This window comes from Rhodobacter sp. CZR27 (genome assembly GCF_002407205.1).
Classification (GTDB): domain Bacteria; phylum Pseudomonadota; class Alphaproteobacteria; order Rhodobacterales; family Rhodobacteraceae; genus Cereibacter_A.
The window spans coordinates 770,985-826,258 of sequence record NZ_CP023548.1 but is presented as its reverse complement, the minus strand read 5'-3'; the positions used below and the strand labels follow the sequence as shown (position 1 = coordinate 826,258).

59 protein-coding genes, 1 tRNA gene and 1 pseudogene (2 of these 61 cut by a window edge) are annotated in these 55,274 nt (G+C 69.3%); 40 read left to right on the top strand and 21 right to left on the bottom strand.

Annotation, left to right across the window (positions count from 1 at the left end):
- On the bottom strand, positions 1-792 hold the 5' portion of the coding sequence (gene purD / locus CK951_RS04235; RefSeq protein ID WP_096784967.1) for a phosphoribosylamine--glycine ligase. 471 nt of this gene lie to the left of the window's left edge; 792 of the gene's 1,263 nt are visible here — the first part of the coding sequence; the start codon lies at positions 790-792; its stop codon lies off the left edge, out of view.
- 117 nt (positions 793-909) lie between these two features.
- Between purD and xseA the strand changes: the two genes are divergently transcribed.
- Positions 910-2,469: an exodeoxyribonuclease VII large subunit gene (gene xseA, locus CK951_RS04230; protein WP_096784966.1), complete on the top strand. Its 1,560-nt coding sequence runs from the start codon at positions 910-912 to the stop codon at positions 2,467-2,469.
- A gap of 4 nt (positions 2,470-2,473) precedes the next feature.
- Here the strand turns inward: xseA and CK951_RS04225 are convergent, their stop codons facing one another.
- A complete protein-coding gene (locus CK951_RS04225; RefSeq protein WP_096784965.1) occupies positions 2,474-2,866 on the bottom strand; it encodes a hypothetical protein in 393 nt (130 codons plus the stop codon).
- 326 nt (positions 2,867-3,192) lie between these two features.
- Between CK951_RS04225 and ftsY the strand changes: the two genes are divergently transcribed.
- Genes ftsY through CK951_RS04210 form a run of 3 tightly spaced genes read left to right on the top strand, consistent with a single transcriptional unit; the run spans position 3,193 to position 6,084 of the window.
- The gene (ftsY, locus tag CK951_RS04220) at positions 3,193-4,518 is read left to right on the top strand and encodes a signal recognition particle-docking protein FtsY (protein ID WP_096784964.1); all 1,326 of its coding nucleotides are present in this window, start codon (positions 3,193-3,195) and stop codon (positions 4,516-4,518) included.
- Positions 4,519-4,564: 46 nt separating this feature from the next.
- Entirely contained in the window at positions 4,565-5,470 is a 906-nt protein-coding gene (locus CK951_RS04215; protein ID WP_096784963.1) for a DMT family transporter, read from the top strand.
- Between the two features lie 11 nt (positions 5,471-5,481).
- On the top strand, positions 5,482-6,084 hold the full coding sequence (locus CK951_RS04210; protein ID WP_096784962.1) for an inner membrane-spanning protein YciB: 603 nt from the start codon (positions 5,482-5,484) through the stop codon (positions 6,082-6,084).
- A 49-nt stretch (positions 6,085-6,133) separates the two neighbouring features.
- On the opposite strand, the gene CK951_RS04205 is transcribed toward CK951_RS04210, so the two are convergent.
- The 3 genes from CK951_RS04205 to CK951_RS04195 are packed head-to-tail and all read right to left on the bottom strand — an operon-like array spanning position 6,134 to position 8,132.
- Positions 6,134-6,829 (bottom strand): glutathione S-transferase family protein, encoded by a 696-nt coding sequence (locus CK951_RS04205; protein WP_096784961.1) that lies wholly within the window; start codon positions 6,827-6,829, stop codon positions 6,134-6,136.
- Between the two features lie 11 nt (positions 6,830-6,840).
- Positions 6,841-7,605, bottom strand: coding sequence for an EcsC family protein (locus tag CK951_RS04200; RefSeq protein WP_096784960.1), 765 nt, complete (start codon positions 7,603-7,605; stop codon positions 6,841-6,843).
- A gap of 41 nt (positions 7,606-7,646) precedes the next feature.
- Complete coding sequence (locus CK951_RS04195) at positions 7,647-8,132, bottom strand: GNAT family N-acetyltransferase (RefSeq protein ID WP_096784959.1); 486 nt, start codon at positions 8,130-8,132, stop codon at positions 7,647-7,649.
- A gap of 83 nt (positions 8,133-8,215) precedes the next feature.
- Here CK951_RS04195 and CK951_RS04190 point away from each other — a divergent pair, with 83 nt between their 5' ends.
- From CK951_RS04190 to CK951_RS04180, 3 genes are all read left to right on the top strand, one after another.
- Positions 8,216-8,800 (top strand): flavin reductase family protein, encoded by a 585-nt coding sequence (locus CK951_RS04190; RefSeq protein WP_096784958.1) that lies wholly within the window; start codon positions 8,216-8,218, stop codon positions 8,798-8,800.
- A 177-nt stretch (positions 8,801-8,977) separates the two neighbouring features.
- The gene (locus CK951_RS04185; protein ID WP_096784957.1) at positions 8,978-9,850 is read left to right on the top strand and encodes an S-methyl-5'-thioadenosine phosphorylase; all 873 of its coding nucleotides are present in this window, start codon (positions 8,978-8,980) and stop codon (positions 9,848-9,850) included.
- A 4-nt stretch (positions 9,851-9,854) separates the two neighbouring features.
- On the top strand, positions 9,855-10,391 hold the full coding sequence (locus tag CK951_RS04180) for an adenine phosphoribosyltransferase (RefSeq protein ID WP_096784956.1): 537 nt from the start codon (positions 9,855-9,857) through the stop codon (positions 10,389-10,391).
- Positions 10,392-10,600: 209 nt separating this feature from the next.
- Here the strand turns inward: CK951_RS04180 and CK951_RS04175 are convergent, their stop codons facing one another.
- The 11 genes from CK951_RS04175 to coxB form a co-directional block, all read right to left on the bottom strand.
- Entirely contained in the window at positions 10,601-12,013 is a 1,413-nt protein-coding gene (locus CK951_RS04175) for an FAD-binding oxidoreductase (RefSeq protein WP_096784955.1), read from the bottom strand.
- 66 nt (positions 12,014-12,079) lie between these two features.
- Positions 12,080-12,880, bottom strand: coding sequence for an MBL fold metallo-hydrolase (locus tag CK951_RS04170; RefSeq protein WP_096784954.1), 801 nt, complete (start codon positions 12,878-12,880; stop codon positions 12,080-12,082).
- A 168-nt stretch (positions 12,881-13,048) separates the two neighbouring features.
- A complete protein-coding gene (locus CK951_RS04165) occupies positions 13,049-13,633 on the bottom strand; it encodes a GNAT family N-acetyltransferase (protein ID WP_096784953.1) in 585 nt (194 codons plus the stop codon).
- The gene (locus CK951_RS04160; protein ID WP_096784952.1) at positions 13,633-14,892 is read right to left on the bottom strand and encodes a pitrilysin family protein; all 1,260 of its coding nucleotides are present in this window, start codon (positions 14,890-14,892) and stop codon (positions 13,633-13,635) included. Before CK951_RS04160 ends, CK951_RS04165 begins: the two co-directional genes overlap by 1 nt.
- Positions 14,889-16,274, bottom strand: coding sequence for a threonine synthase (thrC, locus tag CK951_RS04155; RefSeq protein WP_096787157.1), 1,386 nt, complete (start codon positions 16,272-16,274; stop codon positions 14,889-14,891). The genes CK951_RS04160 and thrC overlap by 4 nt, the downstream gene beginning before the upstream one ends.
- 11 nt (positions 16,275-16,285) lie before the next feature.
- Positions 16,286-16,957: an SURF1 family protein gene (locus CK951_RS04150; protein WP_096784951.1), complete on the bottom strand. Its 672-nt coding sequence runs from the start codon at positions 16,955-16,957 to the stop codon at positions 16,286-16,288.
- A gap of 102 nt (positions 16,958-17,059) precedes the next feature.
- Entirely contained in the window at positions 17,060-17,860 is an 801-nt protein-coding gene (locus CK951_RS04145) for a cytochrome c oxidase subunit 3 (RefSeq protein WP_096784950.1), read from the bottom strand.
- Between the two features lie 24 nt (positions 17,861-17,884).
- Positions 17,885-18,460, bottom strand: coding sequence for a cytochrome c oxidase assembly protein (locus tag CK951_RS04140; protein ID WP_096784949.1), 576 nt, complete (start codon positions 18,458-18,460; stop codon positions 17,885-17,887).
- A complete protein-coding gene (locus tag CK951_RS04135) occupies positions 18,457-18,633 on the bottom strand; it encodes a hypothetical protein (protein ID WP_096784948.1) in 177 nt (58 codons plus the stop codon). The genes CK951_RS04140 and CK951_RS04135 overlap by 4 nt, the downstream gene beginning before the upstream one ends.
- A gap of 1 nt (position 18,634) precedes the next feature.
- Positions 18,635-19,567, bottom strand: a complete 933-nt coding sequence (gene cyoE, locus CK951_RS04130) for a heme o synthase (RefSeq protein WP_096784947.1) — start codon at positions 19,565-19,567, stop codon at positions 18,635-18,637.
- Between the two features lie 70 nt (positions 19,568-19,637).
- Entirely contained in the window at positions 19,638-20,543 is a 906-nt protein-coding gene (coxB, locus tag CK951_RS04125) for a cytochrome c oxidase subunit II (protein ID WP_096784946.1), read from the bottom strand.
- A gap of 168 nt (positions 20,544-20,711) precedes the next feature.
- Between coxB and tldD the strand changes: the two genes are divergently transcribed.
- Both tldD and mog read left to right on the top strand, forming a co-directional pair.
- Entirely contained in the window at positions 20,712-22,133 is a 1,422-nt protein-coding gene (gene tldD, locus CK951_RS04120) for a metalloprotease TldD (protein ID WP_096784945.1), read from the top strand.
- A 154-nt stretch (positions 22,134-22,287) separates the two neighbouring features.
- On the top strand, positions 22,288-22,839 hold the full coding sequence (mog, locus tag CK951_RS04115) for a molybdopterin adenylyltransferase (protein WP_096784944.1): 552 nt from the start codon (positions 22,288-22,290) through the stop codon (positions 22,837-22,839).
- A gap of 31 nt (positions 22,840-22,870) precedes the next feature.
- On the opposite strand, the gene nadE is transcribed toward mog, so the two are convergent.
- A complete protein-coding gene (gene nadE, locus CK951_RS04110; protein WP_096784943.1) occupies positions 22,871-24,430 on the bottom strand; it encodes an NAD(+) synthase in 1,560 nt (519 codons plus the stop codon).
- A 190-nt stretch (positions 24,431-24,620) separates the two neighbouring features.
- Here nadE and CK951_RS04105 point away from each other — a divergent pair, with 190 nt between their 5' ends.
- The 14 genes and pseudogenes from CK951_RS04105 to tnpC all read left to right on the top strand — a co-directional run bounded on the left by CK951_RS04105 (position 24,621) and on the right by tnpC (position 35,541).
- Positions 24,621-25,118, top strand: coding sequence for a ferritin-like domain-containing protein (locus CK951_RS04105; protein ID WP_198402402.1), 498 nt, complete (start codon positions 24,621-24,623; stop codon positions 25,116-25,118).
- 349 nt (positions 25,119-25,467) lie between these two features.
- The gene (locus CK951_RS04100; protein ID WP_096784941.1) at positions 25,468-25,716 is read left to right on the top strand and encodes a FeoA family protein; all 249 of its coding nucleotides are present in this window, start codon (positions 25,468-25,470) and stop codon (positions 25,714-25,716) included.
- A gap of 3 nt (positions 25,717-25,719) precedes the next feature.
- Complete coding sequence (locus CK951_RS04095) at positions 25,720-25,959, top strand: ferrous iron transport protein A (protein ID WP_096784940.1); 240 nt, start codon at positions 25,720-25,722, stop codon at positions 25,957-25,959.
- A complete protein-coding gene (gene feoB / locus CK951_RS04090) occupies positions 25,956-28,265 on the top strand; it encodes a Fe(2+) transporter permease subunit FeoB (protein ID WP_096784939.1) in 2,310 nt (769 codons plus the stop codon). Before CK951_RS04095 ends, feoB begins: the two co-directional genes overlap by 4 nt.
- Positions 28,266-28,274: 9 nt before the next feature.
- Positions 28,275-28,526, top strand: a complete 252-nt coding sequence (locus tag CK951_RS04085; protein ID WP_096784938.1) for a FeoC-like transcriptional regulator — start codon at positions 28,275-28,277, stop codon at positions 28,524-28,526.
- Positions 28,527-28,849: 323 nt separating this feature from the next.
- On the top strand, positions 28,850-29,353 hold the full coding sequence (locus tag CK951_RS04080) for a YbjN domain-containing protein (RefSeq protein WP_198402401.1): 504 nt from the start codon (positions 28,850-28,852) through the stop codon (positions 29,351-29,353).
- Between the two features lie 28 nt (positions 29,354-29,381).
- A complete protein-coding gene (gene proC / locus CK951_RS04075) occupies positions 29,382-30,203 on the top strand; it encodes a pyrroline-5-carboxylate reductase (protein WP_096784936.1) in 822 nt (273 codons plus the stop codon).
- Positions 30,200-30,532 (top strand): tRNA-binding protein, encoded by a 333-nt coding sequence (locus tag CK951_RS04070; RefSeq protein ID WP_096784935.1) that lies wholly within the window; start codon positions 30,200-30,202, stop codon positions 30,530-30,532. The genes proC and CK951_RS04070 overlap by 4 nt, the downstream gene beginning before the upstream one ends.
- The gene (locus CK951_RS04065) at positions 30,529-31,476 is read left to right on the top strand and encodes a D-glycerate dehydrogenase (RefSeq protein ID WP_096784934.1); all 948 of its coding nucleotides are present in this window, start codon (positions 30,529-30,531) and stop codon (positions 31,474-31,476) included. The genes CK951_RS04070 and CK951_RS04065 overlap by 4 nt, the downstream gene beginning before the upstream one ends.
- Positions 31,477-31,611: 135 nt before the next feature.
- Entirely contained in the window at positions 31,612-32,277 is a 666-nt protein-coding gene (locus tag CK951_RS04060) for a sulfotransferase family 2 domain-containing protein (protein WP_096784933.1), read from the top strand.
- 69 nt (positions 32,278-32,346) lie between these two features.
- Positions 32,347-32,422, top strand: a tRNA-Ala gene (locus CK951_RS04055).
- A gap of 385 nt (positions 32,423-32,807) precedes the next feature.
- Positions 32,808-33,218 carry an IS66-like element accessory protein TnpA gene (gene tnpA / locus CK951_RS20935; protein WP_157764500.1) on the top strand — a complete coding sequence of 137 codons (411 nt, stop codon included), beginning with the start codon at positions 32,808-32,810 and terminating at the stop codon, positions 33,216-33,218.
- 23 nt (positions 33,219-33,241) lie between these two features.
- Positions 33,242-33,511 (top strand): IS66 family insertion sequence element accessory protein TnpB, encoded by a 270-nt coding sequence (gene tnpB / locus CK951_RS20930; RefSeq protein WP_198402400.1) that lies wholly within the window; start codon positions 33,242-33,244, stop codon positions 33,509-33,511.
- A 235-nt stretch (positions 33,512-33,746) separates the two neighbouring features.
- Positions 33,747-35,541: pseudogene (gene tnpC, locus CK951_RS04045) on the top strand (IS66 family transposase).
- Positions 35,542-35,584: 43 nt separating this feature from the next.
- Here tnpC and CK951_RS04040 read toward each other — a convergent pair.
- From CK951_RS04040 to CK951_RS21870, 4 genes are read right to left on the bottom strand one after another with little or no spacing between them, the layout of a single operon-like run.
- Complete coding sequence (locus tag CK951_RS04040; protein WP_232520676.1) at positions 35,585-36,349, bottom strand: DUF1217 domain-containing protein; 765 nt, start codon at positions 36,347-36,349, stop codon at positions 35,585-35,587.
- A gap of 23 nt (positions 36,350-36,372) precedes the next feature.
- Entirely contained in the window at positions 36,373-36,780 is a 408-nt protein-coding gene (flbT, locus tag CK951_RS04035; protein WP_096784931.1) for a flagellar biosynthesis repressor FlbT, read from the bottom strand.
- Positions 36,777-37,169, bottom strand: a complete 393-nt coding sequence (gene flaF, locus CK951_RS04030) for a flagellar biosynthesis regulator FlaF (RefSeq protein WP_394341561.1) — start codon at positions 37,167-37,169, stop codon at positions 36,777-36,779. The genes flbT and flaF overlap by 4 nt, the downstream gene beginning before the upstream one ends.
- 59 nt (positions 37,170-37,228) lie before the next feature.
- Positions 37,229-38,806 carry a flagellin gene (locus CK951_RS21870; RefSeq protein WP_096784930.1) on the bottom strand — a complete coding sequence of 526 codons (1,578 nt, stop codon included), beginning with the start codon at positions 38,804-38,806 and terminating at the stop codon, positions 37,229-37,231.
- Between the two features lie 460 nt (positions 38,807-39,266).
- Here CK951_RS21870 and CK951_RS04020 point away from each other — a divergent pair, with 460 nt between their 5' ends.
- From CK951_RS04020 to CK951_RS03940, 17 genes are all read left to right on the top strand, one after another.
- Positions 39,267-40,592 (top strand): sensor histidine kinase, encoded by a 1,326-nt coding sequence (locus CK951_RS04020; RefSeq protein ID WP_096784929.1) that lies wholly within the window; start codon positions 39,267-39,269, stop codon positions 40,590-40,592.
- Positions 40,589-41,581, top strand: coding sequence for a HupU protein (locus CK951_RS04015; protein ID WP_096784928.1), 993 nt, complete (start codon positions 40,589-40,591; stop codon positions 41,579-41,581). The genes CK951_RS04020 and CK951_RS04015 overlap by 4 nt, the downstream gene beginning before the upstream one ends.
- Entirely contained in the window at positions 41,578-43,002 is a 1,425-nt protein-coding gene (locus CK951_RS04010; RefSeq protein ID WP_096784927.1) for a nickel-dependent hydrogenase large subunit, read from the top strand. Before CK951_RS04015 ends, CK951_RS04010 begins: the two co-directional genes overlap by 4 nt.
- The gene (gene hypF / locus CK951_RS04005; RefSeq protein WP_096784926.1) at positions 43,002-45,269 is read left to right on the top strand and encodes a carbamoyltransferase HypF; all 2,268 of its coding nucleotides are present in this window, start codon (positions 43,002-43,004) and stop codon (positions 45,267-45,269) included. The genes CK951_RS04010 and hypF overlap by 1 nt, the downstream gene beginning before the upstream one ends.
- Before the next feature lie 232 nt (positions 45,270-45,501).
- Positions 45,502-46,602 (top strand): hydrogenase small subunit, encoded by a 1,101-nt coding sequence (locus CK951_RS04000; RefSeq protein WP_096784925.1) that lies wholly within the window; start codon positions 45,502-45,504, stop codon positions 46,600-46,602.
- Positions 46,603-46,605: 3 nt separating this feature from the next.
- Positions 46,606-48,396, top strand: a complete 1,791-nt coding sequence (locus tag CK951_RS03995; RefSeq protein WP_096784924.1) for a nickel-dependent hydrogenase large subunit — start codon at positions 46,606-46,608, stop codon at positions 48,394-48,396.
- Positions 48,397-48,409: 13 nt separating this feature from the next.
- The gene (locus tag CK951_RS03990; protein WP_096784923.1) at positions 48,410-48,970 is read left to right on the top strand and encodes a HupE/UreJ family protein; all 561 of its coding nucleotides are present in this window, start codon (positions 48,410-48,412) and stop codon (positions 48,968-48,970) included.
- A 10-nt stretch (positions 48,971-48,980) separates the two neighbouring features.
- Positions 48,981-49,766, top strand: coding sequence for a Ni/Fe-hydrogenase, b-type cytochrome subunit (gene cybH / locus CK951_RS03985; RefSeq protein WP_096787155.1), 786 nt, complete (start codon positions 48,981-48,983; stop codon positions 49,764-49,766).
- A gap of 292 nt (positions 49,767-50,058) precedes the next feature.
- A complete protein-coding gene (locus CK951_RS03980; RefSeq protein WP_096784922.1) occupies positions 50,059-50,679 on the top strand; it encodes a HyaD/HybD family hydrogenase maturation endopeptidase in 621 nt (206 codons plus the stop codon).
- Positions 50,679-50,996, top strand: coding sequence for a HypC/HybG/HupF family hydrogenase formation chaperone (locus CK951_RS03975; RefSeq protein WP_096784921.1), 318 nt, complete (start codon positions 50,679-50,681; stop codon positions 50,994-50,996). The genes CK951_RS03980 and CK951_RS03975 overlap by 1 nt, the downstream gene beginning before the upstream one ends.
- Before the next feature lie 4 nt (positions 50,997-51,000).
- Positions 51,001-51,378 (top strand): hydrogenase accessory protein, encoded by a 378-nt coding sequence (locus CK951_RS03970; protein ID WP_096784920.1) that lies wholly within the window; start codon positions 51,001-51,003, stop codon positions 51,376-51,378.
- 11 nt (positions 51,379-51,389) lie between these two features.
- Complete coding sequence (locus CK951_RS03965; RefSeq protein ID WP_096784919.1) at positions 51,390-52,223, top strand: hydrogenase expression/formation protein; 834 nt, start codon at positions 51,390-51,392, stop codon at positions 52,221-52,223.
- Complete coding sequence (gene hybE / locus CK951_RS03960) at positions 52,220-52,984, top strand: [NiFe]-hydrogenase assembly chaperone HybE (RefSeq protein ID WP_096784918.1); 765 nt, start codon at positions 52,220-52,222, stop codon at positions 52,982-52,984. Before CK951_RS03965 ends, hybE begins: the two co-directional genes overlap by 4 nt.
- On the top strand, positions 52,984-53,799 hold the full coding sequence (locus CK951_RS03955) for a HupK protein (RefSeq protein WP_096784917.1): 816 nt from the start codon (positions 52,984-52,986) through the stop codon (positions 53,797-53,799). Before hybE ends, CK951_RS03955 begins: the two co-directional genes overlap by 1 nt.
- Entirely contained in the window at positions 53,792-54,133 is a 342-nt protein-coding gene (gene hypA, locus CK951_RS03950; RefSeq protein ID WP_096784916.1) for a hydrogenase maturation nickel metallochaperone HypA, read from the top strand. Before CK951_RS03955 ends, hypA begins: the two co-directional genes overlap by 8 nt.
- Entirely contained in the window at positions 54,133-54,933 is an 801-nt protein-coding gene (hypB, locus tag CK951_RS03945) for a hydrogenase nickel incorporation protein HypB (protein ID WP_096784915.1), read from the top strand. The genes hypA and hypB overlap by 1 nt, the downstream gene beginning before the upstream one ends.
- A protein-coding gene (locus CK951_RS03940; protein ID WP_096784914.1) for a sigma-54 dependent transcriptional regulator crosses the window boundary here: on the top strand, positions 54,885-55,274 show its start. Its footprint extends 1,137 nt past the window's final position; only the first 390 of its 1,527 coding nucleotides appear in the window; it begins with the start codon at positions 54,885-54,887; the stop codon falls past the right edge of the window. The genes hypB and CK951_RS03940 overlap by 49 nt, the downstream gene beginning before the upstream one ends.

Sequence of the window (55,274 nt, the reverse complement as noted above, 5' to 3'; positions counted from 1 at the left end):
CGCATAGGGCGTGCCGCGGCGCGCCATCTCGGCGATGGTGGGCTTCACGATCTCGTCCAGCGCCTGCCGCTGCACCGCGGCCGTCAGCACCGGCGCGGGGGAATAGGCGCCCATGCCGCCTGTGTTCGGCCCCTCGTCGCCGTCGAAGGCGCGCTTGTGGTCCTGCGCGGTGCCGATGGGCAGCACGGTCCGGCCATCGGTCAGGACGAAGAAGCTCGCCTCCTCGCCGGTCATGAACTCCTCGATCACGACCTCGGCGCCGGCCTCGCCGAAGGTTCCGCCGAACATGTCGTCGATGGCGGCCAGCGCCTCGGCCTCGGTCATGGCGACCACGACGCCCTTGCCGGCGGCCAGACCGTCGGCCTTCACGACGATGGGTGCGCCCTTCGTGCGGACATGCGCCTTCGCCGCCTCGGCGTCCGCGAAGCGCGCATAGCCCGCCGTCGGCGCGCCGCAGGCGTCGCAGATCTCCTTGGTGAAGCCCTTCGAGGCCTCGAGCTTCGCCGCCGCTTGCGACGGGCCGAAGGTGAGGATCCCCGCCGCGCGCGTCGCATCGGCCACGCCTGCCGCCAGCGGCGCCTCGGGGCCGACCACGACGAAATCGACCGAGTTCTCCTCGCAGAATGCGACCACCGCCGCCCCGTCGAGGATGTCGAGGCAGGCGCATTCCGCGACCTGCGCGATCCCCGCGTTGCCCGGCGCCACGATCAGCCGGTCGCATTTCGGGTTCTGCTTGATCGCCCAGGCCAGCGCATGTTCCCGCCCGCCGCCGCCGAGAATGAGGATGTTCATGCGCGCTCCTGTATCCGTTGGTGCCGCTTCCTAATCCGAGCGGCGGCCGCGGACAAGAACTCGCCCGGGGCTGGCCCGGCGCTTGCCAGCCCGGCGGCCCTCGGGCAGAAAGGCGCCATGTCCGACCTGTTCGAAGATCCCGCCCCCGCCCGCAACACGCCGGAATACACCGTCTCGGAACTTTCCGGCGCGGTGAAGCGGGTGATCGAGGGCGAATTCGGTCTCGTCCGTGTGCGCGGCGAGATCGGGCGGGTGTCGCGCCCGGCCTCGGGGCACCTCTACTTCGACCTGAAGGACGACCGCGCGGTGATCGCGGCGATCTGCTGGAAGGGTCAGGCGGGGCGCCTCTCGGTCCGGCCCGAGGAAGGGATGGAGGTCGTGGCCACCGGCCGCATGACGACCTTCCCCGGCCAGTCGAAATACCAGATCATCGTCGAGGACATGGCCCCCGCCGGCGCGGGCGCGCTGATGGCGATGCTGGAAAAGCGGCGCGCGGCGCTGGCGGCCGAGGGGCTGTTCGACGCGGCCCGCAAGCGGCCCCTGCCGTTCCTGCCGCGCGTGATCGGCGTCGTCACCTCGCCCTCGGGTGCCGTGATCCGCGACATCCTGCACCGGCTGCGCGACCGCTTCCCGAGCCATGTGCTGATCTGGCCGGTCGCCGTGCAGGGCGAGAAATGCGCCCCCGAAGTGGCGGCCGCCATCCGCGGCTTCAACGCCCTGCCGGAAGAGGGGCCGATCCCCCGCCCCGACCTGCTGATCGTGGCGCGCGGCGGCGGCAGTCTCGAGGACCTGTGGGGCTTCAACGAGGAGATCGTCGTCCGCGCCGCCGCCGAAAGCGCCATTCCGCTGATCTCGGCCGTGGGGCACGAGACCGACACGACGCTGATCGACCATGCAGCCGACCGGCGTGCGCCGACCCCGACGGCTGCGGCCGAGATGGCGGTGCCGGTGCGGCTCGACCTGCTGGCGACGGTCGACGGACAGGGCGCGCGGCTGTCGCGCTGCGCCGCCCATGCGATCGGCCGGCGCGACCAGCGGCTGCGCGACCTCTCGCGGGCGCTGCCGCGGCTCGACAGTCTGACGGCCGGCGCCAGCCAGCGCTTCGACCTCTGGGCCGCTCGGCTCGGGGGCGCGCTCGGCCAGAGCATCGCCGCCCGACGCGCGCGGCTCGATCCGCTGGGCGCCCATCTGCGCCCGCGGCTGCTGGCCGATCTGGTGGCGCGCCAGAAGGACCGGCTGGCGGATCGCGCGCACAGCCTTGAAAGCTGCTTCGCGCGGCGGGGCGAGCGCCGGTCGGACCGGCTCGCAGCTGCGGCGGCCCGGCTGGCCCCCGCCTTCGCCCGGGCGCTGGCCGATGCCGGGCGCGCGGCAGAGCGCGACCGCAGCCTGCTCGGCTCGCTCGGCCAGCGGCTGGACGAGGCGCCCGGCCTGCGACTGCGCCGCCTTGCCGACCGGCTGCAGGCGCTCGATCGGCTGCACGTCACGCTGGGCTACGAGCGCACGCTGGCCCGCGGCTATGCCGTGGTGCGCGGCGACGGACAGGTGGTGACCACCCGCGCCGAGGCCGAACGCGCCGCCGCGCTGGAGATCCAGTTCCAGGACGGCCGCCTGACGCTCTCGCCCCGGAAGGGCCGCAGGAAGGCCGACACGCCGCCGGCGCAGGGCAGCCTGCTCTGAGGCGTCAGACGCCGACGTCGGGCCCCGCGCAGACCAGCGGGTTCCGGCTCTGCGCGACCTCGGACAGTTCGGTGGCGTCGGGATCGCCCTGGAACTGCGCCCGAAGCCCGTCCTCCTCGCGAAAGAAGGTCCAGCACTGCGGCGTGCTGTCGTGTTCGTAGACGAAGCAGATCTGCCCGCCGGCCTCGTACCAGGACCCCTCGGCACATTCCTGCCCGCGGAAGGCCCAGATCACGCGGCGGTGGGGAAGGTACTGCTCGGCGCCGTAGATCTCGCCGCCCACGGCATAGGAGAGCGTCTTGCCCACCGAATAGGCGTCGAATTCCGCGGCGCTCATCGGCTCTCCCGCATGGGCGGGCAGCGCGAGCATGAAGGCAACTGGCCAGAACCTGCGCATCGTCCACTCCGGCTGGTGTCGGATCGGACCAGACTGACAGAGCATCGCCGGCTTGGCCAGTCACGGCTGCGCCAGCTTGGCTGACCGGGTGCGGGGCGCGCTCGGCCCGGTTGACTGCTGCTTTGGTCGAGAAGGCGCGGCCGACCTGCGTGCGGACCGCCGCCCATCACCGCAGGGCCGGCCTCCGCAGGCCACGATCCTGCCCGAGGGCAAGGCGGGTCCGCAACGGCTTCCCGCGCATCCGGCTGCGTCCGCCTTGCCCCTTCCCTCGCGCCGCCGAAGCGACTAGGTGTCAGGGGCCGAAGGGATACGGGAGGCGCGAGCCCATGTCGTTCTTCAAGAAGATGCGGGAAAAGATGTTCCGCTCCTCCGACCGTCTGTCGGACGAGCTGGACGCACTTGTCAGCGAGGGCGAAGCGCCCGAGACCGCCCCCGCGCCCGAACCGGCGGCTCCCCGGCCCGAGCCGCTGATCCTTGGTCAGCCGCTGGCGCCCCGGCAGCCCGAAGCAGAACGTCCGGTGCCCGCGCCGCCGGCAGCCCCCGAAACGCCGGCCCCGCCGGTCGCCCCCGCTGCCCGGCAGGAACCGGCGCCGACGCCCGAGCCCGCAAGGGTCGAGGCGCCTCCCCCGCCCCGTGTCGAACCCGCAGCGAAGGCTGCCCCCATGGCCCCGCCCGCGGAACCCGCGCCGCTGCCGCGGGTCGAGCCCGCGCCGGCGCCCCGTGCCGATGCCGCGCGCCCTCGCCCTGAGGCTGAGCCCGAGCCGGAACCTGCCCGCCCCGGCTTCTTCGGCCGCATGTTCGGCCAGACCGAGGAGCCGCGCCGCGTCCTCGACGACGCCATGCTCGAAAGCCTCGAGGAGGTGCTGATCCAGGCCGACATGGGCGTCGAGACCGCGCTGCGCGTCACCGCGAACATCGCCGAGGGCCGCTTTGGCCGCCGGGTATCCTCGCGCGAGATCAAGCAGGCGTTGGCGACCGAGATCGCGCGCATCCTCGAACCCGTGGCCCGGCCGATGCCGATCTATCCGTCGCGGCCGCAGGTGGTGCTGGTGGTGGGCGTGAACGGCTCGGGCAAGACCACGACCATCGGCAAGCTCGCCTCGCAGTTCCGCGCCGCCGGCAAGTCGGTGGTGATCGCCGCAGGCGACACCTTCCGCGCGGCGGCCGTCGAGCAGCTGCAGGTCTGGGGCAAGCGCGCCGGCGTGCCGGTGCTGACGGCGCCGGAAGGATCGGACCCCGCCTCGCTGGCCTTCGACGCCATGACGAAGGCGCAGGCCGACCGCGCCGACCTTCTGATGATCGACACGGCGGGCCGGCTGCAGAACCGCGCCGACCTGATGGAGGAACTCTCCAAGATCGTCCGGGTGATCCGCAAGAAGGACCCCGACGCGCCGCACAACACGCTGCTGGTGCTGGATGCGACGACGGGGCAGAACGCGCTCAATCAGGTCGAGATCTTCCGCAAGCTGGCCGATGTCTCGGGCCTCGTGATGACCAAGCTCGACGGCACCGCGAAGGGCGGCGTGCTGGTGGCGCTGGCGGACCGCTTCGGCCTGCCGATCCATGCCATCGGCGTGGGCGAGCAGATCGACGACCTCGCGCCCTTCGACCCCGACGACTTCGCCCGCGCCCTGATGGGGCTCGACGACTGACCGCTTCCGACCGGAGCCCGCTCGCGCAGGCCGACCCTCACCTGACATGACCGACTGGATCATCTCGCTCGAGGGCACCGAGGCCGGAGCCCGGCTCGCCATCCTGCTGGCCCTGACCTCGGCGCTCGCCCATGCCTGCTTCGGCGCATTGCAGAAGGGCCGGCACGACCCCTGGCTTGCCCGCGGGGCGATGGATGCCTTCATGGTGCTGCTGTCGGCACCCGTGGCGCTCTTCGTCGTGCCGTGGCCGCAAGGCTTCGAGTGGCTGGTGATGGTGGGGGTGATCGCCATCCACCTCGCCTACAAGATCGCCATGGCGCGGGCCTATTCGCAGGCGGCCTATACCGTGGTCTACCCGGTCGTGCGCGGCGTCGGGCCACTTGCCACGCTGGTCTTCGCAGCCGCGTTCCTCGGCGAGCATTACGTGCCGCTGCAATGGTTCGGCGTGGCGGTGCTGTCGGGCGCAATCCTGATGCTCGCGCGGCTGAACTTCGGGGGCGCGGCGGTGCCGGCGCGGGCGGCGCTGCGTGCGGGCCTGATCTGGGCCTTTGCGGGCGGGCTGCTGGTTGCGGTCTACACGACCTATGACGCGTGGGCGATCCGGCTGATGCCCGACCCCTTCACCTTCCTCGCGTGGTTCTTCCTGATGACCTCGCTCGATTTCCCGCTGATGCTGGGCTACAGGCTGATCAGGGCGCGGCAGATGCCCGAAGCGGCCGGGGCGCTCGCCGCTCGCGGCTTCATCGGGGCGCTGATCGCCTTCGTCAGCTTCGGCGGGGTGATGCTCGGCACCCGGCTCGGCAAGGTGGCCGAGGTCGCCTCGCTGCGCGAGACCTCGACGCTCTTTGCCGCCGCCATCGGCTGGCTGGTGCTGGGCGAGCGGTCGGGGCCCGCGAAGATACTGCTGATGGGCCTGATCGCCCTCGGCGCCATACTGGTTCAGGCCGCATGAGAGGACGTGCAATGGCAGGACGGATCAATCCCGTGGTAAAGGCGGCGCTGGAGTGGGGGCCGATTGCAGCCTTCTTCCTCGGCTATGTGAAGCTGAAGGACCAGGTGTTCACCCTGGGTGGCACCGACTACACCGGCTTCATCGTCGTCACGGCAGCCTTCATCCCGCTGATGGTGATCTCGACCGGGCTTCTGTGGTGGCTGACGGGCAAGCTGTCGCGGATGCAGGTCGCGACCGTTGTTCTGGTGGTGGTGTTCGGCGGCCTCTCGGTCTGGCTGAACGACGAGCGCTTCTTCAAGATGAAGCCCACCATGATCTACCTGCTGTTCGGCGGGCTGCTGGGGCTGGGCCTCCTGCGCGGACAGAGCTGGCTGAAGATCGTGCTGGAAGAGACGATCCCGATGCAGCCCGAAGGCTGGATGATCCTGACCCGCCGCGTAACCGCCTTCTTCTTCGCCCTTGCCGTCGCGAACGAGGCCGTGTGGCGCACGATGAGCACCGACGCCTGGGTGAACTTCAAGACCTTCGGCCTGCCGCTGGCGATCTTCGCCTTCTTCATGGCGCAGGGCGGCGTCTTCAAGCGCTATGGCTACGAGCGGAAGGACGGGGCCTGACTAACCGCACTGCCCGCCGAGGGCGGAAGGCCGGGGTCACGCGGCCGGCCTACTTCCGGCCGTAGAGGATCTCCACTGCCTTCCTGTCCAGCGGGCCGGAATTGCGCATCTCCTCGGCCACCGCCTTGCCGCGGATGAAGGCGGGGCGTTCGGCCAGGGCCTTCAGCCAGCGGGCGAAGTCGGGCTTGTCCTCCAGCGTCTGCTGCTGCGCCTCCCAGCCCTGCGCCCAGGGCCAGATCGCGCAGTCGGCGATGGAGAGGAAGTCGCCCGCGACGAACTCGCGCCCCCGAAGCTGCCGGTCTAGCACGCCGTAAAGCCTGCCCACCTCGCGGCGATAGCGGTCCTGCGCATAGGGCAGCACCTGCGGCGGGTCCATCTGCGGCGCGTATTTCAGGAAGTGGTGCGCCTGCCCCGCCATGGGGCCGACGCCGCCCATCTGCCACATGAGCCACTGGTCCACCGCGATCCGGTCGCGCTCGGTCGGGCCGCAGAGCTGGCCGGTCTTGCGCGCCAGATACTGCAGGATCGCCCCGGATTCGAAGATCGAGATCGGCTCGCCGTCCGGCCCCTCGGGATCCACGATCGCCGGCATCCGGTTGTTCGGCGCGATTTTCAGGAAGTCGGGATCGAACTGGTCGCCCGCGTTGATGTTCACGAGGCGGATCTCGTAGGGCAGGCCCATTTCTTCCAGCGCGATGGTGATCTTCCAGCCGTTCGGCGTGGGCCAGTAGTAAAGCTCGATCATGGGTGTCTCCTTCAGGCGCGGCGCAGCGGGATGGGCGTGACGGCCGCCTGGAACTCGGCCAGCACGCGTTCGGCGCCATGGGTCTGGGCAAGGCGCAGCAGCGCAAAGCGGATCTCGGCAATCTCGCGGTAATAACTGAGATAGGCCGCGTTCAGCGTGGCGCCCGCCACGGCGCCCAGCACCGGCACCGCCTGCGCCATCAGCTTCTGCCCCAGCACGGCGGCCAGCCGCGGCGCGACCGAGGCGATGATCCGGCTCATTGCCGCGCCGCTCATGGCGAGGCGGGCGCCGATGAAGCTCGTGTTCACGCCGTCGTCCTGCGACAGCGGGCTGCCGGCTCCGAAGATGCGCAGGCATTCGACGCGGATCGCCGGATCGTCGGGGTCGAAGCCCTCGGCCTCGGCGGCCTGACGGATCGCATGCATGATGACGGTGATGGTGACCGGAAGCTCCCCGACGGACGTCGCGAGGCCCCCCGCCCCGCCCGCGGCCCCGGTCAGCGCGACCAGCGCCGGCGTCGCGCGGCGGCCGAGCGAGGGCGCCGCACGGCCGGCGGCAGCAAGGCGGTGGCTCTGTTCCAGCGCGCGGCGCGTCACCATCTCGATCTGCCGCAGCACCGGCCTCGGCAGAAGCGCCAGACGCTCCTCGACCGATCCGCCGAGGCGGTTCATCAGCGCGATGATCGGGCCGTTCGCCCGGTCGAAACGCAGCGCCAGCGCGGCAATCTCGGCCTCGGGGCTGCGCAGAGTGGAAGGCAGGTTGGCTTTTGCGGTCATGGGGCAAGAGGTAGGGTGGCCCCTGCCCTTCGGCAATGGTCTCAGCCGGCCCGGGTCACCGGCCCCTCGACCCCGTCCCAGGCCCCCGCCACCAGCGGAAGGCCCAGCACCCGCTCGGGGTTCGTGGGCGGCGGCATCACCACATGATCGAGCTTGCGGAAGCCGAAGCGGCGGTAATAGGGCGCGTCGCCCACCAGCATCACGCGCTCCCAGCCGATCTTGCGCGCCTCGGCCAGCGTCTCGGTCATGAGAAGCGCGCCCAGCCCCTCGCCCTGCCGGGTCGGGTGGACGGCGACGGGTCCGAGCAGCAGCACGGGCTTCCCCGCCACCTCGACCGGCCAGTAGCGGATCGCGGCGGCAAGCGTTCCGTCCTCGTCGCGCAGGATGGCGCAGAGATCGGCCACCTTCGGCACCCCGTCGCGCAGCCGGTAGGAGGAAAGCGCGGTGCGGCCCGGTGCGAAGCAGAGGTCGTAAAGCGCCTCGACCTCCCACCAGTCCGCATCGGTTTCCTGCTCGAGGCGATACACGCGCCCTGTCCCCCTTGGCCGGAATCGGCTGGAAAGGCCCGTAACACGCAGGCAGAACGGGATCAAACCTGAAAGGACCCGTCATGTTCTACCGCCCCGACGACGGCCACGGACTGCCGCACAACCCGTTCAACGCCATCGTGACGCCCCGGCCCATCGGCTGGATCTCGACCCGCGGACCGGATGGCGACAATCTCGCGCCCTATTCGTTCTTCAATGCGGTGGCCTATGTGCCGCCGCAGGTGATGTTCGCCTCGACCGGCGCGAAGGACAGCCTTGCCGCCCTGCGGGCGAGCGGGGTGTTCTGCGTGAACATCGTCGAGGAAGCCGCGCTGGCCGTCATGAACGCAACCTCGGCCGCCTTTCCGCGCGGGGTGGACGAATTCGAGGCGGCCGGCGTTCCCAAGGCCGAGTGCCGGACGATCCCCTGCCCGCGCGTCGAGGGCGCGCCCGCGTCGCTCGAATGCCGCGTGACGCAGGTGGTCGAGCTTCTGGGCCGCGACAACCACCTGATCCTCGGCGAGGTGACCGGTGTGCATCTGCGCGACGATTGCCTCGTCGCGGGCCGGTTCGACGTGACGCGGTTCCGCCCGATGGCGCGGCTCGGCTACCGCGACTATGCCGTGGTGCGCGAAGTCATGGAACTCGCCCGCCCCGGCGAGGGGTGAGGGTCACCGCTTCGGCAGGCGCAGAGGGGAAAGACCGCCACCTCCGCATCGGCCCGCGCCATTCGCGCTTCGTGAATGGCAACGGCGATTTATCGCACCCCGCCGGGCGGCCTTCGTGCTTTTCTCGCGCGCGCGGCGCCCCTACTGTCGCGCCGGTCAATGATACCGGGGACAGCAATGCAGACCATGATCGGGGTGATCGGCGGCTCGGGGGTCTACGAGATCGACGGGCTCGAGGACGCCGTTTGGACGAAGGTCGCCACACCTTGGGGCGATCCGTCCGACGAGATCCTCGTGGGCCGGCTCGACGGCGTGCCGATGGCCTTCCTGCCGCGGCACGGACGCGGACACGTCCACAGCCCGACCTCCGTCCCCTACCGCGCCAACATCGACGCGCTGAAGCGGCTGGGCGTGACCGACGTGGTCTCGGTCTCGGCCTGCGGCTCGCTGCGCGAGGAGATGGCGCCGGGCGACTTCGTGATCGTCGACCAGTTCATCGACCGCAGCTTCGCGCGCGAGAAGTCGTTCTTCGGCACCGGCTGCGTCGCCCATGTGGCACTTGGCAAGCCGACCTGCCCGCGGCTGTCGGCGCATGTCGCCGACTCGGCCCGCGCGACCGGCGTGAAGGTGCACGAGGGCGGAACCTACCTCTGCATGGAGGGGCCGCAGTTCTCGACGCTGGCGGAATCGCTCCTTTACAAGAGCTGGGGCTGCCACGTCATCGGCATGACCAACATGCCCGAGGCCAAGCTCGCCCGCGAGGCCGAGCTTTGCTATGCCTCGGTTGCGATGGTGACCGACTACGACTGCTGGCACCCGCACCACGACGAGGTGGACATCAACGCGATCATTGCCACGCTGGGCGCCAATGCCGGCCATGCGCGCAGCCTCGTGGCCGGGCTGCCGAAGCGGCTGGGAGCCGATCGCGCGCCCTGCCCGCATGGCTGCGACCGGGCGCTGGAATACGCCATCATGACGGCGCCGGCAAAGCGGGACCCCGAACTTCTGGCGAAACTCGATGCGGTCGCGGGCCGCGTGCTGAAGGGCTGAAACGATGACGAACAAATCCGTCAGGGATTACATCCGCACCATCGTGGACTTCCCGCACGAGGGGATCCTGTTCCGCGACGTGACCACGCTTTTCGCCGATCCGCGCGGCTTCCGCATCGCGATCGACCAGCTGCTGGCCCCCTATGCCGGGCAGCAGTTCGACAAGGTGGCGGGTCTCGAGGCGCGCGGCTTCATCCTCGGCGGCGCGGTCGCGCACCAGCTTTCCACAGGCTTCGTGCCGATCCGCAAGAAGGGCAAGCTGCCGGGTGCCACGATCTCGCAAAGCTACAAGCTCGAATACGGCGAGGCGGTGGTCGAGGTGCATGACGACGCCATCCAGGCGGGCGAGAAGGTCCTTCTGGTCGATGACCTGCTGGCGACCGGCGGGACGGCCGAGGCCGGCATCCGGCTGATCGAGCAGCTTGGCGGCCAGGTCGTCGGCTGCGCCTTCGTCGTGGACCTGCCCGACCTCGGCGGCCGCAAGCGGTTGGAGGGGCTGGGCATGGAGGTCCACGCCCTCTGCGCCTTCGAGGGACTTTAACCCTCCGTTAGCGGAATCGCGCTAGAACGGATCTACCGGGTGCGCCGGTCGCTGCTTGCATGACGTGACCTTCAACCCCAGCCCGCCCCGCCGGCCACCCCGGCGGGGCCTTTTCGTGGGTGGCCCATCGGGGCCCGCATCCGGGCGCCGACCCCGGTCAGCGTCATCGGCTCGCAAATGCCTGTCTGGCCATCGCATCCGCCACCCCGTCAGGCGCGCAGCACGGCGCCGGGATTCATGATGCCCAGCGGATCAAGCGCGCGCTTGATCGCGCGCATCGCGGCGAGCTTGGCGGGGTCGCCATAACGCTCCAGTTCGGCGACCTTCAGCCGGCCGATGCCATGCTCGGCGCTGATCGAGCCATCGGCCCGGTGAACCAGTTCGTGCACCGTCTGGCTGATCGCGCCGCGCAGGGGATCATACTCCGCGCGGCTGCGGCCCCGGGCGGGGAAGATGTTGAGATGCAGGTTGCCGTCGCCGAGATGGCCGAAGCAGTTGATCCGCACGTCGGCAAGCCGGGTCAGCGCCGCCCGCGCCGTCTCGATGAAGCCCGCGATCTCGCCCAGCGGCAGGGCGATGTCGTGGCTCGCGATCGAGCCGATCCGGCGGTTCGCCTCGGGGATGGTCTCGCGGATCGCCCAGAACGCGGCCCGCTGCGCCTCGGACTGCGCCACCAGCCCGTCCGAGACCAGCCCGGCCTCCAGCCCCTCGGCGAACAGGGCCTCCAGTTCGGCCGCAGGACTCATCCCCTCGGTCAGGCCCAGATCGACCAGAACCAGCCATTCCGGCGGCACGGCGAAGGGCTGGCGCAGCTCGGGCAGCGTCTCGGCGAGGAAGTCGAGGCCCGTCCGGTGCATCAGCTCGAACCCCGTCACCAGCGGCCCCAGCCGGCGCTGTGCGCGGCCGAGCAGCTCCAGTGCCGCGGCCGGATCGCGCACCGCCATGAGCGCGGCACCCTCGGCGGCCGGAGGACGCACCAGCTTCAGGCTCGCGGCAGTAATGATGCCCAGCGTGCCCTCGGACCCGATCAGCAGGTTCCGCAGGTCATAGCCGGTATTGTCCTTCCTGAGCCGTTTCAGCCCGTGGAACACCGACCCGTCCGGCAGCACCGCCTCGAGCCCGAGGCAGAGGTCACGTGCATTGCCGTAGCGCAGGACCGCCGTGCCGCCGGCATTGCAGGCCAGGTTGCCGCCGATCCGGCACGACCCTTCCGAGGCAAGCCAGAGCGGGAACATCCGCCCCTCGGCCTCGGCCGCGGCCTGCACCTCGGCAAGGATCATCCCCGCCTCAACGAGGATCACGTTCTCGGCCGGGAAGATCCCGCGCAGCCGGTCCATCCGTTCCAGCGAGATCAGGAGCGGCAGCGGACCCTGCGTCATCACCTGCCCGCCGACGAGTCCGGTGCCGCCGCCCAGCGGCACGATCCCGACCCGCGCCTCGGCGCAGGCGCGGACGATGGTGGACACCTCATCGGTGCTACGCGGCAGGGCCACCGCCCCCGCCCGTCCGTGGTGGCGGCCCCGAGGCTCGGTCAGGTGGCGCGGTTCGGGCGCGATCAGCGTTCCGTCCGGCACACGGCCGGCGAGGTCGGAAAGAAAGGCATCGTCGGCGGGGTTCAGCATAGGCACCTCCGGCGCCTGCTTAGCCCCGGAAACCCATGTCCGTCCACCCGGACCCGCGCGGCGGGGTCAGTCCACCCACTGGGGGTCGAGCACCATGATCGTCGGCCGGCGCGGAAGGCTGGACAGCGACAGCTCCAGTTCGGGACCCTCCAGCCGGACCACCTCGAATTCGGCGCTCATGTTGGACAGGAACTCCTCCAGCGACGCCCCCGAGAACCAGTGCATCGGCAGAACCACCGACGAGCGCAGCCGCCGCACCACATTTTGCATCGTCTCGAGGTTCACGGTGTAGCCGCCGTCGACCGGCACCATCAGCACGTCGAGCCGCCCGAGCGCGGCATATTGCGCGGCATCCGGCTCGTGGTGCAGGTGGCCGAGGTGGCCGATGCAGAGCCCGGCCACCTCGAAGACGAAGATCGAGTTGCCATCCTTGCGCGCGCCCTCGCCCCAGCGCGAGCGCACGTCCGTCGGCACGTTCCGCACCAGCATCTCGCCCAGATCCAGATGATGCTCGGCGCGGCCGCCGTCCTTCCAGCCGGGCAGCAGGTGGGGAATGCGCGGGTCCGGCAGGTCCGTCCAGTGCGTGGAATGGGCGTTGTTCATGGTGGCGACGTCCGGCACCACGTCGCGCTGGCCGAGCAGCCCGGTATAGTCCGTGGCAGCGACGAGGCCGCCGGGCGTCTCGATCAGGAAGGTGGCGTGGTGGACGTAGCGGATGCGCACGCGATCCTCGGCCAGCGGATCGCCGAAGGCCGCGGGTGTCATGACCTCCGGTCCCTGCGCCAGCGCGATGCAATGGCTTGGCGTGCGCTCCTGCGCGGCGGCGGGAAGGGCGAGGGCGAGGCTCGCGAGGGCGGGTCGGATCATCGGCGGCACCTCCTGCGGAAGGGATCGTAGCAGGCAGGCCGCGCCGGGCCGCATCAAAGATGCGTCAGAAGGGAGGACCCCGGCGAGCGGGTCAGCCCCGGATCTTCGGGTGGCGGCGGGTGGCCCGGTGGCGGCTTCGATGCGGCGGCGAACGGCCGGCCCGGGCGGTCAGCCCACGTCGGTCCTACCGCGCCGGTCGTTGCGCAGGTTGGAATAGAGCACGTGGTTGCGCCAGCGGCCGGCGATCTGCAGGTAGCTCTGCGCCACGCCCTCGTATTTGAAGCCGCATTTCTCCAGCACCCCGCGCGAGGCCGCGTTCTCGGGCAGGCAGGCGGCCTCGATCCGGCTCAGGTCCATCACGGTGAAGGCGTGGTGGACGACGGCCTGGATCGCCTCGCGCATGAAGCCCTGTCGGGCATGGGCATGGCCAACCCAGTAGCCGAGCGTTCCCGACTGCGCCGGCCCGCGCCGGATGTTGTCGAGCGTGATGGCGCCCAGAAGCGCGCGATCCTCGCGCCGGATCAGCAGCAGCGGCAGCGCCGTCCCTTGCGTCTCGGCCCGTGCGGCCCAGTAGACGCGGTTGGTGAAGGCCTTGCGCGACAGGTGGTCCGAGGACCACACCGGCTCCCACGGGGTGAGGAAGGTCGCACTGTCCGCCCGGAGTGCCGCCCAGTCGCGCCAGTCGGAATGGGCAGGCAACCGCAGCGTCATCCGCTCGGTCTCGATCCGGACCTTCCGGCGCAGTCCGAGCATCAGGCGGCCAGCCGCTCGCGGATCGTTTCGAGCGCGGGCGCCGCTTCGGCCGGACCATAGAGCGCCAGCGCCGCCCGCGCCTGTGCCATCTGCCCGGCATAGGCGCGCACGCCCTGCACGGTGACCGAGTCGATCTTCTCGATCGCCTCGTCGAGCCCCGGCACGCGACCCCAGATCGCCAGCAGCCGCGCCAGACGCTCGGCGCGGCTGGAGGGGCTTTCCAGCCCCATCAGCAGGCCGGCCTTCAGCTGGGCGCGCGCGCGGGCGACCTCGGCCTCGGACATGTCCTCGGTCGAGCGCTTGAGTTCCTCGATGGTCAGCCCCGCGAGGTCCGCCACCTCCTCGCCCGAGGTGCCGGCGTAGATCGTGATCTGCCCGGTGTCCTCGTAGGCGCCCGACTGGGCGAAGATCGAGTAGCAGAGGCCGCGCTCCTCGCGCACCTTCTGGAACAGGCGCGAGGACATGCCGCCGCCCAGCGCCATCGCATAGACCTGCGCGGTATAGACGTCGGGCGCGCGGTAGCTCGGCGCCTCGAAGGCCATGGCGAAATGGACCTGCTCCAGCGTCTTCAACTCGCGCCGTTCGCCGCCGAGGAAGGAGGCCGGCTGGACGGGGCGACGCCCGACCGGCTTCAGGTGCCCGAACAGCGCCTGCGCCTGCGCGAGGATCTTCTGGTGATCCACGCCCCCTGCGGCGGCGAGGATCATGTGGTCGGGGCCGTAGTGCTCGCCCACGAAGCCGGTCAGATCCTCGCGCGAGAAGGTCGAGACCCGCTCCTCGGGGCCGAGGATGGTGCGGCCGAAGGACTGGCCGGGATAGGAAGCCTCCTGCAGCCAGTCGAAGATGATGTCGTCGGGCGTGTCGAGCGACTGGCCGATCTCCTGCAGGATCACATGGCGCTCGATCTCGATCTCCTTCGGATCGAAGACCGGGTTCAGCACGATGTCGGCGATCACGTCGAGCGCAAGGCGCGTGTCGGCTTCCAGCACGCGGGCGTAATAGGCCGTCATCTCGCGCGAGGTATAGGCGTTGATGTAGCCGCCGACGTCTTCGATCTCTTCCGCGATCTGCAGGGCGGTGCGGGTCTTCGTGCCCTTGAACGCCATGTGCTCGAGGAAATGCGCGATGCCGTTCTGCTCCGCCCGCTCGTGTCGGCCGCCCGCGGTGATCCAGATGCCGATCGAGGCCGAATGCAGCCCCGGCATGTGCTCGGTCACGACGCGGAAGCCGTTGGGAAGCGTGTCGAGAAGAACGGTCAACGCCCGGTCCTTTCGCGGATGAGGGTTTCGAGGGCGGCAAGGTCATTGGGCACGCGGGTCACCCGCTCGGGCCGGTCGAAGAGGTCGGCCATGCGGGCGGGCAGCGCCGGGCGCTCGCCCGTGGCCTTTTCCACCGCATCGGGGAATTTCGCCGGATGGGCGGTCGCCAGCGTGATCATCGGCTCGGGCCCGAGGTTTTCCTGCGCGACCTTCACGCCCACGGCGGAATGCGGGCAGAGCACCTCGCCCGTCGCGGCATGGGTGGCGCGGATGGTGGCCAGCGTCTCCTCCTCGGAGCAGCGGCCCGAGGTGAAGGTGTCGCGCAGCGCACCGAGCGCGTTCTGAGAGATGCGGAAACCGCCCTGCTTCAACTCCTCCATCAGCGCCGCCACCGCCGCGCCGTCGCGACCATAGGCGTCGAACAGCGCGCGCTCGAAGTTCGAGGAGACCTGAATGTCCATCGACGGGCTGATCGAGGGCACGACGCCATGCGTCGCATAATCGCCCGAGGCAAGCGCCCGGTGCAGGATGTCGTTCTGGTTCGTGGCCACCACGAGGCGTCTGATCGGCAGTCCCATGCGTTTCGCGATGTAGCCCGCGAAGATATCGCCGAAGTTGCCGGTGGGAACGGTGAAGCTCACCTCGCGGTGCGGCGCGCCAAGGCTCACGGCAGAGGTGAAGTAATAGACCACCTGCGCCAGCACCCGCGCCCAGTTGATCGAGTTCACGCCCGCGAGCCCCACCGCATCGCGGAAGGCGAAGTCGTTGAACATGTCCTTCAGCCGCGCCTGGCAGTCGTCGAAATCGCCATCCAGCGCCAGCGCATGGACGTTCGCCTCGGCCGGCGTGGTCATCTGGCGGCGCTGCACCTCGGACACCCGGCCGTGCGGGAACAGGATGAAGACGTCGACGTTGGACAGCCCCCGGAACGCCTCGATTGCGGCGGAGCCGGTGTCGCCGGAGGTCGCGCCGACGATGGTGATGCGCTGGCCGCTTTTCGCCAGCGCCGCCTGGAACAGCTGGCCGATCAGCTGCATGGCGAAGTCCTTGAAGGCCAGCGTCGGCCCGTGGAACAGCTCGAGCAGGAAGTGGTTTGGCCCCAGCTGCACCAGCGGCGCGCGGGCGGCATGGCCGAAGCTCGCATAGGCCGCAGCGATCAGGGTGCGGAACTCGGCGTCATCGAAGGCCCGGCCCACGAAGGGGCGCATGACGCGGAAGGCGACCTCCTCATAGGGCAGACCGGCAAGGGCGGCGATCTCGTCCGCGGTCATGACGGGCACGCTCTCGGGCACATAAAGGCCGCCGTCCCGGGCGAGCCCGGTAAGCATCGCCTCGCCGAAGCCGAGAACAGGAGCCGCACCACGAGTCGAGATATAGTTCATCATAGCTGCCTTCATTCCGTCCGTCGCCTGATACGCCAGAGCAGAAGCCCTGTCATCCCCAGCCATATCGCGGCAAGCGAAAACCATGTCACCGCATAGCCGAGGTGGTCGTTCGGGATGCCCTCGGTGCCGACCGGCCACGGCTCGATCCCGTCGCCTGTGGGCGTTGCCGCCACGACCAGAACCGCTTCGGTCCCCAGCGCGGCCGCCATCTGGGGCAGGTCGCGGGCGAACCAGATGCCCGAGACGGGATCGGGCCGCGGCGTGAAGCTGTCCACCTCGTCGGGCCAGTGCAGGTTTCCGGTCATGCCGGCGCCCACCACGCGGCGCGTCTGGCCCCTGTCCCGGTCCGGCAGGAAGCCGCGGTCGACCAGGATGCGGCGGCCCTCGTCGGTCTCGAAGGCCGAGATGATGCGGAAGCCCGCGCCGCGATCCTTGCGGGTGGTCAGCACGTCGATGTGCTCTCCGGTGAAGCGGCCCGCCACGGTGACCGGCAGGTAGCGGTCACGCGCCGGGTCTGGCGCCTCGGGCAGCTGGACCGGCGGGGCCACGACGCGGGCCTCGATATCGGCAAGGATGCCCTCTTTCCACGTCAGGCGCTGCACCTGCCAGACGCCGAGCGCAATCAGGATCGCGGCGCCGATCAGGCCGAACAGCAGGGGCAGGATCATGCGGCGGATCATCCGGTGTTCCCGTCATGAGAAAAGCGCGCGCCCGGTGGCACGCGCCTTTTGGAATGTCCCCGCGTCGGGGGTCAATGTCGCATGCCGTCGCGCAGGCCGCGCCTACCGGCCCCAAACGTAGATCGAGGCGAAGAGGAACAGCCAGACGACATCGACGAAGTGCCAGTACCAGATCGCCGCCTCGAAGCCCACATGCTTCTCGGGCGTGAAATGGCCCATCCGCACCCGGATCAGGCAGACCAGCAGGAAGATCGTGCCGATGATCACGTGGAAGCCGTGGAAGCCGGTCGCCATGAAGAAGTTCGCGCCGTAGATGTTGCCGGCGAAGCCGAAGGCCGCGTGGCTGTATTCATAGGCCTGGAAGACGGTGAACAGCACACCCAGCCCGATCGCCAGCACGAGGCCCCATTGCAGGTCGCGCCGGTTGTTCTCGTGCACCAGCGCATGGTGCGCCCAGGTTGCTGCGCAGCCCGAGCAGAGCAGGATCAGCGTGTTGATCAGCGGCAGGTGCCAGGGGTCGAAGGTGATGATGCCCTCGGGCGGGAAGACGCCGTCGATCGCCGGGCTCTCGGGTCCCATGGGATAGAGCGCGTGCTTGAAGAAGCTCCAGAACCAGGCCGAGAAGAACATCACCTCGGACATGATGAACAGGATGAAGCCCCAGCGCAGCCCCAGCCGGACGACGGGCGTGTGGTCGCCCTCGATGCTTTCGGTCACCACGTCGGCCCACCAGCCGAACATGGTGTAGAGCACGACGACCAGCCCGATCAGCCCCATCCACGGCCCCGAGCCATGCATCCAGAGCACGGCACCGAACAGCATGACGAAGGCCCCGGCCGCGGCCATCAGCGGCCAGATCGAAGGCGGTAGGATGTGATAGTCGTGGTTCTTGGTGTGGGCCATGATCTCCCCCCGCTGGCGTCCGGTTCAGTTCAGGTCGGTGTCGGAGCGTCGGGCCAGCGCGGCCTGCTCCTCGGTCAGGGCGGTCTCGTGGAAGGTGTAGGACAGCGTGATCCGGCGGATGCCGCTTCCGTCGGGGTCGTCCACGATGGCCGGATCGACATAGAAGCTGACCGGCATCTCGACCCGCTCGCCGGGGCCGAGCACCTGCTCGGTGAAGCAGAAGCACTCGATCTTGGCGAAATGGCCGCCCGCCGCGTCGGGCGTCACGTTGTAGCTCGCGGTGCCCGCGATGGTGCGCGAGGTCGGGTTGACCGCCTCGTAGAAGGCAAGGCCGGTGGCGCCGATCTTCACCTCCATCTCGCGCTGGAGCGGGCGGAACTCCCACGGCATCCCGGCCGCGCGCGAGGCATCGAAGCGGATGCGGATGGTGCGCTCGAGCGGCTCGGCAGGCGCTTGCGTGGCGACCGTCGTCGCCCCTCCGAAGCCCGTGACGCGGCAGAACCAGTCGTAGAACGGGACCGCGGCGAACGAGGCCGCGCCCATCACCGCCACCAGTGCCGCGAGCAGGCCGGCCGTCTTCTGCTGCGCGCTCAGCCTCATGGCCGGAGCGCCCCGGGCGGCGCATGGGCGAAGGCGCCCTGTTCGCCCAGTTGCGAGACCTTGGCCACGGTCAGGCCGAAGACCACGAGGATGAAGGCGGCGAGCGTCAGCCCGACGCCGAGGTTGCGGCCGAAGCGGCGGCGGTGGATTTCATGCTCGGCGCGGATGGTCATGTCACCAGCCTCCCAACCCATGGGGCTTCAGCGCGGCCTCGGCGAGGATCGCGCCGAAATGCAGGAACAGATAGTAGAGCGAGAAGCGGAAGAAGCCCTTCTCCACCCGGTAGCGGTCGGCCTCGGCCGCGGCCTCGTCGCGGCGCCAGATCCGGATCGCACCGACAAGGAACCAGCCGTTCAGCGCCAGCGAGACCGCAAGGTAAAGCGGTCCGCCGATCCCGGTCGCGGCCCCCGCCACGGCGAGCGGCGCCAGAAGCAGCGTATAGGCCAGCACGTGCGCCCGCGTGACCCGCCGGCCGTGGGTAACCGTCAGCATGGGCACCCCGGCATCGGCATAGTCCGACTTCATGAACAGCGCGAGCGACCAGAAATGCGGCGGCGTCCACATGAAGATCAGCGCGAACATGAAGAGCGACTCGACCGAGACGCCGCCGGTTGCCACCGCCCAGCCGATCATTGGCGGGAAGGCCCCGGCCGCCCCGCCGATCACGATGTTCTGCGGGGTCGAGCGCTTCAGCCACATGGAATAGACGACGGCATAGAAGAAGATGGTGAAGGCGAGCAGGCCCGCGGACAGCAGGTTCGCCGCAAGGCCCAGCATGACCACCGCAATCCCCGACAGTGCGAGGCCGATCCCCAGCGCCTCGCCCGGCGCGACCTTGCCCGTGGGCACGGGCCGGTTGCGGGTGCGCTTCATCACGGCGTCGATGTCGGCATCCCACCACATGTTCAGCGCCCCCGAGGCCCCTGCCCCCAGCGCGATGAACAGGATGCCGGTCACCGCGACCATCGGATGCACCGCGACCGGCGCGACCAGCAGCCCCACCAGCGCGGTGAAGACCACGAGGGACATGACCCGCGGCTTCAGCAGCGCGACATAGTCGCCGAAGCCGGCCTCCTGCGGGAATTCCGTGATGCGGACGTCGGTCATTCGGCCCTCCCCCTCGGCCCCTGGACGGGCCACGGTCGGAACGCTTCCCGGTGACGGCGCGTTCCGGCGGTCATTCGACCGCCACCGGCTGCGCGGCGGGCGGCAGCGCCGAGAGCTCGTAGGTGCCGCCGCGCGCCTGATCGAGCCAGGCGGCATAGGCCTCGTCCGAGACGACCTTAACGGTGATCGGCATGTAGGCATGGGCGATCCCGCAAAGTTCGGAACACTGGCCGAAATAGACCCCCTCGCGCTCGGCCCGGAACCAGAGCTGGGCAAGACGGCCCGGCACCGCATCCTGCTTCACGCCGAAGGCGGGGATGGTCCACGCATGGATCACGTCCGCCCCCGTCACCTGCACCACCACGGTCTTGTTCACCGGCACGACCATCGCCGTGTCGGTTGCCAGCAGGAACTCGTCGCGGCTGTAGCCCGCGGCGGTCAGCTGCGCCTCGACCTCGGGCGTCAGGCGGTTGTCGCCACCCGTCGCGGGCGAGCCGATCATGTAGCTTTCGAAGGCCACATCCTCGTCGGGGTATTCATAGCCCCAGTACCATTGGTAGCCGGTGACCTTCACCGTCACGTCGGCCTCGGGGATCTCCTGCTGGCTGAACAGCGCCGGCAGCGAGAACGAGCCGATCGCGACGAGGATTATGATCGGCACCACCGTCCAGGCGATCTCGAGCGGCGGGTTGTGGGTGAAGCGCGCCGGCACGCTGTTGCGCCGCTCGTGGAAGCGCCAGGCGGCATAGAGGATCAGCACCGTCACGAGAAGGGTGATGGCCGCGATGATGACCAGGATGAAATTGTCCAGCCAGTGGATCTGCGCGGCGAGCGGCCCGCCGGCCGGCTGGAAGCCGATCTCGCCCTGTCGCGGTTTGCCGATGATCTCCAGCGTCTGCTGCGCGGACGCCACGCCAGCCCAGAGTGCCCCGGATGCCAGCACGGCCGATCCGGTCAAGGTCGTGGATTTTCTCATGTTCAGATCCCGTTGGCTGCCGCGGGCCGTCCTGCCGCCTCTCCGCCGCCCGGAAACCGGGCAGTTTCCCGTTGTTCCTGAACCCAGTGTGACCATATTGGTTTCACGACGACAAGGAAAACGATGCGTCACTGTGTCATCATTTGATCTGAATCAAGGACAGAATCCATGACCGATCCGGCCTTCCGCCCCTTCGAGACGCATCTGGACGAGGCCGCGGCGCTTGCAATCCTGCGCGAGGCCACGCGCGGGGCCGAGGATGGCGAGCTTTTCCTTGAACGAACGCGGTCCGAGTCGCTCGTGCTGGACGACGGCCGGGTCAAGACGGCGAGCTATGACGCCTCCGAGGGGTTCGGCCTGCGGGCCGTGGTCGGCGAGGTGGCCGGCTATGCGCATTCCACCGAAATCTCCGAGCGGGCGCTGCGCCGGGCCAGCGAGACGGCCCGACTCGCGGTGGGCGACGGCGGCGGCGTGATGGCCGCGCCACCGCAGGGCACGAACCGCCGGCTCTATTCCGATGCCGATCCGATGACGGACGCGGCCTTCCCGGTGAAGATCGACCTGCTGCGCGAGATCGACGCCTTCGCGCGCTCGCTCGATCCCCGCGTGATCCAGGTCTCGGCCACGGTGGGTGCGGGCATCCAGGAGGTCGAGATCCTGCGCCCCGAGGGGCAGCGCCTTGCCGACGTGCGCCCGATGGTGCGGATGAACGTGTCGGTCATCGTCGAGGAGAACGGGCGCCGCGAATCCGGCAGCTTTGGCGGCGGCGGCCGGTATGGCCTCGCCCGGCTGATGACGCCCGACTGGTGGCAGCAGGCCGCGCGCGAGGCGGTGCGGATCGCCACGGTGAACCTTCAGGCGGTGCCCGCGCCGGCAGGGATGATGGATGTGGTACTCGGCGCGGGCTGGCCGGGGATCCTGCTGCACGAGGCCATCGGCCACGGGCTGGAGGCCGACTTCAACCGCAAGAAGACCTCGGCCTTTGCCGGGCTGATGGGCGAGCGCATCGCCGCGCCCGGCGTGACGGTGCTGGACGACGGCACGATCCCCGACCGGCGCGGCTCCATCTCGGTCGATGACGAGGGCACACCCTCGGGCCGGACCGTGCTGATCGAGGACGGCATCCTCGTGGGCTACATGCAGGACCGGCAGAACGCCCGGCTGATGGGAACCGCCTCGACCGGCAACGGCCGGCGCGAGGGCTATGCCCATATCCCCATGCCGCGGATGACCAACACCTACATGCTGGGCGGCGACGCCGATCCCGCCGACATCGTGGCGGAGCTGAAGGACGGGATCTATGCTGTGGGCTTCGGCGGCGGGCAGGTGGACATCACCAACGGCAAGTTCGTCTTCTCCTGCACCGAGGCCTACCGGGTGGAGAACGGCCGGATCGGCGCCCCGGTGAAGGGCGCCACCCTGATCGGCGACGGCGCGACCGCACTGCGCCAGATCCGGGCGATCGGCAACGACATGAAGCTTGATCCCGGCATCGGCAACTGCGGCAAGCAGGGGCAGTGGGTGCCGGTCGGCGTGGGCCAGCCCACGCTGATGATCGGCGGGCTGACCGTGGGCGGCAGCAAGGCCTGACGGATCGCGACGACCTGCCCCGTTTTCGTCCCCTTTGAACAGTCCCGCCCGGCGGGCGCCCCGCCGGCCCTTGCGGGACCGGCGGGCGAAGGGGGCTTCCGCCCGTCACGCCGGGGCGTCACACTGGGGCGCCGGCAGTCAGGGAGGCCCCGAGTTGAAGATCGCCATCGTCACCGCATCCGATCGCGCCAGCCGCGGCGACTACGAGGATCTGAGCGGCCCCGCCATCGCCGATTGGCTGGCAAGCGCGGTGACCTCGCCCTACGAGATCCTCCGCCGCATCGTGCCGGACGGCATCGAGTCGGTGCGCGATACGCTGATCGACCTCTGCGACCGCGAGGGCGCGGCGCTGGTCTTCACCACCGGCGGCACCGGCCCCTCGCCGCGTGACCTGACGCCCGAGGCGATGGCCGCGGTGATCGAGAAGGAACTGCCCGGCTTCGGCGAACTGCTGCGGCTGACCGGCCTGCAACAGACGCCCACCGCGATCCTGTCGCGGCAGACGGCCGGCATCCGGGGCCGGTCGCTGATCGTGAACCTTCCGGGGCAGCCGGCCTCGATCACCCTGTCGCTGCAGGCGATCTTCGCCGCGATCCCGAAATGCCTCGATCTGATCGGCGCCGGCCGCATGACGGTCTCGGACCGCTGGGGCGCCGCGCGTCAGGCCGCCCCGCAACTGCCGGACTACCTCCGCCAGCCGGACTGATCCCGCGGATCGACCTGCCGGCTGCGCCGCGTCACGCTTCCTGAAGCGCGGCCAGCCCCTCGCGCAGCGCGCGGTCCACCGTGCGCGACAGCACCTGCGCGGGCGTTCCGGGAAAGAGGTGGCGCGTCACGCGGGTCTCGCGCCCCCTGAGCGCGGCGGCAAGGCAGACATGGCCGGGTGGATGGCCCTGATCCTCGCCCGGCCCCGCGACGCCTGTCACGGCAATCGCAAGGTCGGCCTCGGGGGCCGCGGCAAGCGCACCCTCGGCCATGCGTTTCGCCACGTCGGGGTGATAGACGGTGCATTCGGCGATCAGCGCCTCGGGCACGCCCAGCGCGGCGATCTTCATGCTGGGGCGATAGACGACGAACGCCCCTTCCAGCGTGTCCGAGCATCCCGGCACGCCCGAGACGCAGGCCGCGAGCAGGCCCGCGGTGCAGGACTCGGCCGTGACGAGCCGGCGGTCCTGCGCCTTCAGCGCCCGCACCAGATGTGCGGCAAGGTCCTGAAGCTCCACAGAAAAGCCGGTCATCGGCGGGTCGGAGCGCAGGACGGTGGGATGGAACAGCCGCCGCTCCAGCGCCTCGAGCGGGCCATAGCGGTCGGCCTGCGGATGGTCGAGCCGGATCGGGTTCACGCGCTTGTGCCAGGTCGCCCGCATCCGCGCCAGCACCGTGCCGAGCACCAGCTGCGCATGACGGTCCTCGTCCATCCCCAGCACGAAGACCAGATGCTGCAGCGTGGCCCCGGGATCGTCGCGCAGCGCCTCGACCAGCGCGAACTGCGTGATGTCCCATTCCAGATAGGTCGCGCCGATCTGGGCCTCGTCTCCCGCGCCGATCCCGAGGCCGTCGGTCGGCATCGCCCGCCACGTCCGCTCCGGCACGCCATGGGCGCGCGCCATCCACGGCACCTCCCACGACTTCAGCAGCGCCTGCACCGGTGCGAGATCGCCCACGTCGCCGTGCAGGGTCCAGAAGCCGGCACTTAGCTCCGAGAAGTTGTCGGTGCTGGCGACCAGCCCGCCGAAGCGGTGTGCCTGATCGTAAAGCGTGACCATCCGCAGCCGCGCCCGGATGTTGCCGCGTCTTGTCCGGTGCGCGGTGTCGTCCTCGGCGCCCAGCGCCGGGTCGAGCCGGTCCAGATGGTCGAGCATCGCGCGATAGGCTTCGGACAGGTCGAGGTGCAGATGCTCGAGCCCCAGCGCGGCGCAGGTCTCCACGCCGCGATCCGTCTCGGACGGGTCCTGTTCGATGGGCAGGGTAAGTCCGATCACCCTCCAGCCCGCCTGCTTCAGCAGCGCCGCGGTCAGCGCCGAATCGACGCCGCCCGACATCCCGATCACCGCGGTCGAGACATCGGCCTGTTCGCGGTAGCCCGCAAGATCCTGCACCAGCCGGCGCCCCACTGCGGCGAGCCGGTCGGGGGACAGGAACTGCCCGGACCCGACCTGCTGCCGCAGCCGGTCCGCGAACCACGGCGACAGCGGCCCGGCCTGGCGCTGGCGCGAAAGGTCGAGGATCTCGTCCACAAGGCCGCCGGTTCCGCCGGGAATCGCTTCATCCACCTTCGCCCCGTCCGCGTGTCCCATGGCGCCCGCCCTCCTGTGTGTTGCGTCACGGAACCGAAGGTGACCTCGAATGTTCCGCAGATGGAAACGGCCGCCGCCGGACCCGGCCGCGCACCGCGGGCCGGGAACGGCCGCTCGGGCCGCGGCCGGATTTTATCGGAACCGCCATGGCCGGCGCAGGTTCTACCTACAGATGTGCAAGGAGAGCGACATGAAGACCAAGGAACTCGACGGGGCCTTCCACGACGCGATGAGGGACATCTACTACGCCGAGCGGCAGATCCTGAAGGCGCTGCCGAAGATGGCGCGGGCCGCGCAGTCCGAGCAGCTCCGGCAGGCCTTCAAGACCCACCGCGACGAGACCGAGACCCAGAAGGAGCGGCTCGAGAAGGTGTTCGAGCTTCTCGGCAAGCGGCCGCAGGGCAAGACCTGCCCGGCGATCGACGGCATCATCGAGGAAGGCTCCGAGGTGATGGACGAGTACAAGGACAGCCCCGCCCTCGATGCGGCGCTGCTGGCCGCGGCGCAGGCTGTGGAGCACTACGAGATCGCGCGCTACGGCACGCTCGTCGCCTGGGCGAAGCTTCTCGGAATGGACGAGGCCGCCGGCATCCTGGCCGAGACGCTCGAGGAGGAGCGCAAGACCGACACCCTCCTGAGCGACCTCGCGGAGAGCGAGGTCAACCAGACCGCGGTCGCGGCCGAATAAGCCGAAGCGCCGGAAGCTCGGCATCCCTTCAAGCGCGTCGCCCCCGGGCGGCGCGCTTTGCTTTCTCGCGCGGCGATGCCGGGGGCTGTCGCGGCGCGAGGCCCCTGCCGGGCACCGCGGGTGCGTCGCCGCGCGCCATGGCGGCCATCCCCACGACACCTCGATCAAAAAGAAGGCATAGCGCCCAAACTTGCGCCGCGGCCCGCGATTTTCCCGCATCACGGCCGCCTGCGGGCGGCCCTGTTTGATCCGCGTCAAGGTGCCTCAGTCGCCAATCCTTATTAAAACCGTAAACCACTGTATGACGGGCACCGCGGCAGGCGCCCCGGCGCGGAAGGAGACCGAGGCGATGATGAACGCGAGGCAGATGCCGCTGGCATTGGCACAGGAGAACGCGCGGATGGCGGTGACCGGCCTGGCCGGCTGCCGCGAGATGCAGAAGCGCCTGACCGAGATGGGGATCTTCGTCGGCGGCGAGATCGAGGTGGTGCGCGGCTGCGGCTGCGGCCCGCTGATCGTGGCGATCGGCAAGTCGCGCCTCGCCCTCGGGCAGGAAATGTCGCGCAAGATCTTCGTGACCCCGGTCATCGGCGGCTAGACCATGACCCTCACCCTCAAGGACATGTCCGCGGGCAGGTCGGCGCGCGTCACCGGCTACGCCCCCGGCGGCGCCGCCTACCGTCAGAAGCTGCTTTCGATGGGCCTCACCCCCGGCACCGCGCTGCGGGTCATCCGCGTGGCGCCGCTGGGCGATCCGGTGGTGATCGAGGTCCGCGGCTATCAGCTTTCGCTGCGCAAGGCCGAGGCCGAGGCGCTCTCGATCGAGGAGACAGCGGCATGAGTGCCCGAACCGTCGCGCTGCTGGGCAACCCGAACTGCGGCAAGACCACCCTCTTCAACGCGCTGACCGGCACGCGCCAGATGGTCGGCAACTGGCCCGGCGTGACGGTGGAGAAGAAGGTGGGCGAGTTCCGCCACGGGGGCCTCGCCTACGAGCTGGTGGACCTGCCGGGCACCTATTCGCTGGGGTCGGGCCACGCCGTCTCGACCGACGAGCGCATCGCCCGCGACTATGCCCTGTCCGGCGAGGCAAGGCTGATCGTCAACATCGTCGACGCCTCCAACGCCGAGCGGAACCTCTACCTCACGCTGCAGATCATGGAGATGGGCGTGCCGGTGGTGGTCGCCCTCAACATGATGGACATTGCCGCTTCGCACGGGGTCGAGGTCGACCTTGCGGCGCTGTCGCAGCGGCTGGGATGCCCGGTGGTGCCGATCGTCGCCGCGTCCGAAAAGGGCATCGACGCGCTGAAGGCCGAGGTTGCCCGCGCCGTGGAGACCGACGTGTCGCCCGCGCAGCCGGTGCAATACGTCCCCGAGATCGAGCAGGCGGTGGCCGAGCTGCTGCCGCTGATCGAGGCCGCGGGCGAGACCCGCGCCCCGCGCTGGCTGGCACTGGAGATGCTCGAGGGCGGCGACACGCTGCTGAAGCGCATCCCCGCGCTGGCAGAACGGGTCGCGCCGATCCGGCACGCGCTCGAGGAGGCACTGGGCTACGAGGCCGACACGGCCATCGCCTGCGGCCGCTACGATGCGGTGGCCGAGATCACCTCGCATTCGATCCGGCGCACGGCGGAACTCGGGCGGACGGTGTCGGACCGCATCGACCGGGTGGTGCTGAACCGGCTCGCGGGCATCCCGATCTTCCTCGGCGTGATGTATCTGATGTTCATGTTCACGATCAACGTGGGCAGCGCCTTCATCGACTTCTTCGACATCGCCGCCGGCACGCTCTTCGTCGACGGGATGGGCGAACTGCTGGGGCGGATCGGCAGCCCCGACTGGCTGACGACGCTTCTCGCCTCGGGCGTGGGGGGCGGCCTGCAGACGGTGGCCACCTTCATCCCGGTGATCGCCTGCCTGTTCCTGTTCCTGTCGGTGCTCGAGGATTCGGGCTACATGGCGCGGGCGGCCTTCGTGATGGACCGCTTCATGCGGCTGATCGGCCTGCCGGGCAAAAGCTTCGTGCCGCTGATCGTGGGCTTCGGCTGCAACGTGCCCGCCGTGATGGCGACGCGCACGCTAGAGAACCAGCGCGACCGCACCATGACCATCGCCATGGCGCCCTTCATGTCCTGCGGCGCGCGCCTGCCGGTCTATGCGCTGTTCGCCGCCGCCTTCTTTCCGACCGGCGGGCAGAACCTCGTGTTCCTGCTCTACCTGATCGGGGTGCTGGCGGCGGTGTTCACCGGCCTCGTGCTGAAGAACACGCTGCTGCCGGGCGCCACCTCGCCCTTCGTGATGGAACTGCCGCCCTACCACCTGCCGACGCTGAAGGGCGTGCTGATCCGGACATGGGAGCGGCTGAAGGCCTTCGTGATCCGCGCCGGCCGGGTGATCGTCGCCGTGGTCGTGGTGCTGGCCTTCCTGAACTCCTGGGGTCGCGACGGCAGCTTCGGCAACGAGGACACCAACAACTCGATGCTGTCCGAGATCGGCCGCGTGATCGTCCCGGTGTTCGAGCCGATGGGCATTCGCGAGGAGAACTGGCCCGCGACGGTCGGTGTCTTCACCGGCATCCTCGCCAAGGAGGCGGTGGTGGGCACGCTGAACGCGCTTTACACCGGCATCGCCGAGGAAGGCACCGACGCCGGGGAAGAGCCCTTCGACCTGATGGCGGGCCTGTCCGCCGCCGCGGCCTCGGTGGGCGAGAACCTCGGCGCACTGGCCGGCACCCTTGCCGATCCGATCGGGATCGACATCGGCGACGTATCCTCGGCCGAAGCGGCGGCCGAGGAGCTTGCGGTGGAGGCCGGCACATTCGGCGCGATGCGGGCGCTGTTCGACGGGCAGGCCGGCGCCTTCGCCTATCTGCTGATGGTGCTGCTTTACGTGCCCTGCTCGGCCGCCATCGCGGCCATCTGGCGCGAGGCTGGGCCGGGCTGGACGGGCTTCGTGACGCTCTGGACGCTGATGATGGGCTGGGGGTCCGCGGTGATCTTCTATCAGGCGGCCACGCTCGCGCGGCATCCCGCGTCCTCGGCGCTCTGGATCGCGGCCGTGCTGGCTGCGTTCGGAGCGGCCATCCTCGTCATGCGGCGCATTGGCCGCGGCGGCCCAGCCCGGCCCGTCGCGGCGGGGATCTGAGGTCAGGCGATGCTGCTGCTCGATCTCCGCAGCTATCTGCAGGAACGCGGCCAGGCGAGTCTCACCGACCTCGCCCACCGTTTCCGCAGCGATCCCGAGGCCATGCGCGGAATGCTCGGCCACTGGATCGGCAAGGGCAAGGTGCGCCGCCTCGCCTGCGCACCCATGGCCTGCGGCAAGTCCTGCTCGGGCTGCCACGCATCGGCCGCGCCCGAGATCTACGAATGGCTGGACGCCCCGGCGGCGTCCGGCCGGCCCTGACGCCGACGGCGGGCCAACCGCCGCTGCCCCCACGCCCCGGTCCGGCCGGCATGATCCCGGACCCTGACCCGGCCGGCCCCCCGGTAGGGGTCCTGCCCGACCGCGCGCCCTTTTCCCTTGTCGCCCGCAGGCCGGAATTCGGCTTTCCGCGCGCTTGGCGCCCTTTGTCCACAGAAGATTTGCGAGAAACCGCTTTACAGGGTTCCGCTTTGGCCACACCATATCTAGTAAGGGCCGGTGGCAGGCAACGCCGTCCCTTGCCGCACACCCAGCTTCTTGTGGGTGACCATCCTGCAAGCGGCTCAATGACGAGGCCCGGGCAAATGTCGCTATCCGAGACCTACCTCTCCTCCGACGAGATCCACCCGATCGACATCGTCGAGACGCTTGCCGAACACCATGACTGGGAATTCGACCGGGTGACCGAGGACCAGATCGCCATGGCGGTCGAGGGGCAGTGGCGCACCTACTCGCTCACCCTGGCGTGGTCGCCGCAGGACGAGACCCTGCGGCTGATCTGCACCTTCGAGATGGAGCCTCCGACGCACCGGATGGCGGAACTGCACGACCTGCTCAACCGCTGCAACGACCTCGTCTGGACCGGCGCCTTCACCTACTGGACGGACCAGAAGCTGATGGTCTGGCGCTATGGCCTGCTGCTGTCGGGTGGGCAGACCGCGACCTCGGAGCAGATCGACCGGCTGATCGCCTCGGCCGTGATGGCCTGCGAGCGGTTCTATCCCGCGTTCCAGATGGTGTCCTGGGCGGAAAGCCCCGCCGCCGACGCGATCAATGTCGCCATTGCAGAGGCCTACGGCCGGGCCTAGTCTCTCCCCCGCAGACACGGGGGAAAGAATGGATCTTGTCGATCTTGGCCGCCGGGGGCTGGTGCTTCTGGGTTGCGGGAAGATGGGTTCGGCGCTGCTGGAAGGCTGGCTGGGCCGCGGACTGGCGCTCAATTCCGTCTGGGTCACCGACCCGCAGCCCTCCGACTGGCTGAAGGGCCTCGCCGCGCGCGGGCTGCACCTGAACCAGCCGCTGCCCGCCGCGCCCGCGGTGGTGCTGGTCGCGGTGAAGCCGCAGATCATGGCGGATGCCCTGCCGACGCTGGCGGGCTTCGGCAACGGCACGACGCTGTTCCTGACCGTCGCCGCCGGAACGCCCATCGCCTTCTACGAGCGGACGCTGGGGGAACAGACGCCGGTGATCCGCGCCATGCCGAACACCCCCGCCGCGGTGGGGCGCGGCATCACCGCCATCACCGGCAATGCCTCGGCCAGCGAGGAGCAGATGGCACTGGCGGAGCGCCTGCTGTCGGCGGTCGGGCAGGTGGTCCGGCTGGAGGGCGAGCACCAGATGGATGCGGTCACGGCCGTCTCGGGCTCGGGGCCCGCCTATGTCTTCCACATGATCGAGGCCCTGGCAGCAGCCGGCGAGGCCGAGGGGCTCAGCCCGGAGCTGGCCATGACCCTTGCCCGCGGCACCGTGACCGGCGCCGGGGAACTCGCGTATCGTGCGGGCGAGAGCGCCGCGCAGTTGCGCATCAACGTGACCTCGCCGGGCGGCACCACCGCCGCCGCGCTGGCCGTGCTCATGGAGCCCGAAACCGGCCTCGCCCCGCTTCTGCGCCGCGCGGTGAAGGCCGCCGCCGACCGTGGACGGGAACTCGCGCAATGATCTCGTGGGACGACTTCGCGAAGGTGGACATCCGCGTGGGACGCATCACCCGGGCCGAGCCCTTCCCCGAGGCGCGCAAGCCCGCGCTGAAACTCTGGGTCGATTTCGGGCCGGAGATCGGCGAGAAGCGGTCTTCCGCGCAGATCACGCGGCACTACGCGCCCGAGGGGCTGGTCGGACGGCAGGTGCTGGCGGTGGTCAACTTCCCGCCTCGCCAGATCGGCAAGGTCCTGTCGGAGGTGCTTGTGCTGGGCGTGCCGGATGCCGAGGGCGAGGTCGTGCTCGTCGGACCGGGCCACGAGGTGCCCGAGGGCGGGAGGCTTTATTGAAGCTGCTGATCACCCGCCCCCTTCCTAACCGGGTCGTCGACGCGGCCCGCGCCCGTTTCGACGTCACCTTGCGTGACAGCACGAGGCCGCTGTCGCCGTCGGAGTTGCGGCAGGCGCTGGCGGAGCATGACGCGGTGCTGCCGACGCTGGGCGACCTGTTCCGAAGCGACGTCTTCGCGGATGTGCCGCGCCCGAGGGCCCGGATTCTCGCCAACTTCGGGGTCGGCACCAACCACATCGACGTGGCGGCGGCGCGGGCCGCGGGCCTTGTGGTGACGAATACGCCGGGGGCCGTCACCGACGCGACGGCGGACATCGCGCTCACCCTGATCCTGATGACCGCGCGTCGTGCCGGCGAGGGCGAGCGGATGCTGCGCGCGGGACGCTGGGACGGCTGGCATCCGACGCATATGCTGGGCCTGCATGTCACAGGGCGCCGGCTCGGCATCATCGGAATGGGGCGGATCGGCAAGGCCATCGCCAGGCGCTGCCACGCGGGGTTCGGGATGGAGGTAACCTTCTTCAACCGCTCCGTCGTGGCCGATCCGGGCGTTCCGGCGCGGCAGGTGAGCCTTGACGAGGCGCTCTTGGCGGATGTGGTGGTGGTGGCCGTTCCCGCCACGCCCGAAACGCATCACCTGATCGACGCGCGCGCCCTGCGCCAGATGCGCCCGGAGGCGATTCTGGTGAACATCGCGCGCGGCGACATCGTCGACGAGACGGCACTGATCGAGGCGCTTCAGGCGGGACGCCTCGCGGGCGCCGGCCTCGACGTCTATGAGTTCGAGCCGCAGGTGCCGGCGGCGCTGGTGGCGATGGAGAACGTGACGCTGCTGCCCCATCTCGGGACGGCGGCGCTGGAGGTGCGCGAGGCGATGGGGATGATGGCGGTCGCGAACCTTGTGGCCTTTGCCGAGGGCCGCGCCCTCCCCAACCCGGTCTGAGTCGATGCAAGGCGCGCCCCGATCCCGGCAGAACGTCAGCCCGCGGGGAGGGTGCCGTCCTTGGGGGCATCGAGCCCCCGCGGACGGCCTTGGCGCCCGGCTCCACTGCCGGCACGGGATCCGGGGCGACGCGGCATGATCATCTCGCGCGGGCGGCGGTTCATCTTCGTCCACATCCCCAAGACGGGCGGCACGGCCCTGTCGCTCGCGCTCGAGAAGCGGGCCCTGAAGGACGACCTGCTGCTGGGAGACACGCCGAAGGCCCGGGCGCGCCGGGCCCGCTTGCGCGGCGTGAAGGCGCAGGGGCGGATGTGGAAGCACTCGACGCTCGCTGATGTCGCGGGGCTGGTGAGCGACGAGGAGATCGCAGGCTTCTTCACGCTGGCGATCGTGCGCAACCCCTGGGACCGGGCCCTGAGCTACTACCATTGGCTGCGCGGCCAGAGCTTCGCCCATCCCGCCGTCGGACTTGCGAAATCCCACGATTTCTCAGGCTTTCTGAACCATCCCCAGACCCGGACGGCCTTTCGCCTCTGGCCGGCCTCTGCCTACATGCGGGACCGGCACGGGGTGGAACGGTCGAGCCTCTATGCCCGGCTTGAGCATCTCGAGGCCGATCTCGCGCCGTTCGAGGCCCATCTTGGCTTCCGCCTGTCCCCCCTGCCCCGCACCAACGAATCGACACGGCTGATCGACTGGCGCGGCTACTACAACGATGCGGATGCCGACCTGCTCGGGCGGCTCTGCGCCGAGGACATCGGTCGCTTCCGCTATCGCTTTGACGATGTGGCGGGACGCTGAAGGGGCGGGCAGATTCCTGCGGAACTGCCCTTGACATCCCCCGCTCCTTGGGCGAGATAGCGCCTCGTTGGGGTCGTAGCTCAGTTGGGAGAGCGCGTCGTTCGCAATGACGAGGTCAGGGGTTCGATCCCCCTCGGCTCCACCAGATTATCAAGCCAGTGCGCGATGACTTGCCGAAAAGTGCTAGGGCTTCCATCAGCACCTCCCCGACACGCGGCACCCGAGGCCAGTTCCTGCGCCGCTGGGGAAAGCTGAACCCAAGGCCGCGCAGCTTGTGAGTATCGGCCTCCGGCATCCCGGTTGGCAGATCCGCCCAAGCCTGGTATCGGCTTCAGCCTCCTCAGCCCGATCCTTGCCGACAACAGGTGGTACGCGGCCGCATCACGCGCCAGATATGGCGCGCGCGGCGTCTCACACCAGCGATTGGAGGTGCCGCGCGGACTGGACGTAAGGGCCCAGCCGATCCCCTCCTGCCGGCGAACATCCGAACGTGCAAATGATCGGGTGTTTTCACGGGAGTGGACGTCAAAATGGACGGCTCGCCGGTTGGATTTGCGGGGCGGCTCGAGGTGGTCGAGGGTTCGTCGGGTCGGCGGCGCTGGAGCGATGAGGAGAAGGCCCGGATCGCCTCCGAGAGTTACCGCCCCGGCGTTCATGTCGCCGATGTTGCACGGCGATACGGGACGACGCGGTGGCAGATCTACGACTGGCGCCGACGTCTGGCCAAGGGGCTGCTGGCGCTTCCGGCCGAGGTGGGGCCGCGATCTGTCTTCGCGGCGGTCGTGGTCGATCCGGACGTCGCGCGCTTGGCCCCAGCGGCCATGTCGGAGGGGGGCGTTGTCGCACTCGTCGTGGATGGCATCACGATCCGCGCAAGCCAGCACATCGACGAAGCCCATCTGGTCCGGGTGATCCGGGCGGCCCGCATGGCGGCGCGATGATTGCGCCGAACGGGTAACTGCGGGTGTTCGTGGCGACGCGGCCGATGGATTTCCGCAAGGGCATGGACGGGCTGGCGCTCGCGGTGCAGGAGATCCTGGGACTCGACCCGTTCTGCGGAGCGGCTTTCGTGTTCCGCTCGAAGCGCGCCGACCGGATCAAGGTGCTTGTCTGGGACCGGACCGGGCTGGTGCTGGTCCACAAGCGGCTGGAAGGCGGAAAGTTCCTCTGGGTGAAGACCGGTCCCGAAGGGATCGATCCGTCCGGTGGACGGATCGAAGGAATGAACGCGTGAAGCGCTGGGGGTGCGCGACGGGGTGATGAAGCTGTCGCCGGCGCAGGTCTCGGCCCTGTTCGAGATGAGGAGGATCAGCGGGCCTTCCAGTGGAAGGACCGCCCGACGAGTGGACTTGCGGATGGTCCGGCCCGATGCCGAGCGGCGCCCGCAGGTGGCAGGATAGCTGCGACGGAAGGACTCGTGGCGGGCATCCGGCGTGGTGCGGAAGGCCGCCATGTGCTTGATATTATGTATGAATGATCACGCGCTTACTGCCGAGAACACGCTTCTGAAGGCCCGCCTCGCCCAGACCGAGGCGGCGCTGGCGGATGCGGTGGAGGCGCAGCGGCGGCTGGAGAGCATCATCGGCGAGCTGCGCCGCGAGCCCTTTGGACCTGCGACCGAGAAGCTCGATCCGGAGCAGTTCAACCTGCCGCTGGAAGAACGAGCCATTGTCCGCCATCGGTCCGAGGAGTTGCCGGTGGAGGCGCCATTGGACTGAGCCCCACCGGCGACGGCGAGTGAGATCGCCCAGGGCATCCTGGAGGCCGCGCAGGAGAAGGCTCGACGCACCCTGAAGGGGTCGGGCACGAACGCGGAGCGCCCGGCGAGGCGCAACCGCGGGCATCTGCCAGCGCACCTCCCGCGGATCGAACGGGTGATCGAGCCGCCCAGCACGCTCTGGTCGCCATTGGAAGCGCCATTGGTCCGAGCGACAATGGCGACGCGGCTGCGGGAAGATGGCGAAGATCGGGGAGGTGGAGGAGGATCAGGAAACGGTCCAGTGGACCGTTTCCCCGACGAGGCTCCGAACGGCTCGATCTGGTGCCGGCACAACTGCGGGTGCTGGTGACGCGGCGGCCGCGCTACGCCTGCCGGCGCTGCTCGGGCGCGGTGGTTCAGGCGCATGCGCCGGAACATGTCGTGCCCGGCGACCTGCCGACGTTCGCCATTGTGCTCGGACCGATGGCGCATCAATGGCTCACCGCTGATCGCTCAGGTCATCGTCGCGAAGTTCGGCGACCGCCTGCCATTCTACCGGCAGGCCGAGATCCATACCCGCCAAGGCATCAACCTGGATCGCGCGACCCTGGGCAACCGGGTCGGCCGCGCCTGCTTCCACCTCCGGCCGATCGACGAGCACCTGCGCTGGCATCTGAAGGCCGCCGACCGCCTGTTCATGGATGAAACGACGGCGCCGGTGCTCGATCCCGGCCGACGAAGGACCAGGACCGGCTTCTTCTGGGCCATCGTGTCCGACGACCGTGGTCATGGCGCGGCCGGGCCGCCCATCATCGTTCGGGCACTCCTTCCGACCGATGGCAGTCGTGCCCTCACTCCACCATGCGCCCGGTCGCGGTGCCGTTCACGCCCTGCGGTTCCTCGAGGGCTATCGCGGGCAGTTTCCTGCAGTGCGACGGCTTCGAGGCCTATGGGAAGCTGACGGAAGCCGTTCGTCCCGAGGGCTCCTGGCTTCTCGTCCATTGCTGGACCCATGTCCGCCGCCGCTTCGTGAAGCGGCTGCAGAGCGACGGCTCCCCCATCGTCGCGGAAGCCCTGCGCCAGATCGCCCAGCTCTACGCGATCGAGGCCTCCGTCCGCGGCCAGGCGCCCGAGATCCGGCGGGCCACCCGCCAGGAATTGTCGGCACCGATCGGCATTGCGTTCCGTCCCTGGCTCGAGGCGCAGCTCTCCCGCATCCCACGGTCCTCAAAGCTGGCGGAGGACATCCACTACACCCTCGGCGTCTGGCCGGGCCTGGTCCGGTTCCTCGACGACGGACGGCTGGAGATGGACACCAACCCGGTCAAGAACCAGATCCGCAGGGGGGCCTCACGCGGAAGAGTGCGTTGTTCGCCGGTCACGAGGTCGGCGCCGAGAACCGGGCAATGCTCGCCTCGCGCGTGGCCACCTGCAAGATGAGCGACGTGAACCCGGTGAGCTATATCGCCGAAACCCTGCGCGCGATCCTCGACGGTCACCCGGCAAGCCGGATCGAAGACCTGATGCTGTGGCACTTCCCGAAGACGTCAAGCCAAGCCGCGTAGGGTATCGGCGAGGCGCTTACGACTGGACCACGAGACAGGCGCATCATCCCTGGAGCAGGGTCAGGGCGATCCGGCCGGGACTGTAGCCGCCGGAAGCCTCCGTCTCTGCGCGGATCAGGAAGGTCTTGATCAGCTTGTCGCGGACGTCGGGATCGGCGAACTGCGAGGGCGAGCTGTCACCGAACATGGCCTCGGACTTTTCCCTGTAGACTTCCAGCTGCCGGTCGAGGTCGAGGGAGGCGAAGCTCTTCGGCAGGCCGAACGCACCGTCGAACACCGCCCGCATCGAGGTGGAGCCCAGGATGCCGTACCACTTGGCCACATCGCTCGAATTCTGGGCAGCGAGCGCCGTCACCTCCCGGTCGAAGCCGAGAGCGAGGCCCATGTTCCCGTCGAGTTCGCCGATGGCAGTTTCGAAGCTGCGCGTGCGGTATTGCGCGGACAGCCGGTCGGCGAATCCGGCGGCCGTGGTCTGCGCCCCCTCCGCCGAATCGAAGCCGAAGGCCTTGGCGAGCGCGAGCCAGCGCTTGTCCGACAGCCTATTGGCAAGCGCATCCTTGCTGCTCGACCCGTCGGTCAGAACCTTGCGGATCAGGGCCTTGCCGTCGATGGCCTCCTCGAGGCCGAAGGCTCCGAGCGCCACCTTGAGCAACCGGTAGTCCGAGACGAGATCCTCGGCCGTCCGGACGTTTCCGATCTTTGCCGCGAAGTAGTCCAGATCCTGCCGGATCTGCGGAGACTTGTCATGGGTTTCTTGCTGGCGCTCGATGGTCCGTTCGAGGAAGCGCCAGCCGACATATCCCGACATGGGAAGAATCGGCTGGAAGCCCATCAGTGCCCGCCCGCCGCGGCCAGCAACCGCGCCTCGCGTGGCAACAGGCTGCGGAGCGCCTTCAGGATCTGGTAGTGCTGGCCCTCGAGCACCGCAGCCGTTGCCAGGCCCAGTTGCGCCCGGCTGTCCGGATCCCTCAGGACCTGACTGAGCTGTTCGATCCCGCGCAGCAGTTGCGGCTTCATGTCCTCGAACGTCGCGTCGCCCGACAGGACCAGCTGGGCCATGTAGCAGAGCCGCCGCACCGGGGTGTTGGCCTCTTCGGGGCGGATGGCGTCGCGCTGGCGCAGGATGACAGAGTTCGGCGTCACGATGGTGATGCGCGAGCGGCGGTCGCCGTTCTCGATCACCGCGCCGTTGATCATCACCCGCTCGCCCGGCCCCAGTCTCAGGACGAGGCCGCTCATGATCCGCCCCTCTGCCCGGCTAGGCCGCGCATCACCGCGGTGTTGATGTCGATCAGCAGCTCGGTGTCGGCCGTGCGTGCAAGCACCTTGCCCGAGTGCTGCTGGACGATCTCGTAGAGATAGAAGATCCGCGCGCGGAGGTCGCGCGGCAGGCCGTTGTCGGGATGGGCCACGTCCATCGCGAACCGGAGCCAGAGCTTGCGGTTCTGCTCGATCGCCTGCGCGAGGGCGGGGAAGGCGAGCGGATCGCGCTTGTCCGCCTCCTTCAGCCGGGCGGTGACCTTCGCCAGCAGCGCGTATTCGGTGGATCGCGGCGTGCGCGCCGAACCCTGACCCGCGCCGTAGGCGTTCCGGGCCATCGTGGAAGCATTCACGTTCTGTCCTTCCATGTCTGGGAGCATCTTGCCCTACCGGGAGGGCCGGAGCGTTTTGCTCCGGCCCGCAGGACTTAGCGGAACAGCGACAGAAGGTTCTGCGGTGCCTGGTTCGCGATCGAGAGCGACTGGGTGGCCAGTTGCTGCTGGACCTGCAGCGCCTGCAGCTTGGCCGAAGTTGCTTCCATGTCGGCGTCGACCAGACTTCCGATGCCCGCTTTCAAAGAGTCGGTCAGCCCGCTGACAAAATCCGACTGGATCTTGATCCGGCCCTGAACGGAGCCGAATTGCGCAGCGCTATCGACAGCGTACTGGATCATCGACTCGATGTCTTCCAGGGACTTGTCCAGACTGTCCTGAATGACGACTTCTTTCTCGGCATCAGTTAGGTTGTTGAACGCGGTGGTTCCGTTGGTACCCCCGTACAGGCTGGAGAAATCCGAAACACTCAGCTTCATCAGATCTTCCAGACCGCCACCGGCTGTCCCGCCGGAATGTTGCGCACCACTGCCCGCCGCAACGGCCGCAGTTCCGGTCGAGGTGACTTCGACGTTTTGCCCATTGGCGCTGACGCGGGCAAAGAACCCGGTATCGTCGTTGATCTTGCTAGCAAGACCTGCGAGAACATCGTCGCGCGTGGAACCTTCGTGCGCGACGTATTCGAAGTTCTTCCCGCCATAGGTCATCCGGAAGCTGTCGCCATCCTGAATCGTGCCGGTACCGATCGTTCCAGTGGCCACGCTGGACGCAATGGTCGCCGTGGCTGCAGGAACCGTGATACCGGGACCCGCACCGCTGCCGGAGACGGCTGCGCCCAAAGCTCGAGCCTCGCCAGTCAAGCGAATCTCGACGGCGGCAGCGTTCGCCGTGGCTTTGACGCCAAGAGCGACGAGGTCCTGATTCTGAGCAATGGCAGTCTGGAACTTTGTCGCGACGGCTGCTGCCGCTTCCCCATTGTTCACCAGAACGCTGACGCTGAAGCTATTGTTACCAATCGTGAAGTTCATGGACGCGGTGGTATCGGCGGATGCGGTCCCGGTAATGGTCACGTCCGTCCCAGCGACCGCGTTCGTCTGAGCGGCCAATGCGCCGATTGCGGTCACGGTTGCCTGGCCGGTTCGGGCTGAGGTGTTTCCATAAACCTCGGTTCGCAACGTCAGATCGTTGCTGGCCACATCGATGTTGGTCGCCTTCACGCCCGTCGACGAGCGGTCGAGCGAGCCCAGCACGCTCTTCGTCGTGTAATTGTCAACGAGATTGAGGCCGTTGAACTGGGCAGCCCCGACCACGGCGGAGATCTGGTCGCGCAGCTGCACGACATCCGTCTGGATTTTCTCGCGGTCGACGTTGGACTCTTGGGCCGCCGTAATCTTGCCCTTGATCTGCGTGAGAAGGTCCGTGACCGTTTCGGCCGCTTTCGTTGCAACCGAGACGGTTGTTTCACCCAGGGAAAGGCTGCTCGAGATAGCTTCGAAGCCCTTGACGTCGGACTCCATGACTTTCGAGATGGCCCAGACGGCAGCGTTGTCTTTTGCGGACCCGACGGCCTTGCCGGTCGAGATCTCGCTCTGGACCTTTCCCATGTTGGAGTTGATCGACCTGAGGGTCTGCAGCGCGACCATGGCGCCGTTGTTGGTCAGGATGCTGGACATTGCTGTCACCTTTCGAATGGACGCTCGGCGTCGTTGGGTTTCGCCGCAGGCACTTGCGGCACGTCGAGTCGTTCTGACCCCGTGGTTCACGGCCCCGCCGCTTCCACGCCGCCTCGGGAGATGCGCCCCGCCACTCTTGCCGCCGGGAGTAAAGGGGAGCCTAACCGCCGTCCCCGAAAAGGCGGGCCTTTGAGTGAAGTTCGAAGCAAGGTCATCCGGCCCTGGGGCGACAAGGCGGTCCCGCGTGGCGCAGAGGTAAGAGCCGGGAGCGTCCGCGGCCTGCAAGGGTGGCGGAACCGGCCGCTCAACCCGCGACGGCCGACCATCGCACCCGACGGCCCTGTCGCAGGCCGGACCTCGGGAGCGGAATGCGGGCCGTTCGCCGCGCGGAGTGCGGCCCTCGACTCGTGCGCTTTGCTCCGGCGGCCGGCGTCGCTATGATGGCGGCCCGGAGGCATCCATGGCGAAGACTCACGCCCCGCGCGAGGGGGAGGTTCCCGACTCGGTCTGGATGGACGTGCTCTCGGCCGTCGACCGGACCTATGCCGACCTCGTGGACTATCAGGAGCGGCTGGAGCACCAGAATGCCGAACTCGAGAAGCTGCGCTCGTTCCATGCCTCGGTGCTGGCCTCGGTCTCGGACATCCTCATCGTCGTCTCGCGCTCGGGGCTGATCGAGGAGGTCTCGGCCTCGGTCCCGGCCCGTGCCCGGCTGCCGCGCGCCGCGTTGTGCGATCGCCCGGCCGTGGAGCTGTTCGCGGCGGCAAACCGCCCGGCCCTCGCCGAGGCGATGCGCGTGGCGGTCGAGCGTCGCGCGCCGGTGACCATCGAGGCGGGTCTGCTCACGCCCGAGGGGCCGAGTGCGGTCGAACTGTCGCTGTCGCCGAGATTCGACGAGCGGGGGCGTGCGGCGGGCCTGGTGCTCACCGGGCGGTCGGTGGCGGAACTGCGGCAGGCCTATGCCGAGCTTGCCGCCAGCCACGACGAGTTGAAGGCGGCGCAGGCGCTGCTGGTGCGCAACGAGAAGCTCGCCTCGCTGGGCCGGCTGCTCGCGGGGGTGGCGCACGAGCTGAACAACCCGATCAGCTTCGTCTATGCCAATGCCCATGCGCTGGAACGCTACGCGGCGAAGTTCGAGCAGTATTTCCAGCAGGTGCAGGCCGGCGCAACGCGTGAGGCGCTGATGCGGCTGCGCGAGGACCTGAAGCTCGATCGCGAGGTCCGCAACCTGCGCGACGCGGTACGCGGCGCGCGCGAGGGTGCCGAGCGGGTGCGCGACATCGTCGAGGACCTGCGCCGGCTGTCCTCCGAGGGGTCGGGCGAGATGGAGGTCTTCGATCTGGTGACGGTGACGCGGATCGCCGCCGCCTGGGTGCGGCGCGGCTCCCGGCGGCCGGTCGAGGTGGCGGTGACGGGTCTCGCCTCGCTCGCCGTCAGGGGACGGCCGGGGCACATCCAGCAGGTCGTGATGAACCTTGTCCAGAACGCGCTGGATGCGGTCGAGGAGGTCGCCGATCCGAAGGTGGTGATCGACCACGCGACCGAGGGGGATCTCGCGCTCGCGGTGCTGTCGGTGCGCGACAATGGCCCCGGCGTGCCCGAGGCGCTACACCAGGCGATCTTCGATCCGTTCTTCACCACGAAGGCGGTGGGACGCGGCACGGGCCTCGGCCTGCCGATCTCGCACAAGATCGCCGAAGAGCATGGCGGGCGGCTCGTGCTGTGCGAGAATGGCCCGGGCGCATGCTTCCGGCTGGAACTGCCGCTGGACCGGGAGGGACGATGAACATCCTCTGGCTTCAGGCCTCCGGATGCGGCGGCTGCACCATGTCGCTGCTCTGCGCCGAGGCGCCCGGCCTGTTCGACACGCTGGACGGCGCGGGGCTGCGGTTCCTCTGGCATCCCGCGCTGTCGGTGGAGACGGGCGAGGAGGTGCGCGAGATCCTGCGCCGGATCGAGGGCGGGGATGTGCCGCTCGACATCCTCTGCGTCGAAGGCGCGATCGCGCGCGGGCCGCGCGGGACCGGGCGCTACCAGATGCTGGCGGGCCTCGGCCTGTCGATGCTCGAGGCGGTGCGGCGACTCGCACCGCTGGCCGGGCATGTGGTGGCCGTCGGCACCTGCGCGGCCTATGGCGGGATGACCAGCGCGGGCGGCAACCCCTCGGATGCGGTCGGCCTGCAATACGAGGGCGCCCATCCCGGCGGCGTGCTGCCACCCGAGTTCCGCGACCGCACGGGCCTTCCGGTGATCAACGTGGCCGGCTGCCCGACACACCCCGGCTGGGTGACCGAGACGCTGATGCTGCTGGCTGCGGGCGCTCTGGGCGCCGCCGACCTCGACCGCTTCGGGCGGCCGCGCTTCTATGCCGATCACCTCGTCCATCACGGCTGTCCGAAGAACGAATACTACGAATACAAGGCCAGCGCCCGCGTCCCGGGCGAGATCGGCTGCATGATGGAGCACATGGGCTGCATCGGCACCCAGGCCGTGGGCGACTGCAACATCCGGCCGTGGAACGGCGGCGGCTCCTGCACCGCCGGGGGATACGCCTGCATCGCCTGCACCGCGCCCGAGTTCGAGGAGCCGCGCCACCCTTACGCCGAGACGCCGAAGATCGGCGGCATCCCGGTGGGCCTTCCGGCGGACATGCCGAAGGCCTGGTTCATGGCGCTGGCCAGCCTTTCCAAGGCCGCGACTCCCGAGCGCATCCGCACCAACGCCACCGCCGACCGGATCGCGGTGCCACCGACCCTGAGGGCGCCAAAGCGATGACGAAGCTGGTGGTCGGCCCGTTCAACCGGGTCGAAGGCGATCTGGAGGTTCATCTGGAAATCTCCGAGGGCAGGGTCAGCCTCGCCCGGGTGAACGCCCCGCTCTACCGCGGGTTCGAACGGATGCTGGAGGGGCGCGATCCGCGCGACGCGCTGACCATCACGCCGCGGATCTGCGGCATCTGCTCGATCAGCCAGTCGATGGCCGCCGCCCGTGCGCTGGGGGCCGCGACGGGGGTGGAACCCACGCCCGACGGCGCACGGGTCGCGGCGCTGATCCACGCGGTCGAGAACGCGGCGGACCACCTGACCCATTTCAACCTGTTCTTCATGCCCGATTTCGCGCGCCCGGCCTATGCCGGGCGAACCTGGCATGCCCGCGCGGTCGAACGCTTTACCGCGATGGAAGGCAGCGCCCAACGCGAGGCGGTGGCGGCGCGGGCCGAGCTGATGCACATCCTCGGGCTGCTCGCCGGGAAGTGGCCGCACACGCTGGCGGTGCAGCCGGGCGGCGTGACGCGGGCACCGGGCGCGAATGACAAGGTGCGCATCCTGGCGAGCCTGCGCGGCTTCCGCCGCTATCTGGAACGCGTGCTGTTCGGAGCGCCAGTGGAAGCCTTTGCCGAGCTTGCCTCGGAGGTCGCGCTGATGCGCTGGACGGGCGGCGACGCGGAGGTCTTCCTCGGGATAGCGGCGGATCTGGATCTTGCGAGCCTCGGGCGCGGAGAGGGGCGCTATCTCAGCTTCGGCGCCTATCCGACCGACGCCGGCCCTGCCTTCGCGGCGGGGGTGTGGGAGGACGGCCTCCGCCCGCTCGACGCCTCGTTGATCCGCGAGGATCTGAGCCATTCCTGGATGCTGGGACCCACTGCCCATCCCGAGGAGGGCCAGACCGTCCCGGACGAGGAGATGCGCGAGGCGGCCTACAGCTGGTGCAAGGCGCCCCGGCTGGGCGGCCTGCCGATGGAGACCGGCGCGTTGGCCCGGCAGGTGGTGGACGGCCATCCGCTGGCGCAGGACCTTGCGCGGCAGGGGGGCGTGCTGGCGCGCGTGGCCGGGCGGCTGCTCGAACTGGCCCGCACGCAGATCCTGATGGAGCGGCTGGCGCAGGGCATCGACCCCGCAGCGCGCTTCATGGCGGCGCCGGGGGCGACGGCGGAGTCGGGTGTGGGCGCGGGCCTCGTCGAGGCTGCGCGCGGTGCCCTCGGCCACTGGCTGCGCATCCGGCGCGGGGTGATCGCCTCCTATCAGATCGTGGCGCCGACCACCTGGAACTTCAGCCCGCGCGACGCGGAGGGCGTGCCGGGGCCGCTGGAGGCCGCCCTTGTCGGGGCGCCGGTCCGACCGGGCGAGACCACGCCCGTCGCGGTCCAGCATGTCGTGCGCAGCTTCGACCCCTGCATGGTCTGCACGGTCCATTGATGGCCAAGGTCCCCCCCCGCCCCCAGGGCGACCGCCACCCGGACGAGCCGCTCTGCGACGGGATCGAGGTCCGGGTGCGCGGGCAGGTGCAGGGCGTGGGCTTCCGTCCCTTCGTCTGGCAACTGGCGCGCGCGGGCGAGCTGAAGGGAGAAGTGCTGAACGACGCGCAGGGCGTTCTTATCCGGGCCGCGGGCAAGGGGCTCGACGGGTTCCTGCGCGACCTCCGCGCCAAGGCGCCGCCGCTCGCGCGGGTCGATGCGGTCGAGACCCGGACCGCGCGGGTTCCGGCCTGCGCCTTCCGCATTGCCGGCAGCGGCGGCGGGGCCGTGGCCACCCGGGTCACGCCGGACGCCGCCACCTGCCCCGACTGTCTGGCCGAGATCCGAGGCGAGGGCCGCCGGCGCGGCTATGCCTTCACCAACTGCACCCATTGCGGGCCGCGCTTCACCATCCTGCGCGGCCTGCCCTACGACCGCGCGCAGACCTCGATGGCGGTCTTCGGGATGTGCGAGGACTGCCGCGCGGAATACGGCAACCCCGCCGACCGCCGTTTCCATGCCCAGCCCATCGCCTGCCCGGCCTGCGGGCCGCACCTCTGGCTGGAAGCGGCGGGCGCCGAGGTTCCGGGCGATCCCGTGGCCGGGGCCGTGGCGATCCTGCGGCAGGGCGGCGTGCTGGGGGTGAAGGGGCTGGGCGGCTTCCATCTTGCCTGCGATGCCCGTGACCCCGCGGCGGTCGCGCTGCTGCGCAGCCGCAAGCGGCGGCCGGGGAAACCCTTCGCGATCATGGCGGCCGAGCGGATGCTGGACGAACTGGCCGAGCTTTCAGAGGCCGAGCGGGCACTGCTGCGCGATCCGGCGGCACCCGTGGTGCTGGTGCGCAGCCGCGGCACGCTGCTCGGCGGCGTGGCCCCCGGCCTGACGACGCTGGGGCTGATGCTGCCGGCGACACCGCTTCACCATCTGCTGGTCGATGCCTTCGGCGGGCCGCTGGTGATGACCTCCGGAAACCTCTCGGGCGAGCCGCAGGTGATCGGCAACGACGAGGCGCGGGCCAAGCTCTCGGGCTTCGTGGATGCATTCCTGATGCATGACCGCGAGATCGTGCGGCGGCTGGACGACAGCGTGGAGCGCGCCCGCCCGCCGATGGTGCTGCGGCGGGCGCGCGGCCGGGCGCCGGGGACACTGCCGCTGCCGGAGGGCTTCGGGAACGCGCCACAGGTTCTGGCGCTCGGCGGGCAGATGAAGGGCGCGATCTGCCTTCTGAAGGACGGGCAGGCACTGCTGTCGCACCATCTGGGCGATCTGGACGATGCGCTAACCTTTGAGGAGTTCGAGCGCGCCATTGGCGATCATGCGAGCCTGTTCGACCACCGGGCAGAGGTGGTGGCGGTGGACCTGCACCCCGGCTACCGCGCCACGCAGGCCGGCCTTGCGATGGGCCTTCCGGTGGAAAAGGTGCAGCACCACCACGCCCACCTCGCCTCCTGTCTGGGCGATGCGCTCTGGCCGCTGGACGCGGGTCCGGTGGCCGCGGTGGTGCTGGACGGGACCGGACTGGGGACGGACGGCACGATCTGGGGCGGTGAGCTGCTGCTGGGCGACTATCGCGGCTTCGAGCGCGTGGCGCATCTGGCCCCAGCCCCCCTGCCCGGCGGCGAGGCCGCGGCGCGGGAACCGTGGCGCAACGCGCTGATGCGGCTGGACGCGGCGGGACTTCCGGACCTTGCCGACCGGCTGTTCCCCGACCTCCCCCGCGACGTGCTGCGGCGGGCGGTGGCCGGGGGGGTGAACTCCCCGGCCTCCTCCTCGGCGGGCAGGCTCTTCGATGCGGTGGCCGCCTGCCTCGGCCTCGCGGCGACACGCCAGAGCTATGAGGGCGAGGCCGCCATGCGGCTCGAGGCGCTGGACGGGGACGGCCCGCCCTACCCCTTCGACGGGCTCGATCCCGCGCCGATGTTCCGCGCACTTGCGCGCGACCTGCAGGAGGGGGCTCCACCGGGCAGGATCTCGGACCGGTTCCACCGCGGACTGGCCCGCGCCTTCTGCGCCCCGGCCCGCGCGCTGGTCGAGGGCGGGCACGCGCGCGCCGTGGCGCTGACGGGCGGCTGCTTCCAGAACGCGCGCCTCGTTGCGGCCTGCCTTGCCGAGCTTCCGGGCGTGCCGGTGCTGTGCCATCGCGCCGTGCCCGCGAACGACGGGGGCCTCGCGCTCGGGCAGGCTCTCGTTGCTGCGGCGCGGCAAATCGGCGCGGCGGAAGCACCGTGACCGCCCGCCTTTAACTCTGGATAGAGCCTTTCCTGTCGGTATTCCGACACCACCCCTCGAACGGCGGTTTTTCCATTCATCCAGAACGGTTTGACCTAATTCTCCCCTCGTCGCACATTTCTTTTGCCCCAGGGCGCGACCCTTGCGCATTCCTTGGCATACAGAGCCAGCGGCACGCCTGCCGCGCGCGAAGGCCAGCGGCATCCGGTGCCGCAAGCGAAGGGAGGACCCGTTGCCCCAGATCGAAACCTTCTATGATGTCATGCGCCGGCAGGGGATCACCCGGCGCAGCTTCATGAAATACTGCTCGCTCACCGCGGCGGCGCTGGGGCTTGGCCCCTCGTTCGTGCCGAAGATCGCCCATGCGATGGAAACGAAGCCGCGGACGCCGGTGATCTGGGTCCACGGGCTCGAATGCACCTGCTGCTCGGAAAGCTTCATCCGCGCGGCGCACCCCTTGGCCAAGGACGTCGTGCTGTCGATGATCTCGCTCGACTACGACGACACGCTGATGGCGGCGGCGGGGCATCAGGCCGAAGCCGCGCTGATGGACACGATCGAGAAATACAAGGGCAACTACATCCTCGCGGTCGAGGGCAACCCGCCGCTGAACGAGGACGGGATGTATTGCATCATCGGCGGCAAGCCCTTCGTCGAGCAGCTGAAGATGGCGGCCGAGCACGCGAAGGCCATCATCTCGTGGGGCGCCTGCGCCTCCTACGGCTGCGTGCAGGCGGCGGCGCCGAACCCGACGCGGGCGGTGCCGGTGCACAAGGTCATCCTCGACAAGCCGATCATCAAGGTGCCGGGCTGCCCGCCCATCGCCGAGGTCATGACCGGCGTCATCACCTACATGCTGACCTTCGACCGGCTGCCGGAACTGGACCGCCAGGGCCGCCCGGCGATGTTCTACAGCCAGCGCATCCACGACAAGTGCTACCGCCGCCCGCATTTCGACGCCGGCCAGTTCGTCGAGGCGTGGGACGACGACTACGCGAAGAAGGGCTATTGCCTGTATAAAATGGGCTGCAAGGGCCCGACCACCTACAACGCCTGCTCGACCGTGCGCTGGAACGAGGGCGTGAGCTTCCCGATCCAGTCGGGCCACGGCTGCATCGGCTGTTCCGAGGATGGCTTCTGGGATCAGGGCTCGTTCTATGACCGGCTGACCACCATCAAGCAGTTCGGCGTCGAGGCGAACGCCGACACCATCGGCATGACCGCCGTGGGCGCGCTCGGCGCCGGCGTGGCCCTGCATGTGGCGGCAAGCGCGCTGAAACGCGCGCAGAAGAAGACGCAGGACAAGCAGACCAACGAAAAGACGGAGGCCTGATCCATGGTCGCGACACCCAACGGTTTCAACCTGGACAATACCGGCCGCCGCATCGTGGTGGACCCGGTGACCCGGATCGAAGGCCACATGCGCTGCGAAGTGAACGTGGACGATCAGGGCATCATCCGCAACGCCGTCTCGACCGGGACGATGTGGCGGGGCCTCGAAGTGATCCTGAAGGGCCGCGACCCGCGCGACGCCTGGGCCTTCACCGAGCGGATCTGCGGCGTCTGCACCGGCACCCACGCGCTGACCTCCGTCCGCGCGGTCGAGGATGCGCTGGGGATCAGGATCCCGGACAACGCGAACTCGATCCGCAACATCATGCAGCTGAACCTGCAGATCCACGACCACATCGTGCACTTCTACCACCTGCACGCGCTGGACTGGGTCAACCCGGTGAACGCGCTGCGGGCGGACCCCAAGGCCACCTCGGAGCTGCAGCAGGCGGTCTCGCCCAGCCATCCGATGTCCTCGCCGGGCTATTTCCGCGACGTGCAGAACAGGCTGAAGAAGTTCGTGGAATCGGGTCAGCTGGGGCTGTTCAAGAACGGCTACTGGGACAACCCGGCCTATCTGCTGCCGCCCGAGGCCGACCTGATGGCCACGACCCACTATCTCGAGGCGCTGGATCTTCAGAAGGAGATCGTGAAGGTCCACACCATCTTCGGCGGCAAGAACCCGCATCCGAACTGGCTGGTGGGCGGCGTGCCCTGCCCGATCAACCTGGACGGCGTGGGCTCGGTCGGCGCGATCAACATGGAGCGGCTGAACCTCGTCTCCTCGATCATCGACAAGTGCATTGAGTTCACCAACAACGTCTACCTGCCCGACGTCGTCGCCATCGGCGGCTTCTACAAGACCTGGCTCTATGGCGGCGGGCTCTCGTCGAAGTCGGTGCTGGCCTACGGCGACATCCCCGAACATCCGAACGACTTCTCGGCCGAGCAACTGCACCTGCCGCGCGGCGCGATCATCAACGGCAACCTCAGCGAGGTGCATGACGTCGACGTCCGCGACCCCGAGCAGGTGCAGGAGTTCGTGGATCACTCGTGGTATTCCTACGGCGAGCCCGGCAAGGGGCTGCACCCGTGGGACGGCGAGACCGCGCCGAAGTTCGAGCTGGGCGCCAACGCCAAGGGCACCAAGACCAACATCCTCGAACTCGACGAGGCGGCGAAGTATTCCTGGATCAAGGCGCCGCGCTGGAAGGGCCACGCGATGGAGGTGGGCCCGCTCGCCCGCTACATCATCGGCTACGCCAAGGGGCACGAGGACATAAAGAACCAGGTCGAGGGGCTTCTACGCACCATGGACCTGCCGGTCAACGCGCTGTTCTCGACGCTGGGCCGCACTGCCGCCCGCGCGCTCGAAGCCGAATACTGCACGCGCCTGCAGAAGCACTTCTTCGACAAGCTGATCACCAACATCAAGAACGGGGACAGCTCGACCGCGAACGTCGAGAAGTGGGAGCCGAAGACCTGGCCCTCCGAGTGCAAGGGCGTCGGCATGACCGAGGCGCCGCGCGGTGCGCTCGGCCACTGGGTGAAGATCAAGGACGGCCGGATCGAGAACTACCAGTGCGTGGTGCCGACGACCTGGAACGGCTCGCCCCGCGATGCCGCCGGCAACATCGGCGCCTTCGAGGCCTCGCTGCTCGACACCAAGATGGAGCGGCCGGAGGAGCCGGTGGAGATCCTCAGGACGCTGCACTCGTTCGATCCGTGCCTGGCCTGCTCCACCCATGTCATGTCGCCCGACGGTCAGGAACTGACCACGGTCAAGGTCCGCTGAGGGAGGGACAACGATGAAGAAACTGGCACTTGCGACCGCACTGACCGCCCTCGCCGCTCCCGCGATGGCCCATACCGGGCATGGGGACGCCTCGGGGCTTGCTCACGGCTTCCTGCATCCGATGCTGGGGGCGGATCACCTGCTCGCCATGCTGGGCGTCGGGCTCTGGTCGGGCTTCGCCCTGCCCCGCAAGGTCTGGGCGGGCGCGGCGAGCTTCCTGGCCGCGATGACGGCGGGCGCGGGCCTCGACTGGGCCGGCGTGGCGCTGCCCGCGGTCGAGACATGGATCGCGGCCTCGGTCCTGCTCGTGGGCCTGCTGGTCGCCCTCTCGCAGAAGGGCGGCCGGGTGGCGCTGCCGCTGGCCGGCATCGCGGTCTTTGCCGCCGCCCATGGCCATGCGCACGCTGCCGAGGCCACCGGGGCGGCCGGTGCCTATCTCGCGGGCTTCCTCGCCTCGACGGCGCTCCTGCACCTTCTGGGCATCGCGGTGGCGCGCGGCGCGGGCGCCGGGCTGCCGCAGAAGCTGATGGGCGGCGCCATCGCGGGCGCGGGCCTTCTCATGCTGGCGGGGTGACGTCATGGCGATGGACACCGAAGTCGTCACGATCCACATCCCGAACCCCGAGGCGCCCGTTCCGCTGGAGGCCGCGCGCCTGACCGGCGCCGCACGCCCCGAGGATATCGAGAGCATCTTCTACAAGACCTCGGTCTACGTCTACGAGGTGCCCGTCCGGCTCTGGCACTGGCTCAATGCCGCGATGATCTTCATTCTGATGGGAACGGGGTATCTCATCGCCTCGCCCCTGCCGACGATGGAGATGGCCGAGGCCACGGACCAGTTCCTGTTCGGCTACATCCGCTTCGCCCATTTCGCCGCCGGAATGGTGCTGACGGTCGCCTTCGCCGCCCGCATCATCTGGGCCTTCTTCGGCAACGTGCACGCGAGGCAGATGTTCAAGCTGCCGATCCACAACCGCCGCTGGATCAAGGAACTGATCTTCGAGCTGAAGTGGTATCTCTTCCTTGTGCCGCAGCCGAAGAAATACGTGGGCCACAACCCGCTGGCGCATGCGGCGATGTTCTTCTTCATCACGCTCGGCATGACCTTCATGATCGTGACGGGCTTCGCGCTCTACGCCGAGGGCGCGGGACAGGGCTCGATCTATGATCAGGCCTTCGGCTGGGTACTGGGGCTCGTGGGCAACAGCCAGCGGCTGCACACGCTGCACCACCTCGGCATGTGGTCGATCGTGATCTTCACCATCATCCACATCTACGCCGCGATCCGTGAGGACATCATGTCCCGTCAGTCGATGCTGTCCACCATCGTCTCGGGCTGGCGGACCTTCAAGGACGACCGCGTGGAATAGGTCGAGGACAAGAGAATCTTTTCCTGCAGGAGGGCGCGGCGCAACGTCGCGCCCTTCGGCATTCCGGCAGGTCCGCTTTCGCCTCAGCAGCCGATCCGGAAGGACTCCTTCCACTTCCCGGCCTGAACCACCCCGCTGCGACGGCAAATAATCGTTTCGACACAGACGGATGTCAAAATGTCGCGGCCCCATCCGTTTTTGCGCTTCCGCGGGGAACTGCAAACCATATTGTCGAATGCACGGCCGGGGCGAAAAGTCTGCTGCCATCGGCGGCCGGGGGGAGGGAGGAACCATGCCAGCATCGCCACCCGCGAGGGTGCTCGTCCTTGGTATCGGCAACGTGCTCTGGGCGGACGAGGGGTTTGGCCCCCGCTGCATCGAGACGCTCGCCGCCTCGCATGCCTTCCCGCCTTCGGTGAAGCTGCTCGACGGCGGCACGCAGGGTCTCTACCTGCTTCCGTTCCTCGAGGAGGCCGATGCGCTTCTGGTCTTCGACGCGGTGGATTACGGTCTCGCGCCCGGCTCGCTTCTGGTGGTGCGCGATGACGAGGTTCCGGCCTTCATGGGCGCCAAGAAGATGAGCCTGCACCAGACCGGCTTTCAGGACGTGCTGGCCACGGCGCAGTTCCTGGGCCGCTGCCCGTCGCGCCTGACTCTGATCGGCTGCCAGCCCGAGGAGCTGGAGGATTACGGCGGCAGCCTGCGGCCCGCCGTGGCCGAACGGATCGGGCCCGCCATCGATCTGGCGCTGGCGGAGCTCGCCTTCTGGGGGGTCACGCCGCTGCCCGGGCAAAGCGCGGCCGAGGGCCTTGCCGATGCCTCGCTGCGCCGGGATGCCTACGAGAGGGGCCGCCCCTCCGCCGAGGCGGCCTGCCGGATCGGCGACGCCCGCTTCTTCCCGGAATCGGCCTGATGTGCGTCGGCGACCCGCTGCGCCTGCTGTCGGTCGAGGGCATCGCCGGCACCGCGACGGACGGCACCCGGGCCTCTCTCGTGGACCTGAGCCTCGTGCCCGAGGCGGTGGCCGGCGACTGGGTGCTCTGTTTCCTCGGCACAGCACGCGAGATCATCACGGCCGAGTCGGCAGCGCAGATTGCTGCCGCTCTCGATGCCCTGCGCTCGGTCATGGCGGGGGGAGAGGTGGGTGACGCCTTCGCCGACCTCGACCGCGCCCCGAGCCTTCCCCCCCACCTGCAGGCCGCGCTCGACGCCGGCCAGAGCCACGGATGACCTCATGACCCACCCGCTGATCGACCGGCTCGAAACCGAACTCGGCTGGCCCCGCCTGCGCACGATGGGCGAGGTCGCGGACTTCACCGCGCGGCCCGGCGCGCACTGCCTGTTCATCCCCGGCGATCCGGTGCGCAACCTCGAGACCACGGATGCCGCCGTGGTCCTGCCCGAGCTTGTCATGACCTTCCAGCGCGCCTTCGACTGCGCCATCGTCGACGACGGCATCGAGGCCGCGTTGCGCGACGCGACCCGCGCCCTGCGCACGCCCGGCTTCCTGTTCTACCGCGAGGGCCGCTACCTCGGCTCGATCGAGAAGATCCGCGACTGGAGCGACTACATGGCGCGCATCTCCCACCTCCTCGGCATGGCCGCCGCCTGAAAGGATTTTTCATGACGTCCTTCCACCTTCCCCCGACAGGCTTCGGACCCGGATCGCAGCCCACGGACGAGGATGCCGACCTCGCCTATCTGGCGCTGCCCTCGGGGATGCGCACCTATTCGACCCATGTGCCGGAGGTGGCCGATGCGGTGCAGGTGGCCGCAGCCACCGGGCTCATGGCGCGGATCGCTGCCGCCTGCGACACCTGCGCCAGGACCGGCGAGACGGTGGCCTTCGACATCTCGGACCTCGACGAGGCGAACCGGCGGCTGCTGGCCGAGACCATGGGACAGGGCGAGGTTTCGATGCGCCTGCGCGGCGTTCCGGCGCTGATGGCGCAGGAGAGCGTCTTCGCCGGCGTCTGGAGCGTGGCGGGCGCCGGCGCCGACCGCATCGAGGTGGGCCCGGTGCCCGCGGCCGCGCTGGCCCGCGCCTTCGCGCCCTTCCGTCAGGCCCTGACCCCCACCGGCCGCAAGCCCGAGGGCGTGGTGAACGCGCCCGCCCTGCTGGCCGAACTGATCGAGAAGTCCGCGACGTGGCGGGCGGGTGACGAGCCGCACGTCATCAACCTGAGCCTGCTTCCGCATACCGAGGAGGACCTTGTCTGGCTCGACCGGATGCTGGGCGAAGGCGCGGTCACGATCCTGTCGCGCGGCTACGGCAACTGCCGGATCACGGCCACGGCCACGCCGAACGTCTGGCGCGTGCAGTTCTTCAACTCCATGGACACGCTGATCCTCGACACGTTCGAGGTCACGACGATGCCGCCGGTCGCCCTGGCCGCACGCGAGGATCTGGAGGACAGCGCAGCGCGCATCCTCGAAGTGCTCGAGGCGATCCGATGAGCGGCTTCGAGGGCTCCTACCTCGGCGCCAACGACCGGATCGGCGCGCTGGCGGTGATGGAATGCAAGATCTGCTGGACGCCCTACGATCCGGCGGTGGGCGACGACTTCCGGCAGATCCTGCCCGGCACGCCGTTCTCGGCCCTGCCCGAAGACTGGGGATGCCCGAACTGCGGTGCGCCGAAAAACCAGTTCATGGTCCTTTCGGATCCGGAGGCCGAGGCTGCCTCGGGCGAGGTGGCCGAGCGGGTGGCGCGTCTCGTCTCGGATTTCGAGGACATCTGGCACTCGCGCATGCGCGACGTGCCGCTGGTGAACAAGTCGCTGCACGTCGAGGCCGTGGGCTTCCGCCTGCACGAAGGCCGACCGCTGGGCGTGCTGGTCGCCCCCTGGTTCATGAACCTCGTGATGCTGCCCGGCCCGGACGAGGACTGGTCCGCGCTGACGCCGGGCGCGAAGGAGCAGATCGCCTTCCCCTCGGGCGAATACGAGTTCATCCACAATGTCCGGGCGATGGGTGGCGGCTACAAGGCCTGCTCGCTCTTCTCGCCGATGAGCGACTTCAACAGCCAGCTTCAGGCGGTCGAGGTGGCCCGCGCCGTGATGCTGGCGCTGTTCGACCAGGGGGTGCGGGCCGAAACCGACCGCGCCGCTGACATCCGCGCCCTGCGCGAGGCCGAGCTTGCACCGCCTGCGCCGCCCGCGCTCGATCCCGAACCCAGTCGCCGCGCGGTCATCACGGCAGGCATGGCCGAAGGCTGATGACGGGCGCCCTGACCATCCGGCCCGGACCCGAGGGCTGGCGGCTCGACCCCGCCCCGGCCCTGCCGGTCGAGGCGCTGATGCTCGGGCGCAGCCCCGAGGCCGCGGCCGAGCTTCTGCCGCGGATCTTCAACCTCTGCCCTGTGGCGCAGGCCACGGCGGTGCGGCTTGCGCTGGATCTGCCGCTGCCGGCCGGTTCGGACCTGTCGGCCGAGGTTGCGCGCGAGCACCGCCTGAAGCTGGGCCTGCTCTGGCCGAAGCTGCTCGGCCTGCCGGCCCATGACCTGCCCGGGCTTCCCGCCGCCGCCGCGCTGGAGGACTGGGTGCGGCGTCACCCGCTGTTCGCAACGCTGCTCCGGCTGTTTCCGGCGGGTGGCGCCACGGCTGACCTGCCCGCGGTGAGCCCCGATACCGCCATGACCGCCAGCGCCTGCGACAATTCCCCGGCCGCGCGGCGGCAGGACCATCCGCTGCTTGTCGCGGCAGGGGGGCTGTGGGGCAAGGGGCCGCTCTGGCGTGCGCTCGGCCGCCTGGTGGACCTGTCGCTGCCGCTGCCCGCGCCGATCCGGCTGGAGGACGCAACCGCCGTGGTTCCGGCTGCGCGCGGCAGCTATGCCGTGCGGGCACGGACCGAGGGCGGCCTCGTGCGTGCCTTTGCCCGCACCACGCCGACCGATCACCTGCTGGCCCCCGGTGGCGTGCTGGCGCGCAGCCTTGCCACCCTGCCCGCAGACGCCGGGAACCTGGCGCCGCTTGTGGTGGCGATCCTCGACCCCTGCGTGCCGGTCCGCTTTGCCGAGGTGGCCCATGCATGAAATGTCGCTCTGCGAGGGGATCCGCGGCATCGTCGAGGATCAGGCCCGGCGCCATGGCTTCGCCAGCGTCAAGGTGTTGCGACTGGAGATCGGCCGCTTCGCCGGGGTCGAGAAGGCGGCGCTGACCTTCGCCTTCGACGTGGTGATGCGCGGCAGCCCGGCCGAGGGCGCGCGGCTCGAGATCCTCGACCTGCCGGGCCGGGCGCTTTGCTACGACTGCGGCGACGAGGTCGAGATCGACGACCGCTTTGCCCCCTGCCCCCGCTGCGGTGGCGGCAAGCTGATGCCCGTTGCGGGCGATGAAATGCGGATCAAGGACATGGAGGTCCACTGATGTGCACCGTCTGCGGATGCGGCGACACGATCACCTTCGACGCTGGGCATGGCCATTCCCATGGACATGGGCATCACCATCATCACCACGGCCTCGGCCCGGCCGGCGTCAGCGTCCCGGGCATGAGCCAGGAGAGGCTGATCGAGGTCGAGACCGACATCCTGTCGAAGAACAACATCCACGCGATGGCGAATCGCCACCGGCTGCGCCAGCTGGGCGTTCATGCGGTGAACCTTGTCTCGTCTCCCGGCTCGGGCAAGACCACGCTTCTGTGCAAAACGATTTCACTTCTCGGCGACACGCCGCTCGCGGTGATCGAGGGCGACCAGCAGACCTCGAACGACGCCGACCGCATCCGGGCGACCGGCGCGCCCGCGGTGCAGGTCAATACCGGCAAGGGCTGCCATCTGGATGCGCACATGGTCGGCCATGCGATTGACGATCTCAACCTCGCCCCCGGTTCGCATCTCTTCATCGAGAACGTCGGCAACCTCGTCTGCCCTGCCGCCTTCGATCTGGGCGAGGATGCGAAGGTCGCGATCCTCTCGGTGACCGAAGGCGAAGACAAGCCACTGAAATACCCGGACATGTTCACCGCGGCGCGGCTCGCGATCCTGAACAAGCTCGACCTCGCGCCGCATTGCGACGTGGACCTCGACCTCTACGAGGCGAACCTGCGCCGGGTGAACCCGACGATCGAGATCCTCCGCGTCTCGGCCCGCACCGGGGAAGGCATGGACGGCTGGCTGAAATGGCTTTCCGCGCGCCGCACGGCCAAGATGCTCGGGACGCGCGGCTGATGACCACCCGACCCCTCGTCCTCCTGGTCGATGACGAGCCGCATTCGCTGAACGCGATGCGGATGGCGCTCGAGGACGATTTCGAGGTCGCCACGGCTGCAGGCGGCGAGGAGGCGCTTCGCATCCTCGAGGATCAGTGGGTGCAGGTCATCATCTCGGACCAGCGGATGCCGGGGATGACGGGGGTCGAGTTCCTCGCTCAGGCACGCGAGCGCTGGCCCGAGACGGTGCGGATCATCCTGACCGGCTATACCGATGCCTCGGCGATGGTGGCGGCGATCAACGATGCGGGCATCCACCAGTTCCTGACGAAGCCGTGGCTGCCGGATCAGCTTGTGATG

Bases quoted from the DNA above. Each gene is read 5' to 3' on its own strand.
- CK951_RS04020 (WP_096784929.1), top strand. From the start codon at position 39,267: ATGGCGAAGACTCACGCCCCGCGCGAGGGGGAGGTTCCCGACTCGGTC.
- nadE (WP_096784943.1), bottom strand. From the start codon at position 24,430: ATGGGACACGCGGACGGGGCGAAGGTGGATGAAGCGATTCCCGGCGGA.
- feoB (WP_096784939.1), top strand. From the start codon at position 25,956: ATGAGTGCCCGAACCGTCGCGCTGCTGGGCAACCCGAACTGCGGCAAG.
- xseA (WP_096784966.1), top strand. From the start codon at position 910: ATGTCCGACCTGTTCGAAGATCCCGCCCCCGCCCGCAACACGCCGGAA.
- cybH (WP_096787155.1), top strand. From the start codon at position 48,981: ATGGACACCGAAGTCGTCACGATCCACATCCCGAACCCCGAGGCGCCC.
- CK951_RS04040 (WP_232520676.1), bottom strand. From the start codon at position 36,349: ATGTCGGGATATGTCGGCTGGCGCTTCCTCGAACGGACCATCGAGCGC.
- CK951_RS04170 (WP_096784954.1), bottom strand. From the start codon at position 12,880: ATGATCCGACCCGCCCTCGCGAGCCTCGCCCTCGCCCTTCCCGCCGCC.
- CK951_RS03955 (WP_096784917.1), top strand. From the start codon at position 52,984: ATGACGGGCGCCCTGACCATCCGGCCCGGACCCGAGGGCTGGCGGCTC.
- CK951_RS04145 (WP_096784950.1), bottom strand. From the start codon at position 17,860: ATGGCCCACACCAAGAACCACGACTATCACATCCTACCGCCTTCGATC.
- CK951_RS04080 (WP_198402401.1), top strand. From the start codon at position 28,850: ATGTCGCTATCCGAGACCTACCTCTCCTCCGACGAGATCCACCCGATC.
- cyoE (WP_096784947.1), bottom strand. From the start codon at position 19,567: ATGACCGACGTCCGCATCACGGAATTCCCGCAGGAGGCCGGCTTCGGC.
- thrC (WP_096787157.1), bottom strand. From the start codon at position 16,274: ATGAACTATATCTCGACTCGTGGTGCGGCTCCTGTTCTCGGCTTCGGC.
- CK951_RS21870 (WP_096784930.1), bottom strand. From the start codon at position 38,806: ATGTCCAGCATCCTGACCAACAACGGCGCCATGGTCGCGCTGCAGACC.
- CK951_RS04060 (WP_096784933.1), top strand. From the start codon at position 31,612: ATGATCATCTCGCGCGGGCGGCGGTTCATCTTCGTCCACATCCCCAAG.
- CK951_RS04175 (WP_096784955.1), bottom strand. From the start codon at position 12,013: ATGCTGAACCCCGCCGACGATGCCTTTCTTTCCGACCTCGCCGGCCGT.
- CK951_RS04010 (WP_096784927.1), top strand. From the start codon at position 41,578: ATGACGAAGCTGGTGGTCGGCCCGTTCAACCGGGTCGAAGGCGATCTG.
- CK951_RS04225 (WP_096784965.1), bottom strand. From the start codon at position 2,866: ATGCGCAGGTTCTGGCCAGTTGCCTTCATGCTCGCGCTGCCCGCCCAT.
- hypF (WP_096784926.1), top strand. From the start codon at position 43,002: ATGGCCAAGGTCCCCCCCCGCCCCCAGGGCGACCGCCACCCGGACGAG.
- CK951_RS04135 (WP_096784948.1), bottom strand. From the start codon at position 18,633: ATGACCATCCGCGCCGAGCATGAAATCCACCGCCGCCGCTTCGGCCGC.
- flbT (WP_096784931.1), bottom strand. From the start codon at position 36,780: ATGAGCGGCCTCGTCCTGAGACTGGGGCCGGGCGAGCGGGTGATGATC.
- tldD (WP_096784945.1), top strand. From the start codon at position 20,712: ATGACCGATCCGGCCTTCCGCCCCTTCGAGACGCATCTGGACGAGGCC.
- CK951_RS03980 (WP_096784922.1), top strand. From the start codon at position 50,059: ATGCCAGCATCGCCACCCGCGAGGGTGCTCGTCCTTGGTATCGGCAAC.
- ftsY (WP_096784964.1), top strand. From the start codon at position 3,193: ATGTCGTTCTTCAAGAAGATGCGGGAAAAGATGTTCCGCTCCTCCGAC.
- CK951_RS04100 (WP_096784941.1), top strand. From the start codon at position 25,468: ATGATGAACGCGAGGCAGATGCCGCTGGCATTGGCACAGGAGAACGCG.
- CK951_RS04140 (WP_096784949.1), bottom strand. From the start codon at position 18,460: ATGAGGCTGAGCGCGCAGCAGAAGACGGCCGGCCTGCTCGCGGCACTG.
- CK951_RS03965 (WP_096784919.1), top strand. From the start codon at position 51,390: ATGACGTCCTTCCACCTTCCCCCGACAGGCTTCGGACCCGGATCGCAG.
- CK951_RS04150 (WP_096784951.1), bottom strand. From the start codon at position 16,957: ATGATCCGCCGCATGATCCTGCCCCTGCTGTTCGGCCTGATCGGCGCC.
- CK951_RS04205 (WP_096784961.1), bottom strand. From the start codon at position 6,829: ATGATCGAGCTTTACTACTGGCCCACGCCGAACGGCTGGAAGATCACC.
- CK951_RS04095 (WP_096784940.1), top strand. From the start codon at position 25,720: ATGACCCTCACCCTCAAGGACATGTCCGCGGGCAGGTCGGCGCGCGTC.
- CK951_RS04210 (WP_096784962.1), top strand. From the start codon at position 5,482: ATGGCAGGACGGATCAATCCCGTGGTAAAGGCGGCGCTGGAGTGGGGG.
- CK951_RS03975 (WP_096784921.1), top strand. From the start codon at position 50,679: ATGTGCGTCGGCGACCCGCTGCGCCTGCTGTCGGTCGAGGGCATCGCC.
- CK951_RS04190 (WP_096784958.1), top strand. From the start codon at position 8,216: ATGTTCTACCGCCCCGACGACGGCCACGGACTGCCGCACAACCCGTTC.
- proC (WP_096784936.1), top strand. From the start codon at position 29,382: ATGGATCTTGTCGATCTTGGCCGCCGGGGGCTGGTGCTTCTGGGTTGC.
- CK951_RS04215 (WP_096784963.1), top strand. From the start codon at position 4,565: ATGACCGACTGGATCATCTCGCTCGAGGGCACCGAGGCCGGAGCCCGG.
- CK951_RS04200 (WP_096784960.1), bottom strand. From the start codon at position 7,605: ATGACCGCAAAAGCCAACCTGCCTTCCACTCTGCGCAGCCCCGAGGCC.
- CK951_RS03990 (WP_096784923.1), top strand. From the start codon at position 48,410: ATGAAGAAACTGGCACTTGCGACCGCACTGACCGCCCTCGCCGCTCCC.
- CK951_RS03970 (WP_096784920.1), top strand. From the start codon at position 51,001: ATGACCCACCCGCTGATCGACCGGCTCGAAACCGAACTCGGCTGGCCC.
- CK951_RS04180 (WP_096784956.1), top strand. From the start codon at position 9,855: ATGACGAACAAATCCGTCAGGGATTACATCCGCACCATCGTGGACTTC.
- tnpA (WP_157764500.1), top strand. From the start codon at position 32,808: ATGGACGGCTCGCCGGTTGGATTTGCGGGGCGGCTCGAGGTGGTCGAG.
- hypB (WP_096784915.1), top strand. From the start codon at position 54,133: ATGTGCACCGTCTGCGGATGCGGCGACACGATCACCTTCGACGCTGGG.
- CK951_RS04185 (WP_096784957.1), top strand. From the start codon at position 8,978: ATGCAGACCATGATCGGGGTGATCGGCGGCTCGGGGGTCTACGAGATC.
- CK951_RS04105 (WP_198402402.1), top strand. From the start codon at position 24,621: ATGAAGACCAAGGAACTCGACGGGGCCTTCCACGACGCGATGAGGGAC.
- CK951_RS04070 (WP_096784935.1), top strand. From the start codon at position 30,200: ATGATCTCGTGGGACGACTTCGCGAAGGTGGACATCCGCGTGGGACGC.
- coxB (WP_096784946.1), bottom strand. From the start codon at position 20,543: ATGAGAAAATCCACGACCTTGACCGGATCGGCCGTGCTGGCATCCGGG.
- hybE (WP_096784918.1), top strand. From the start codon at position 52,220: ATGAGCGGCTTCGAGGGCTCCTACCTCGGCGCCAACGACCGGATCGGC.
- flaF (WP_394341561.1), bottom strand. From the start codon at position 37,169: ATGGAAGGACAGAACGTGAATGCTTCCACGATGGCCCGGAACGCCTAC.
- CK951_RS04015 (WP_096784928.1), top strand. From the start codon at position 40,589: ATGAACATCCTCTGGCTTCAGGCCTCCGGATGCGGCGGCTGCACCATG.
- CK951_RS04085 (WP_096784938.1), top strand. From the start codon at position 28,275: ATGCTGCTGCTCGATCTCCGCAGCTATCTGCAGGAACGCGGCCAGGCG.
- hypA (WP_096784916.1), top strand. From the start codon at position 53,792: ATGCATGAAATGTCGCTCTGCGAGGGGATCCGCGGCATCGTCGAGGAT.
- CK951_RS04165 (WP_096784953.1), bottom strand. From the start codon at position 13,633: ATGCTCGGACTGCGCCGGAAGGTCCGGATCGAGACCGAGCGGATGACG.
- CK951_RS03995 (WP_096784924.1), top strand. From the start codon at position 46,606: ATGGTCGCGACACCCAACGGTTTCAACCTGGACAATACCGGCCGCCGC.